This window comes from Pseudomonas sp. WT-JTC (assembly GCF_056711565.1).
Genome location: NZ_CM160042.1, coordinates 1,833,529 through 1,889,411, shown reverse-complemented (window position 1 = coordinate 1,889,411; position 55,883 = coordinate 1,833,529). Strand labels below are relative to the sequence as shown.

Sequence of the window (55,883 nt, the reverse complement as noted above, 5' to 3'; positions counted from 1 at the left end):
TGGCCACGGGCGCCGATGATGATCGCCTCGTGCGGCTCATCCATGGTCAGCACATGCAGGATGTTGCCGAACGGGTCGAGTTGCGCCCGCACCGGACGAGGCAGGTCGAGCTGCCAGCTGAGCACGTGCTGGCGCTCGCTGTCGTGGGGAGTCAGTCGCAGGTACTGGATGCTCGCCCGCACCTTGTCTTCGTAGTGATAGGTGGTCTCGTGGCTAATGGAAAGTCTCATGCGGCCTCCAGATAAGAACTGTGTATCGCGTTACCCAACTGGCGCACCAGCGGGATGAACTCGGTCAGCCAGGCGTGCAGGCCTTCTTCGAGAATTTCATGGATGCCGGTGTAGCGCAGGCGCGCGTCCATTTCTGCCGCCAGGCGTTGTGCGGGGCGACCATTGGCCCCTGGCAATTGCGCGAGGATCTGGTCGATTTCTTCGGTGCAGGCGCGCAGGGATCGCGGTACATCCGCCCGCAGCAACAGCAGTTCGGCGACATGCCGGGCGCCGGGGGCGTCGCGGTAGATTTCCGTGTAGGCCTCGAACGACGACAACGCCCGCAACAACGCACTCCACTGGTAATACGCGTGAGCGGTGCCATCGCTGACGGCTTCGGCCTGATCGCCGGCCATTTCGTAGCGGGCATCGAGCAGGCGCAAAGTGTTGTCCGCCCGTTCGATGAAGGTCCCCAGACGAATGAAGCGAAACGCATCGTTACGCATGATGGTGCCGTAGGACGCGCCCCGGAACAGGTGGGAACGTTCCTTGATCCACTCGCAGAAACGGCTCATGCCGTAGCGACTGAGGCCCTGCTCGGCAATACCGCGAATTTCCAGCCAGGTGGCGTTAATGTTTTCCCACATGTCGGCGGTGATGCGCCCACGCACCGCATGGGCGCTGGCCCGTGCCGCACCGAGACAACTGTAGATGCTCGCCGGGTTGGCCGCATCCAGGGCGAAGAAATGCAGCAGCCGTTCGGCATGCAGTTCGCCATGGCGCTCCAGGTAATCGTCCAGGGTGCCGGTGATCAACAGCGGCATGGCCAATTCGTGCAAACCGTCGCCACGACCGTCTTGCGGCATCAGCGACAGCGAATAGCTGATGTCGAGCATCCGTGCGAGGTTTTCCGCCCGCTCCAGGTAACGCGACATCCAATACAAATCCGAGGCAGTTCTACTTAACATGGCAGGCTTCCTTTAATCCTCGACCACCCAGGTGTCCTTGGTTCCGCCACCCTGGGAGGAGTTGACCACCAGGGAGCCTTCGCGCAGGGCGACACGGGTCAAACCGCCGGGCACGACCCGGGTTTCACGACCCGACAGGACAAACGGCCGCAAGTCGATATGGCGTGGTGCAATGCCGTTTTCGACAAAGGTCGGACAAGTCGACAGCGACAGCGTTGGTTGGGCGATATACGCATGGGGCTTGGCGATGATCCGCGCGCGGAAGGCTTCGATTTCCGCCGCCGTCGCCGCCGGCCCCACCAGCATTCCGTACCCGCCGGAACCCTGGGTTTCCTTGACCACCAGTTCTGGAAGATTGGCCAGCACGTGGGAAAGTTCAGAAGGGTTACGGCATTGCCAGGTCGGCACGTTCTTCAGGATCGGCTCTTCGTCGAGGTAGAAACGGATCATGTCGGTAACGAACGGATACACCGACTTATCGTCCGCCACCCCCGTGCCGATGGCATTGGCCAGCACCACGTTGCCGGAGCGGTAGGACGACAGCAGCCCCGGCACGCCGAGCATTGACTCCGGGTTGAAGGCCAGCGGATCGAGGAAAGCGTCGTCGAGGCGACGATAAATCACGTCGACCGCTTTCGGCCCGTCGGTGGTGCGCATGTAGACCTTGTCGTCACGCACGAACAGGTCCGCGCCCTCCACCAGCTCCACACCCATTTCCCGCGCCAGGAACGCATGCTCGAAGAACGCGCTGTTGAAGCGGCCGGGTGTCAGCACCACCACGCTCGGGTTGTCGATGGGGCTTGAGCTTTTCAGGGTGTCGAGCAGCAGGTTCGGGTAGTGGTCGATAGGAGCGATGCGTTGCGCCGCGAACAGTTCGGGGAACAGGCGCATCATCATCTTGCGGTCTTCAAGCATGTAGCTGACGCCGCTGGGCGTGCGCAGATTGTCTTCGAGCACGTAGTAGGTGCCGTCGCCGTCGCGCACCAGGTCGACCCCGGAGATGTGCGAGTAGATATCGCGGTGCAGGTCCAGGCCCTGCATCGCCAACTGGTACTGCTCGTTGGCCAGCACCTGTTCGGCCGGAATGATGCCGGCCTTGATGATGCGCTGCTCGTGGTAAAGGTCGGCGAGGAACATGTTCAACGCCTTGACCCGCTGGATGCAGCCGCGCTCGACGACCCGCCATTCACTGGCAGGAATGCTGCGCGGGATGGTGTCGAACGGAATCAGGCGCTCAGTGCCCTGCTCGTCTCCGTAGAGCGTGAAAGTAATCCCGGCGCGATGAAACAACAGATCGGCCTCGCGTCGCCGTTGTGCCAGAAGCTCGTCAGGCGTCTCGGCCAGCCAACGGGCAAACTCCCGATAATGCGGGCGGACCAGGCCGCCGGCATCGTACATCTCATCAAAATAGGTGCGGATCATGCCGTACTCCTTGTCACTCGGACGTCCAGACCTTCGCAAGGCCCGTGCCATCGGCATAAACGCTTAAATTTCAATCGGTTGGATAATCAAGACGCACGCACCGCACCAATCCTGTGCGACAAATGCCCCAACCTGATCGCCCCCGCTTCATTGCAAGGCGTAGTGATCGCCTGTCACCAGCATAGTCCGTAGGAGCCAGCTTGCTGGCGATGGGGCCAGCAAGTCATGGGTTACTCTTCGAGGACGCCTTCGCTGGCAAGCCAGCTTCTACCGGATTGTGTTCAATGTCCTGGCGGCGAAAATGAAAACGGCCAACCCGAAGGTCGGCCGTCATTGCCAATTGTCACTGTTCATAAGGTTATGCGAGTCGCCCTCGTACCTCCTGTTTCACACCCCAGCCTTCGATGATGCCGCCCAACGGCTCGACCACCGCTTCGAAACCCTGTTCGAAATCGCCGATGTCGTCGTAGGTGGCATACATGACTTTGCACAGTTCCAGCGCCCAGGCGCCGTCGTCGCGCACACTGATTTGCGCATCCAGGGATTCACCACGGTGGAAATGACCTGCCGCCCTGCGTGCCCGCTCCTCGTCCGGGAAAATGGCGTAGAACTCGATGGGATGAAACCGCGAAAAGTCAAAACCGCCTTCTTTCATGCGGCGCAGTACGCTGCTGCTGATGTCTTCTTGATAGGCTGTGCTCATGAAACGTCCTCCTCAAAACGATGGATAGACTTTCCGTACTCCCTCACCCGCAACCGAACAGCGCGAGCGACGGCAACCGATGTGCCGGCGGGAAACAAGCATGGAGCTGACAAGACCAGACCTTAGCGATTCATTCGCTGATCTCGCTTGCAGAGTAGCCCCAAGATAGAGCCTCTGCCAAGGTCTGGATTTGAATGCGACAGGTGTCGTTCAGATTGGAGCAATACCGAGGATTTGAATGCTGTTCTGCGCCTTGAGTTCTTTGACGCTCGCATCAGTGGTCCGCCCTTCCAGATCGTTCAGATCCAGTTCGGCAGCGACAGGAAGAAGCCTGGCCTTGATGAGCCTGGCGGCACGCTCGTAGTCCGGGCGCTCGATGCACTCGAAGACTTCGTTGACGGTTTCGCCATGATCATCCACGAAAGTGACTTTCCACTTTTGCATTGGTGCCTCCTCGATAAACCCCATTGATGGGTTCACCTCTATCTCGACCTTGTTAGCTGGCTGATGTTCCGCCAGATCAAACATATCGGCGGATGTGAAAATCTCTCCCGACACCCGCTTTAACCCGTCAAGCGCAGCCATGTGGGAGCGGGCTTGCTCCGGGCGGCGTTCCGACGAAAGCGGTGTGTCAGCCGACTTGTTTTCAACTGACCCTCCCTCTTCGCGAGCAAGCCCGCTCCCACAGGTTTCGTGCGCGGACTGAAAGATCAGTCGTTGCTTGGCTTGTTCACTGCCTGCAATACGTATTGCGGCAAGGCAAAGGCACCGATGTGGATTTCTGGATTGTAGTAGCGGGTGATGATGCCGCTGCCCGTGAAGCGCTGTTGCAGGGTTTCGCGGGACAACTTGCGATAAGCGGTATTGGTGGCACCCCAGGCGAAGGTCATCGAGCCACCGATATAGGTCGGCACGGCGGCCTGGTAGAAGTGCCAGTCCGGGAACAGGCTGCGCAGGCGACCGGCGGTGGTCTTCACTTCTTCGATCTGCATGAACGGCGTGCCGTTCTGGGTCACCAGAATGCCGCCTTCGTTCAGGCAGCGGCGGCAGGCCTGGTAGAAGTTTTCCGAGAACAGCACTTCCCCCGGTCCGATCGGGTCGGTGGAGTCGGAAATGATCACGTCGAACTTTTCGGTGGTGGTGGCGACGAAACGCATGCCGTCGTCGATCACCAGGTTCAGACGCGGATCATCGAATGCCCCCTTGGAGTGGTTCGGCAGGAATTCCTTGCACATGTCGACCACGGTGCCGTCGATCTCGACCATGGTGATGTGCTCGACACTACGGTGCTTGGCCACTTCACGCAACATGCCGCCGTCGCCGCCGCCGATGATCAGCACGCGCCTGGCGCTGCCATGGGCGAGGATCGGCACGTGGGTCAGCATTTCGTGATAAATGAATTCGTCGGCTTCGGTGGTCTGGATCACACCGTCCAGCGCCATCACCCGGCCCATGCGCGGGTTCTCGAAGATCACCAGGTGCTGGTGTTCGGTGCGCACTTCGTGCAGCAGTTTATCCATGCGAAAACGCTGGCCGTAGCCTTCGTAGAGGGTTTCCAGGTAGTCGCTGGCAGGGGTGTTGCTCATGGGAAGTGCTCCGATGAATGCGGGTGGCAACGGACGGTTACCCGCCCATGATGGCCAATCGATTGTCTCGATTGACCGGGAAAGGCGCGCATTCTACGTCGCGGAACATGACAGGTCGAACCTCAGTTGTTCGACTTGCCACAATCCTGTGGGAGCGGGCTTGCTCGCGAAGTAGGCAACTCGGTTTGTCGGCGAACCGCGTAATCGTTCTTCGCGAGCAAGCCCGCTCCCACAGGGCCGGAGTTGTTTGCGGGAAATCCGTCAGAGTTTGACATTGCCCCGTGGCCCGGCGATGGCCCAGATGATCAGTCCCAGCACCGGCAACAGCGCGATCAACAGTACCCAGAGGATTTTCATCCCGGTCTCGGCGCTACTTTTGAATACGTTGATGATGGCCCAGATGTCCAGGACAAAAATGATCAAGGCAACCAGGCTGTTGAACGTGGAACCCATGGTGACGCTCCTGAAGAGTGATTTGCCCTCTCAGGATAGACGGTCGTCGCGAGGGCTCCGCTTTATTGACAGTATTTGGCTATCAAACGTGGATCGCCACTTTCAGGGCTTCCAGGGATGGCGCGGCGGCGATGCCGACTTCAGCGCACAATTCCAGCACGCGTGGCACGTCATTGCCGTAGACCAGCACCACCTGCAACTCGTCATCGAGCAACTGGCTGAAGTTCATCAGTGTGTAGCCACCGTTTTCCTTGTTCAGGCTGCTCATCTGCACCTGGATGCGGTTGAGTGCGGTCAGGGCTTCGGTCCTGGCCAGCTGCTTGGGCTTGAGATTGAAATCCACACCCGGGCCGAACGAGGCGACAACCTGGGCGAACAGGTCCATGTAGGTGTCAGCCTGGAACAGCACCGTTTCCGGCAGGCTGCCGACCACCACCCACTCACCCAGCGGGATCGGGAAGCTGTCGTCGTAGTTGATGTCCGGATTGGCGGTCAGAAAAGCCTGCGGATCGGCGTAGGCCTGCGCCGCTTCGTCTGCGACCTTGAGGATTTCGTCTTCGCCCATGCACCCGGAGCTGATTTTGCTGATGAGTTCGACGAGTGCGGCTTTCATGGGGCGGATCCTGTAGCGAGGGGAATATTGAGGGCGCGAAGGATAGCGCAAATGTGGACCTGTAGTGAGCGCCCCCTCGCCACAAGGCTCTGCGTCAGCCCAGCAGTTTTTCCAGGTGCGCAACGGCATCGGAAGCGCCCATGGTTTTCGCCGCGTCCAGCGCGGTGATGCCATTGGCGTCCCTGGCTTTCGGGTCGGCGCCCTTGCTGATCAGGTAATCGACCACTTCGACGCGGTTGAACATCGCCGCCATCATCAGCGCCGTGCGGCCATCGAAGGACGAACCTTCAACCTGCGCACCGCCGCCGACCAAGGCCTTGATCACCGCCAGGTCGCCCTTGAAGGCGGCGCCGGCAATCGGACTCTGTCCGTTGTCGTTGCGGATCTCCGGGTCGGCCTTGTGCTCCAGCAGGACTTTTACCGTTTCCACATGGCCGTGGTACGCGGCCAGCATCAGCAAGGTATCGCCCTTGTGGTTACGCAGGTTCGGCGGTAACCCCTTGGTCAGCAGCGCGGCCATCATCGCCGCATCGCCCTCCCGTGCCTTGTTGAATACCTGTTCGGCAAATTCAGCGGCTTCTTCGGGGGTCATCTGGCGGCTTTTGTCTGACATTGGGCACTCCCTTCTCTGTCATTCGTAGAAGCCGACAGTTTCCCGAGCCGTCCCGACACTGTCACTTGTTTTTTCTCATGGGCCGCCATAGCCAGATTCAATAGCGGTATTTGCCGCCCTGAATGTCAGACAACAATTGCTGCGTGACCTGCACATAGGTCTGGGTCCCCGGCAGCCAGGCATAAATCGGATCATCACCGGTTTTACCCGGGTCGAAGGCTTCGTCCTTGAGGCGGGTCTTCTGATATTTGAATGTCCCGGTGGTTTCCATTTTCACTTTCACCCGCAGGAACAACGGCACCGCATAAGCCGGCATTTGCTCACGGGCGAAGGCCAGCAGTTCGCTGAAGTCCAGGGTTGCCAGGGATTCGGCTGGGGTAATCGCCGCCATTCCGGCCCGGCCATTGGTGTTGCGGATTTCCACGCCATAGGCCACGGCTTCGGAAATGCTCGGATGTTTCAGGAGGATGTTTTCGACCTCCGTGGTCGACACGTTTTCACCCTTCCAGCGGTACGTATCCCCCAGGCGGTCGACAAACTGCGCATGACCAAAGCCGATGTTGCGCAACAGATCGCCGGTGTTGTAGTAGCGGTCGCCCTGCTCGAATACATCGTGAAGCACGACCTTGGCGGTTTTCTGCGGATCGGTGTAACCGTCCAGTGGTGCCTTGTCGTAGATTTTTGCCAGCAACAGCCCCTGCTCGCCCTTGGCGACCTTGCGCATCAGGCCGTTGGCTTCACGAATCGGTGCGCCGCTGTCGTGGTCGTACGCCACCAGTTCCCAGGACATCAGGGAGAAACCGATGGTGTTGTCGAAATTCAGAATGTTGGTGAACCCGATATTGCCGTCGCTGGCAGCGTACAGCTCGCAGATGTGATTCACCGCAAAGCGGGTCTTGAACTCGTTCCAGGCTCCAGGACGCAGGCCGTTGCCGATCATCTTCTTCACCTCGTGCCGGCTGTCGTCGACGCTGGGCGGTTGATCGACCAGGTAGCGGCACAGTTCGCCGACATAACCGATGGTGGTCGCCCGGTACTTGCGCACGTCGTTCCAGAACTGGCTGGCGCTGAATTTGCGGCGGATGGCAAACCCGCTGGCACCACTGACGGCCGCCCCCCAGCACACGCAAAGTCCCGTGGCGTGGTACAGCGGCAAGGTGCAATAGACGACATCGTCCGGGTGCATGTCCAGGGCGATCATGCCGAAACTCGCCGAGCTGCGCATCCAGCGGCCATGCTTGAACACGCCGGCCTTGGGCAGCCCCGTGGTGCCCGATGTGTAGATATAAAAGCAGGGATCGTCGAAGAAAATCTGCTGGCTGCTGGCCGGGTTGTCGCTGGCATCATCGAGACTGACGGTCATCAGGTTGATGAAACCTTCAGGCGCGATACCCGGTTGGCGAGAAGTGTCCCGATCGGCGACGAACCAGGTTCGGTCAGCCTTGATCGACACCCGATCACGAACCGCCAGGTACGCCGGGACCAACTCCTCACCGACAATGATCGCCACCGGAGACACCAGATTCACACTGTGCACCAGGGTGTCGCGGGTCTGCGAGGTATTGAGCAGCGCACTGACCGCGCCGACCTTGGCCACCGCCAGAATCGTCACCAGCAGTTCCGGGCGGTTCTCGATGAAGACCGCCACCACATCCCCCTTGCAGATGCCTTGGCCGATCAGGTGATGGGCAATGCGGTTGGCCCATTGGTTGACCTCGGAGTAACTGAGCCTCACGTCGTCTTGCAACAGCGCCGGGCCATCCGGGTTGCGCAACGTGGCTTGCTCGAAACACCAGCCCAAACCACACGCCTGGGTCGGGTCCGTGACGTTGGCGACCTTCATGCCCTTCACCACCCGGGGGATGGCTTTGGCAATGGAAGGCAGCTTGCGGAGCATCATGCCCCAGGTAATCGTGTCGTTCGACGTACGGCTCATGATTGCTCCCGTTCGATGTTTTTTTATTGTCGGGCGGCGATGACTGAGCCCGAAAATACGTCAACGGTTCTTGAGCTGTACACGCGGTTTTTGAAATGTTTTGTATCTGCGATCTTGATCCGCGATCTTGATCTGCGACTGCGCTGCGCGAAGGTGATCCCGTGCACGCCAATTGGTTCCATCGAGTCGCCGACATACCTGCAAAATGCAGGATGCACGATGGCCATTCATGCAGATTGCACGAAAGCAAAAAACACTGAAAAACCTAACTTATTGATTTTTAACAATATTACTCAACTGAATTTACTGGCACAAAGGCTGCAACAGCCTCCCCATGCTTGCCATTCAAGTCATCACGGAGCTGAAAGACATGAGCCTTATCCAGGAAAAATTTTCGTCCCTGTTCTCCAACTTCGCAGTCACTACCCAGGACCGCCCTGATGGCGGGATCCTGCTGACCTTGTGCAGCGACGACGGCAGAGAATTCAAGCGCTCGATCTCTTACCAGCAATTGCACAATGGCGACCAACTGATGTGGGTCATCAGTGCGATTCGCCGCGACCTCGCGGAACAGGCCAGTGAACTGCCGCAGATTTCCCTGCTGCAAAGCCAGCAACGGTTTGCCCTGCCGACCTATCACTCGCTGTAAAAAACCAATGTGGGAGCGGGCTTGCTCGCGAAGAGGGTGTTTCAGTCAACATCATCATTGAATGACACACCCTCTTCGCGAGCAAGCCCGCTCCCACAAGTTGTCCGGTGTTTAGAAGGCTGAAGGATTTATCCGCGCAAAGCTGTCCACAGTGACATGCCCCACCAGCTCCCCGCCCTCACGGGCCAGGCCGCAAGTGGCCATACCCGCCGCGCGCGCTGCGTCGAGTTCTTCGACGATGTCCGACAAAAACAGAATGTGCTCCGCTTCGACCTGGATCGCCTGGGTGATGTTGGCGTAGGACTGCGCCTCGCGTTTTGGCCCTGACGTCGTATCGAAGTAGCCGCTGAACAGCGGCGTCAAATCCCCCGCCTCCGAGCAGCCGAAGATCAACTTCTGCGCCTGGATCGAGCCCGAGGAATAAACGAACAGTTGATAGCCGTCCTGGTGCCAGTGCTTCAGCGCTTCGACGGCGTCGGGGTAGACGTGGCCTTTCAGTTGCCCGGCCTGGTAGCCCTGCTCCCAGACCATTCCCTGCAACGCTTTCAACGGCGTGGCCTTGCGGTCTTCGGCAATCCAGCCCAGCAGGATCCCGATGACCCGCTCCACGTCAGCATTCGCTTCATTGCTGTCGCGGCGCACGGCAGCCAGTTGTTCTGCCACGTCGGCGCGTTCGGCGTGCTGACGGACAAACGCCGGCAAGTGTTTGGCGGCATAAGGGAACAGCACGTCGAACACAAAACTCACCGCGCTGGTGGTGCCTTCGATGTCGGTGAGAATCGCTTTGATCGGCATCGACTCAGTCCTCAAGACGCGGGAATTGGCTGGCGATGTCTTCGCCGGTGAAGTTGGCCACCCAGCCTTCCGGGTTGTTGAACAGACGGATCGCGACGAAATGCGGATGTTCGCCCATGTCGAACCAGTGTTTGGTACCGGCCGGCACCGAGATCAGGTCGTTTTTCTCGCACAGGACCGCGTAGACGTAATCGTCGATGTGCAGGGTAAACAAGCCACGGCCTGCAACGAAAAATCGTACTTCGTCTTCGCCGTGGCGATGTTCGTCGAGGAACTTGGCACGCAGTTCGGCTTTTTGCGGGTGATCGCTGTTGAGGCTGATCACGTCGACGGTAACGTAACCGTGTTCGGTCATCAGCTTGTCGATCTGCTCCTGGTAGGCGGCAATCACTTCTTCCTGAGTGGCGCCCGGCTGGATCTTCGCCGCCGCTTGCCAGCGGTCGAAGCGCACGCCCTGCTCGGCCAGGGTCGAGGCGATGTCTTCGAAATGGGTCAGCACCTTGTTGGGCATTTCAGGGCTGGAGACGTGATAAACGGACAGGCTGCTCATCGTGGCAACTCCTTAACGGTTCATGCGTTACGGTTAAAGAGCGAGCGCGTCTTCAACTCGCACTCGAACAAGAATTCAAAGGCCTCGATCTGCCGCAAGGCATCGCTCATGCGCGCCCCCCAGGTGTACAGGCCATGACCGCGGATCAGGTAGCCGACGCAATCGGGATGGGCGTCGAGCCAAGGCTGCACCTTGGCGGCCAGGCGCGCAATGTCCTGGTCGTTGTCGAAAATCGGCACGCGCACCCGGGATTCGTGGGTCGTCACACCGCTGAAGGCTTTTTGCAGTTCATAGTCTTCGAACTCGATGAAGTCTTGTGGTGTCAGGCGCGACAGCACGGTGGCATTCACCGAGTGGGTGTGCAGCACGGCACCGATCTCTGGGCGCCAGCTGTAGAGCTGGGTGTGCAACAGGGTTTCTGCGGACGGTTTCTTGCCCGGTTCCAGGCTGTTGCCCGACAGGTCAGTGGCCAGCACATCGTCCATGCCGAGTTGACCCTTGTGCTTGCCGGACACGGTCAGCAAGGCTTCGGTCGGCGACAGGCGGGTCGAGTAATTGCTGCTGGTGGCCGGCGACCAGCCGCGGCCGTACAGAAAACGCCCGGCGTCGATGATTTCCTGGGCGAGGTGTTCACGGGTAAGGCTCATGGCCTGTCCTCTTGCATACATGTGGCAATGATAACGGCAGCCGCAACGGCTGCGAGACTGGCAATACTAAAGGTCCATGCCGCGCCGAGGGCGTTCCAGCTGTAACCGGCGTACAACGCGCCCAATGCGCCACCGGTGCCGGCCAGTGCGGCGTACAACGCCTGGCCCTGGCCTTGCTGGCGCGCACCGAAGCTACGTTGCACGAATTGAATGGCAGCGGCGTGAAAGCTGCCGAATGTCGCCGCGTGCAGCACCTGGGCAAACAGCAGCACCCAAAGAAACTCCGCGAGCGAACCCAGCAACAGCCAACGCAACGCCGCCAGCAGAAAGCTGGCCATCAGCACCCGGCGCAGCGAGACGCGCGCGAGGATCCGGCTCATGGCCAGAAACATCAGGACCTCGGCGACAACGCCGACCGCCCAGAGCATGCCGATCACGCCACGGCTGTAACCCAGTCGCTCAAGGTGCAGGGTCAAAAAGGTGTAATACGGCCCGTGGCTCATCTGCATCAGCGCCACGCATACGTAAAACGCCAGCACGCCGGGGCTGCGCAATTGCTTGAGGAATCCTTCCCCCGCCACCCGGTTGCCCGGCGCCGGTTGGGCATTGGGCACCCACAGGCTGCTGAGCACGATGCCAGCCAAGATCAGCACCAGCGCCGCCGGGTAGATGTCCAGGCTCAGCCATTCGAACAGCCGGCCCAGCGCGACCACGGTGATGATGAAACCGATCGAGCCCCACAGGCGAATCTGGCTGTAGCGCGAGGTCTGCCCCTGCAAATGTGCCAGGGTGATGACTTCGAATTGTGGCAACACCGCATGCCAGAAAAACGCATGCAAGGCCATGACCATCGCCAGCCAGGCGTAGGTCTTGCTGACGAAAATCAGTGAAAAGGTCAGCAGCGTGCACATCGCACCGAAGCGCACGATGGCCAGCCGCCGGCCGGTGTAGTCGCCCAGCCAGCCCCAGATGTTCGGCGCCACGCAACGCATCAGCATCGGGATCGCCACCAGCTCGCCGATGCGCGCGGCACTGAATCCGAGGTGATCGAAATACAGCGCCAGAAACGGCGCTGTAGAACCGAGCAAGGCGAAATAGAACAGATAGAAACTGGAGAGCCGCCAGTACGGGAGCGCCGCAGTCGCCATCAGACGGCTGCGACTGTGAAGTCAGCCATTCAGAGCTGACCCAGCACCGGCGTGCTCACACGCACATCGGCGTTCTGCCCGCGGTGACGCAGCAGGTGATCCATCAGCACGATGGCCATCATCGCCTCGGCGATCGGCGTGGCGCGGATGCCGACGCACGGGTCGTGACGCCCCTTGGTGATCACTTCCACCGGGTTGCCATGGATGTCGATGGAGCGGCCCGGCGTGGTGATGCTCGACGTCGGCTTCAGCGCCAGGTGCGCAATGATCGGCTGACCGGAGGAAATACCGCCGAGAATGCCCCCCGCGTTATTGCTGAGAAAACCTTGCGGGGTCATTTCATCGCGATGCTCGGTGCCACGCTGGGCGACGCTGGCGAAACCGGCACCGATTTCCACGCCCTTGACCGCATTGATGCTCATCAGCGCATGGGCCAGTTCGGCATCGAGGCGGTCGAAGATCGGCTCGCCCAGGCCCGGCATCACGCCTTCGGCGACCACCGTGATTTTCGCGCCGACCGAATCCTGGTCGCGGCGCAACTGGTCCATGTAGGCTTCCAGTTCCGGCACCTTGTCCGGATCCGGGCTGAAGAAGGCATTCTGCTCGACCGATTCCCAGGTCTTGAACGGGATTTCAATCGGCCCGAGCTGGCTCATGTAGCCGCGAATGACGATGCCCTGACTCGCCAGGTATTTTTTTGCAATCGCCCCCGCCGCCACGCGCATCGCCGTTTCACGGGCCGAGCTGCGACCGCCGCCGCGGTAGTCGCGCTCACCGTACTTGTGGTGGTAGGTGTAGTCGGCGTGGGCCGGGCGGAACAGATCCTTGATCGCCGAGTAGTCCTTGGACTTCTGGTCGGTGTTGCGGATCAACAGGCCGATGGCGCATCCGGTGGTGCGGCCTTCGAACACGCCAGAGAGGATTTCGACTTCGTCGGCTTCCTGACGCTGGGTGGTGTGGCGGCTGGTGCCGGGCTTGCGACGGTCCAGGTCACGCTGCAGATCCTCCAGGGATATCTCCAGGCCCGGCGGGCAGCCATCGACAATGGCGACCAACGCCGGACCATGGCTTTCGCCAGCGGTGGTGACAGTGAACAGCTTGCCGTAGGTATTGCCGGACATGCAGGACGCTCCGTGAAATGAACCTGAATACGTAATGCGCGCCAGTATACGCAGGCTACCCAAGTAGTTCATCCTCGAACCTTATGGGTGCCTGTGAGTCCAACCGGCATCTTCTTGATGATGGCGCGATGATGCTGCGAGTTCTAGCCTTGAGCCTTACCCTGATTTCCGGCTTCGCCCAGGCGACCGTCCTGCAACGACCGATCTCGCTGGATACCGGTACCGGCGAGCTTTTCGGTTCGCTGTTGCTGCCAAAATCCGACGAACCCGTGCCGGTTGTCCTGATCATTTCCGGCTCCGGCCCTACTGATCGTGACGGAAACAACACCGACGGCGGGCGCAATGACAGCCTCAAGCGGCTGGCCTGGGTACTGGCCAAACACAACATCGCCAGTGTGCGCTACGACAAACGCGGTGTTGCCGCGAGCCTGGCGGCCACACCGGATGAACGCAACCTGACCGTGGACGCCTATGTCGCCGACGCCCAAGCCTGGGGCCACAAGCTCAAGGCCGATCCGCGTTTCGGCAAGCTGATTGTGCTGGGTCACAGCGAGGGTGCCTTGATCGCCAGCCTCGCAGCGCCCGGCATTGATGCCGACGCGGTGATTTCTGTCTCGGGCAGCGCAAGACCGGTTGATCAGGTCATCCGCCAGCAACTGGGCAATCGCCTGCCACCGCCGCTGATGCTGCGCAGCAATGAGTTGCTCGACAGCCTCAAGGCCGGGAAACCCGACGACAACGTGCCGCCACCGTTGCAGGCCATTTTCCGTCCGAGCGTTCAACCGTACCTGATTTCCCTGTTCCGCCAGGACCCGGCCGCAGCGTTTGCCAAGCTGACGATGCCGGCGTTGATCATCCAGGGCAGCAACGACATCCAGGTCGGCGTCAATGACGCAAGGCTGCTCAAGGCGGCCAAACCGGACGCCGAACTGGCGCTGATCGAGGGCATGAACCACGTCATGCGCATCGTGCCCAACGACGTCAAACGCCAACTGGCTTCCTATAAAGACCCGCAATTACCCCTGGCAGCAGAACTGGGCACGCGAATCCTCGGGTTTATTGACGGACTTCGCACCAGTTGACCGCTGTAGGGGGCGTTCTCAACCAGTTTTCACGCCCCCTGGCCCTCCAGTCTTGAAAAAAACGGCCGATAAGCCTTTGTCGCCACCACATTGGTTGGCGACAAGCCGAGCTTGGACAGGATCTCGCCGTTATGACTGACACCCAGACTTCACCCGACACCAGCGCTGAACAAGACGCACCGCCAGCGGTCGAGCTGCCCTGGGCGGACGTCCACGTCGAGCACCACAAGATGCTCCGTCTGTCACCGCTGCAGACTGACCGCAACACAGGCGGGCGCCCATTGCGATTTGTCGAGTTCGGCTATGCCGAGCGCAACGACAAGGAGCACAGCCTGATGCGCATGAGCATCACCCTGCCCGGCCAGCGCGTACGCAAGGAACAGAATCATCTGGACGTGTGGGTCGATCACGCCGACAAGCGCGTGCATTTCGGCCCGCAAAGCGGCTTGCAGGTTGAACCGCTGAACCGTGGCATTGGCCGGTTCCTGGCGGCCCAGGGCATCAACTGGGCGAAGAAGCGCTGGCCGACCTATACCGTCGACGGCTTTGACCTGAACAACAAGGATGCGCTGAACGAAGACACCCGCCTGCGCCGCGATCATTTTTTGCGCGTGCACGGTTTCGACGTGGCGTATGCCGATGCCCAGCATTTGAAAGGCAGCGTCAAGCCGGTCCAGCTCAGCGACCTGACTGGCGACTGGAACAGCGAAAAACTGCAGGTCGTGGAAATTCTCGAGGCGGCGCAGATGCTTCAGCAAGCCGAGCAGAACCTGGCCGAGCAGGAAGTCAAACTCAAGAAACACGAAGAGAAAGTCAGCAAATACAAACGCGAAGACGCCGGGCTGCGCTTTACCATTACTTGCCTGGTGGCGTTTGCGGTGTTTCAGGCGGGGTTGCTGATCTGGATTGCCACGCATCGGTAATGGCTAATCTTTGTAGGAGCGAGCTCGCTCGCTCCTACAAAAGGTCAGACGCGAGAAGCGAACAACGCCTGGTGCTCCCGGCACTGCTGCGCGCTCAGCATGAACACGCCATGGCCGCCACGCTCGAACTCCAGCCAGGCAAAGTCGACTTCCGGGTACAACGCCTCGACGTGCACCTGGCTGTTGCCCACTTCGACAATCAGCAGGCCCTTCTCGGTCAGATGATCCGCCGCTTCGGCAAGCATGCGCCGCACCAGGTTCAAACCGTCGTCACCGCAGGCCAGGCCCAGTTCCGGTTCGTGCTGGTACTCGTCCGGCATGTCGGCAAAATCTTCGGCATCGACGTAGGGCGGGTTCGACACGATCAAGTCGAAACGTTGCCCCGGCAAGCCGTCAAAACCGTCGCCCTGCACCGTGTACACGCGCTGATCGACGCCGTGGCGCTCAATGTTCTGGTTAGCCACTTCCAGCGCTTCGAACGACAGGTCCGCCAACACCACCTCGGCATGCTGGAACTCGTAGGCGCAGGCGATGCCGATGCAACCGGAACCGGTGCACAGGTCGAGAATCCGCGCCGGCTCGGCAGCCAGCCACGGCGTAAAACGATTTTCGATCAGTTCGCCAATGGGTGAGCGCGGGATCAGCACGCGCTCATCGACGATGAACGACATGCCACAGAACCAGGCCTCGCCCAGCAGATACGCGGTAGGCACCCGTTCTTCGATACGACGTTTGAGCAAGTTCTGCAGGTGGACCAGTTCGTCGTCTTCCAGATTGCAGTCGAGGTAACTGTCGGCGATTTCCCAAGGCAAGTGCAACGCACCCAACACCAACTGACGGGCTTCGTCCCAGGCGTTGTCGGTACCATGGCCAAAAAACAGATCCTCCCCATGGAAGCGGCTGACAGCCCAACGGATATGGTCACGCAGGGTGCGAAGGCGGGAAGTGATCACGACGGCAAACTCCAGAAAAATCGACGGGGGATTCTACCAGTCAAACGGCGCCACGACGACGCGGGAAAACTTCCGACTCAACTGTAGGAGTTATCCGTTTTTTCGCCTGGCTATTGAACAAAATGCGACTATTGACAAGGCTACAGGCCAGCAACGACGGCACCTACGATCGTAGCGATTCACAGAACCGCTCAGCCAGAGGACAATGTCGCAAAAGCCCCACTCCAAGGAGCCCCAGAATGTCCGTTCCAAAAACGATGTTTCAACTCAGCGGCCGCGGTTATGCAGCGGCCAATCTGAGCCATGCAACGCTGGTCATCATCGATGCCCAGAAAGAATACCTCAGCGGTCCCCTGGCCCTGAGTGGCATGGATGAAGCAGTCGCCAACATCAAGCAATTGCTCGCCGCTGCCCGTGCAGCCGGCCGACCGATCGTGCATGTCCGCCACCTTGGCACACTCGGCGGGTTGTTCAACCCCCAGGGCGTAGGTGGTGAGTTCATTGCGGGCCTGGAGCCACAGAGTGGTGAAACCGTCATCGGTAAATTGTTGCCAAGCGCCTTTCACGGCACCGAACTGGCAAAACGCCTGGAAGACCTCGGCGCCCTCGACCTGATCGTCTGCGGTTTCATGAGCCACTCCAGTGTCAGCACCACGGTGCGCGCGGCCAAGAACCTGGGCTTCCGCTGCACCCTGGTGGAAGACGCCTGCGCCACCCGCGACCTGCCTTACAAGGGCAAAGTGCTCAGTGCCGAACACGTTCACCAGACGGAAATGGCGATCATGGGCGACAACTTCGCCACCCTCGCGCTGACCTGTGAACTGATCTGATCGACGCTCAATGAGCGGCCTGATACGCCGCTCATCCGCAAAAATCTCTCATTTGCCATAATTGTCTTAGCCTCAGGAACATCCCGGTCAACTCCCGGTCGAAGGGCCGATACCCATTGAGGAAGGTCGGAATGAAGTTATCCGATGGTTTTGACGCTCGCCGCTTGCGGCCCAAAGGCCAAAAAAACTGGCGTTTTCGAATCGGCGCGACGTTCGCGGCATTGCTGGCGATGTGCGGCGTGTTGCTCGCCATGGCCGGTACCGCCAGCCTGCTCGGCCACGCACCTGCCCTGGGTGAATTGAACACAAGCCGCACCGGGGCTGCCGTGATCCTGGTCATCGGCCTGTTCGTGCTGTACCTCGGGGTCTGGCTGTGGCGCCGTTGCCGTCGTCGCTCGCGACAGTCGCGGGAACTGGCCATGTCCCCGCACCTGATGAAAAAACACGACTGAGCCAAACGTCGCGCGCATTTTTGTCGCGCCCGATTCGCTTCGAGTTGGGTAAACTGGCCGCCCTTCGCGGAGGCTGACATGCAAGACGACGATTTATCCCTGTTCAAGAGCGCGCTCCAAGGCGTCAAGCCGATCAAGCACGATCGCGCCGAAACCGGCAAACCCAAGGCTGACCGCGCGCAGATTGCCAAGCTGCGTCAGGCGGCCAGCGTGCGTACCGAATCCACCACCGTTGACGGGCTGTCCGATCAGTTCGTCATCGACGTCGGCCCTGAAGACGAGCTGATGTGGGCACGTGATGGCGTGCAGGAAAGCCAGATGCGCAAGCTCAAGACCGGACAGATTCCGTTCGAAGGCAGCCTCGACCTGCACGGCATGAGCGTGGAAAAGGCCCGGGAAACCCTCTGGGCGTTCCTGGCCGAGGCAACCCGGTTCGAAATCCGCTGCGTGCGCGTCACCCATGGCAAGGCGGTACGCCTGGACGGCAAGCGGCCGATGATCAAGAGCCACGTCAACACCTGGCTGCGCCAGCATCCACAGGTGCTCGGCTTCACCTCGTGCCAGGCGAAACACGGCGGTGCCGGAGCGGTTTACGTCATGCTCAAACGCACCATGATGGAAGGTCGCGACGAGTAAAGCTGATGCGCCACGCTTGCAGCGTCGTGTCCGCCACCGTACCCTTGCCCTTTGCGTAAAATCCCACAGGTAGTTTCATGTCCCTGGAACAGAATTACACCGCGATCCTTGGCCAACTGGGCGAGGACGTCTCCCGCGAGGGCCTGCTCGACACGCCCAAGCGTGCCGCCAAAGCCATGCAGTACCTCTGCCGCGGCTATGAACAGACACTGGAAGAGGTCACCAACGGTGCCCTGTTCAGCTCCGACAACAGCGAAATGGTGCTGGTCAAGGACATCGAGTTGTACTCGTTGTGCGAACACCACCTGCTGCCGTTCATCGGCAAGGCTCACGTCGCCTACATCCCGAGCGGCAAGGTCCTGGGCCTGTCGAAGGTGGCGCGCATCGTCGACATGTACGCCCGCCGCCTGCAGATCCAGGAAAACCTCAGCCGCCAGATCGCCGATGCGGTCCAGCAAGTCACCGGCGCCCTGGGCGTTGCGGTGGTGATCGAGGCCAAGCACATGTGCATGATGATGCGCGGTGTGGAGAAGCAGAATTCGACGATGATCACCTCGGTGATGCTCGGTGAGTTCCGCGAGAATGCAGCCACCCGCAGCGAATTCCTCAGCCTCATCAAGTAATTCGCGGCACGAAGAAAACCGGCGTTCATCGCCGGTTTTTTTTCGCCCGTAAAAAATCAGGTAAGCTGCGCGCCCTTATTCATTTGCACCGTGAGGCTTTCAACGTGTTCGTAAAAGCGCTTCGTGTCGGCCTTGGCCAACTGATCATCTTCATCGACTTCATCACGCGCCCGAGCAAGAAAAAGCGCCCTGCCGCCGCTCAGGCCCAGGTCGAATCCGCCGCCAAGGGTCTGACCCTGTATCAATTCCACGCCTGCCCGTTCTGCGTGAAGACCCGCCGTACCCTGCGCCGCCTGAATGTGCCGGTGGCCCTTCGCGATGCGAAGAACAACGAACAGGATCGCCAGACCCTGCTGGAGCAAGGCGGCAAGATCAAGGTGCCGTGCCTGCGTATCGAAGAGAATGGCCAGACTACCTGGATGTATGAGTCCAAGGTGATCATTGATTATCTGGATAAGCGTTTCGCTGCAGCCTGATGGTTATGTAGTGCTCTGACGGACGCTTTCGCGAGCAAGCCCGCTCCCACAGGGGGAATGCGATCAACTGTGGGAGCGGGCTTGCTCGCGAAGAGGCCGGCACAGGCACCGCAAACTTCAGACAAAAATAAACCGGCCCATTGGCCGGTTTATTTGTTTCTAGGCTGCCTTTGCAGCCTGTGCCGCACGCACCACCGCCGCCAACCGCTTGAGCCCCTCATCCAGCCGCACCGGGTCGATGTGACTGAAGTTCAACCGCAGATACCCCGGATGGTTATTCGGCTCGGGGAAAAACGGCTCGCCCGGCATGAACGCCACGTCATTGGCCAACGCGGCGTCGAGCAAGGTGCGGGTGTCCTGCGGCTGCTTGAGTTTCAGCCAGAAAAACAGCCCACCCTGCGGCACGTTCCAGTCCGCCAGATCAGAGAAATGCGTGATCAGTGCCGCCTGAAACGCATCCCGACGCCCACGGTAAAAATCACGCAACTCACTGCGGTGTTGCCGGTACCTTTCGCTGCCGATCCATTGCAGTGCCTGCCACTGCCCGACCCGATTGGTGTGCAGGTCCGCCGATTGCTTGAGTTTCAACAGATGGGGAAACAGGTCAGGGCTGGCGATCAGAAAGCCGACGCGCAAACCCGGCAGCAGGGTTTTCGACACGGTGCCGGTGTAGATCCAGCTGGCTTTTTTCAAGCGACTGACAATCGGCGTGGCGCTGCCACCGTCGAAGGTCAGTTCGCGGTAAGGCTCGTCTTCGATCAGCGTCACGCCGAATTCATCCAGCAACGCCGCCACCGCATCGCGCCTGGATTCGCTGTAACGCACGGCCGATGGGTTCTGGAAGGTCGGGATCAGGTAGATGAAGGCCGGGCGGTGTTGTTCCAGGCGAGCGCGAAGCTCCACCAGGTTCGGCCCGTCGGCCTCCAGCGGCACGGTCAGGCAATCGGCGCCGAACAGTTGGAAGATTTGCAACGCAGCCAGATAAGTCGGCGCTTCGAGCAGGATCTCGGTGCCCTTGTCGATGTACAGCTTGGCGGCAAGGTCCAGGGCCTGCTGTGAACCACTGACCACCAGCACCTGGCTGGCCTCGCACGGCACACCCAGCGCTCGCGCTTCGCCGGCCAACGCTTCGCGCAGCGCCGGCTCCCCTTCGCTCATGCCGTATTGACCGATGGACAGCGGCATGTCGGCCCATTCGACTTTCGGCAACATGGCTTCGGCTGGCAGGCCACCGGCAAACGACATCATCTGCGGACGCTGGGCCGCGGCGAGGATTTCACGGATCAAAGAACTTTTAAGGCGCGAGACACGTTCGGAAAAAGCCATGGGATCACCGGTAGCGAGGCATGTGGAAAATGAGTCAAACTTGTTGACCGAAATTACGCTTGATCGAATGGATACGTCAATATGCTTGACCTTAAAAACCCGCTTTCCCAGCAACAAGCCATGGAAGCGTTTTTCTTCGGCTACCAGGCCTTCACCGCCAAGGCCGATGAAATGCTCGAACGTCGTGGCCTGAGTCGGGTGCATCAGCGCATCGTGTTTTTCATCGCCCGCTATCCGAACCTGAGCGTCAAGGAGCTGCTGGCATTGCTCGGGGTGAGCAAGCAGGCGCTGAACATGCCGCTGCGTCAGTTGGTGGAAATGCATCTGGTGGACAGCGTCGCTTCCGAGTCGGACAAGCGTAAGCGGCTGCTGGAGTTGACCGATGACGGCGCTCGTTTCGAACAGTCGTTGCGCCGCGAGCAGGTGAAATTGCTCGAGCGGGTGTTTGCCGAGGCTGGGGAGACAGCGGTGAATGGGTGGTTGGCGGTGAACCTCGCGTTGGGGAAAGGCCAGTTGTCGGCAGACTGAGTATTCAATCTGCTGGATTTGTAGTGGCTGAACCGACGCCTTCGCGAGCAAGCCCGCTCCCACAGGCGACCGCATTCCCCCCTGTGGGAGCGGGCTTACTCCGGGCGGCGTTCCGACGAAGAGGCCAGAATAGGCGATATATCCCTATTGCCAAATATTTCGTCTACAAAATCAAAAACATTATTTGCTTTCTTTGTATACAAAAGCATAATCCACCTCGTGCGAGTTCCTGACCAAGCGGTCAACAAATTCGCAAGTGCCTCAAAGGGCCGCTGCCACCCTCATGGGTCCGGCCCTGGAAATAACAATAAAACTCTTGAGGAGTATTCGCTGTGGAAAGCCGCAAATCCGAAGCATCGACGCTGGAACTCTCGCCGCCATTACGCAATGGCTTGCTGGAACGCCTGTTCAAACTCAGCTTGCATGGCACCACGGTGAAGACCGAGTTGATTGCCGGACTGACAACCTTCATCACCATGGCCTACATCATTTTCGTCAACCCCAACATCATGGCCGACGCCGGGATCGATCACGGTGCCGCGTTCGTCGCCACCTGCATCGCCGCCGCACTCGGTTGCCTGTTGATGGGCCTGTACGCCAACTGGCCAGTCGGCCTGGCACCGGGCATGGGGCTGAACGCCTTCTTCACCTACACCGTGGTCGGCACCATGGGCTACAACTGGGAAACCGCCCTCGGTGCGGTGTTCGTTTCCGGTGTGTTGTTCATGATCCTGACGTTCTCGCGGATCCGCGAATGGTTGCTCAACAGCATCCCGGTCAGCCTGCGCTTCGCCATGGGCGCAGGCGTGGGGCTGTTCCTGGGGCTGATCGGCCTGAAAACCGCGGGTATCGTCGTCGATAGCCCGGCCACGCTGATCAAGCTCGGCTCCCTGCGCGAACCCGGCCCGTTGCTCGCCGCCGTGTGCTTCCTGATGATCGCCATCCTCAGCTACCACAAGGTGTTCGGCGCGATCCTCATCAGCATCATCACCGTGACCCTCGCCGGCTGGGGCCTTGGGCTGGTGCACTACGAGGGCATCATGTCGGCCCCGCCGAGCCTGGCTCCGACCTTTATGGCCATGAACGTCGCCGGCGTGTTCAACGTCAGCATGATCAGTGTGGTCCTGGCGTTCCTATTCGTGCACATGTTCGACACCGCCGGCACCTTGATGGGGGTTGCCCAGCGCGCCAACCTGGTGGGCGCTGATGGCCGGATCGAAAACCTTTCCCGCGCCATGAAAGCCGACAGTGCTTCCAGCGTATTCGGTGCAGTGGTGGGTGTTCCACCAGTGACAAGCTATGTGGAAAGTGCTGCCGGTGTAGCCGCTGGTGGTCGGACTGGTCTTACCGCAGTCACCGTGGGTGTGCTATTTATTGCGGCAATGTTTTTCGCACCACTGGCCGGCATGATTCCCGCCTATGCCACCGCTGGCGCACTGATTTATGTGGCAATGCTGATGATGGGCGGCATGGCCCACATCGAATGGGACGAAGCGACCGACAGCATTCCGGCGATCGTCACCGCAATCATGATGCCGCTGACCTTCTCGGTCGCCGACGGTATCGCGCTGGGCTTCATCACCTACGTGGCGCTGAAGGCCGGCACCGGCAAGTACAAGGAAATCTCGGTCAGCCTGTGGGTGCTCTGCGCGATCTTCATCGCCAAGTTCATCTTCTTGTAAACCACACGCCGTACCGGCTTGAAAACAGCCTCACCCCGTCGGGTGGGGCTTTTGTGCAAATGGAGGAAAGTGATGAGTCTGGAAACCTGGCTGCTGTTCAGCGGCGCTGCGCTGATAGTGATCCTGATCCCGGGGCCGCTGTCTTTGCTGATGATCAGCAACAGCCTGAATTACGGCCTGCGCCGCTCCTGTCCGGCCTTTCTTGGCGGCGTATCGGCCTCGATCTGCTTGTTGAGTGCTTCGGCGTTGGGCCTGGGTGCGTTGCTGTTGGCTTCGGAACAGTTGTTCAGCGCCCTGAAGATTCTTGGCGCCCTTTACCTGTTCTACCTCGCCTGGCAGAGCTGGCAGCAGTCGCGCCAGCCGTCCCACGGCGCTGAAGTGCCACAGGCAGCAGCGGTGCCACGCTTTCGTGCACTGTTCGGGCGTGCGTTCATGCTGGGTGCGAGCAACCCGAAAGACATTCTGTTCTTCGCCGCTTTCCTGCCGCAGTTCTTGAGTGCCGAACAGCCGTTCCTGCCGCAATTGCTGGTGATGATCGCGACCTGGACCCTGCTCGACCTGCTGTGCAAATTGGCCTATGGCCTCGGCGCCCATGGTGCGGCGCGGTATCTGCGCAGCGGCAAGGGGCAGAGTTGGTTCAACAGGATCAGTGCGGGCTTGTTCAGTGGCGCGGGTGCTGCGTCTCTGTTGAGCCGCTAACAGCAAAAGCTTCGCGAGCAAGCCCGCTCCCACAGTTGATCTTCAGTGAACAGGGTATTTGTGTTCGAAGATGATCCAGTGTGGGAGCGGGCTTGCTCGCGAAGACGGCATCACAGGCACCGATTTTCGCAAGGTGAAAAAAAGCCCGCAGTGTGAGCGGGCGAAAGACCAAAGAAGCTATATGCGCAGTCGCTTCCAGGGTGCAGCAGCTGCTTGGGGGATCAGCTGCCGCGATAGGTGGAATAGCTGTAAGGCGAAATCAACAGCGGCACGTGGTAGTGATCCTGCTCGGCGGAGATGCCGAAACGCAGCACCACGACATCCAGGAAAGCCGGCTCCGGCAGCTTGACGCCACGGGCGCGGTAGTAATCGCCGGCATGAAACTGAACCTGATAGACCCCGGTGCGGTAGTCATCGCCTTGCAGCAGCGGTGCATCGACACGGCCATCGCTGTTGGTGATAGCAGTGGCGACCAATTCCAGCTGCGAACCTTCAACGCGGTACAACTCAACCTTGATCGAGCTGCCCGGGCAACCGTGTGCTGCGTCCAAAACGTGTGTAGTCAAACGTCCCATTGATTCTGCGCGCCTGCCTGCGTGGAGCAGTCAGACTTCGCGCCTCCCGAAGTCAGTTGAAAAGGAGACCGCACCGATTCGGAGCACGAAAAGCTGCGGCGAGCGATTGATTAAGACACTTTTCAAAAAAATTGTACACAATAAAAACGACATTTTTCCCATAATCCCTGCCACCGGCGCATTTAGCATCGATTTCTGGCCAAACCGCACAGCCTATGACCCCCTCATCAAATTACTGACCAGTCAGGCAGATTTCTTGCAGGCTCACGCCAATCGCAGTAAAAGATGACGGCCGGTGAAAAATGCGAAAATTCAGGCTTACAAAGTGAATATAAAGTTGTATACAATCAGCCCATCGCTGTGACGCCAGCCTGCCATTCAATCTTCAGCTGCGTCACACCAACCGTCATCATCGAATAAGAAGGAAGCCTGCAGTGAGCGCTGACTACCCACGCGACCTGGTCGGTTACGGCAGTAACCCTCCGCACCCACACTGGCCGGGCAATGCCCGAATCGCCCTGTCGTTCGTACTCAATTACGAAGAAGGTGGCGAGCGCAACATCCTGCACGGCGACAAAGAGTCCGAAGCGTTCCTCTCGGAAATGGTTTCTGCGCAACCGCTGCAAGGCGCGCGCAACATGAGCATGGAGTCCCTTTACGAGTATGGCAGCCGTGCCGGCGTGTGGCGGATCCTGAAGTTGTTCAAGGAATTCGACATTCCGCTGACCATCTTCGCCGTGGCCATGGCCGCCCAGCGTCACCCGGACGTGATCCGCGCCATGGTCGATGCCGGCCACGAGATCTGCAGCCACGGCTATCGCTGGATCGATTACCAGTACATGGATGAAACCCAGGAACGCGAGCACATGCTCGAAGCGATCCGCATCCTCACCGAAATCACCGGTGAACGCCCGCTGGGCTGGTACACCGGCCGCACCGGCCCGAACACCCGTCGCCTGGTGATGGAAGAAGGCGGTTTCCTCTACGACTGCGACACCTACGACGACGACCTGCCCTACTGGGAACCGAACAACCCGACCGGCAAGCCGCACCTGGTGATCCCGTACACCCTGGACACCAACGACATGCGCTTCACCCAGGTCCAGGGGTTCAACAAGGGCGACGACTTCTTCGAATACCTCAAGGATGCATTCGACGTGCTCTACGCCGAAGGCGCCGAGGCACCGAAGATGCTGTCGATCGGCCTGCACTGCCGCCTGATCGGCCGTCCGGCGCGTCTGGCTTCGCTCAAGCGCTTTATCGAATACGCTAAAAGTCATGAACAGGTGTGGTTCAGCCGTCGCGTCGACATCGCGCGCCACTGGCACGAAACCCACCCGTACACAGGGGCTGCCAAATGAGCACCTTTCAAACCGTCAAACCATCGACCCTGAGCCGCGATGCTTTCGTCGCCGCTTTCGCCGACATCTACGAACATTCGCCATGGGTGGCCGAGAAAGCCTTCGACCTGGGCCAGGACGCTTCGATCGACGAGATCGAAACCCTGCACCAGCGCATGAGCGACATCCTGTTGAGCGCCGATCACACCAGTCAGCTGGCCCTGATCAACGCTCACCCGGACCTGGCCGGCAAAGCCGCCGTCCAGGGCCAACTTACCGAAGCCAGCACCAATGAACAGGCCGGCGCCGGTATTCACCAATGCACGGCCGAAGAGTTTTCTCGCTTCACCGAGCTGAACGACGCCTACAAGGCCAAGTTCAAGTTTCCCTTCATCATGGCGGTAAAAGGCAGCAACCGGCATCAGATCCTCGCAGCGTTCGAAACGCGCATCCACAACCCGGTCGACACCGAGTTCAAGTGCGCGTTGGCGGAGATCAACAAGATCGCCCTGTTCCGATTACTGACCCTATAGCAAGCCTGGCCCCGGCGGACTCAAGAACGCCGAAACCGCCCGGGGCCTGGCAAGTATCCCAAGCCACTTATTTAAAGGCAGACAAGAAGAATGAAAGCTTACGCCGTACCTTTCGAGAAGTTCGTCAACCTGGCCGATGCCCGCCTGGGCACCAAAATCATCTCGGTCACCGATGACTGGTTCGCAGACGCCAACCGTCTGTTCCAACCGACCCCGGCCGTATGGAAGGAGGGCGTGTTCGATGACAACGGCAAGTGGATGGACGGCTGGGAATCGCGTCGCAAGCGCTTCGAAGGCTTCGACAGCGCAGTGATTCGCCTGGGCGTGCCAGGTTCGATCAAGGGCGTCGACATCGACACTTCATTCTTCACCGGCAACTTCCCGCCGTCGGCCTCCCTGGAAGCCTGCTTCCTGGCCTCGGGCGAGCCGAACGAAAACACCCAGTGGGTTGAAGTGCTGTCGGCCGTCGAGCTGCAAGGCAACAGCCACCACTACCACGAAATCAACAACGACCAGGCCTTCAGCCACCTGCGCTTCAACATCTACCCGGATGGCGGCGTAGCCCGTCTGCGTGTGTACGGTGTGCCGTTCCGCGACTGGTCGGCCATCGGCGACAACGAGCAAGTCGACCTGGCCGCGGCCCTCAACGGCGGCCGCGCCCTCGCCTGCTCCGACGAACACTTCGGCCGCATGAGCAACATCCTCAACCCGGGTCGCGGCATCAACATGGGCGATGGCTGGGAAACCGCGCGTCGTCGTACTCCGGGCAATGACTGGGTCATCGTCGCCCTGGGTCATGCCGGTGAAGTCGAGAAAGTCATCGTCGACACCCTGCACTTCAAGGGCAACTACCCGGACAGCTGCTCGATCCAGGGCGCCTTCGTGAAGGGCGGTACCGACAGCCAGATCGAAACCCAGTCGCTGTTCTGGCGCGAACTGCTGCCAAGCCAGAAGCTGGAAATGCACGCCGAACACACCTTCGCCGAGCAGATCAAGGCGTTGGGTCCGATCACCCACATCCGCCTGAACGTGTTCCCGGATGGTGGTGTAAGCCGCCTGCGCGTTTTGGGCAAGGTAGCGAAGTAATGCTGAGCCTGTAGGAGCGAGCTTGCTCGCGAAAAACGTCAAGACACCGTGTTCATTCAGATTGGGCGCGTTTTCGTTGACGACCATCGCGAGCAAGCTCGCTCCTACAAAGAACCATCAATACCTAAACAGATTAAGAAGACCAGCATGCGCACACTGACGATTGAACCGCTGACCAAAGAAGCCTTCGCCCCTTTCGGTGACGTGATCGAAACCGACGGCAGCGATCACTTCATGATCAACAACGGTTCGACCATGCGCTTCCACAAACTGGCGTCGGTGGAAACCGCCACGCCAGAGGACAAGGCGATCATCAGCATCTTCCGCGCCGACGCGCAGGACATGCCGCTGACCGTCAGCATGCTGGAGCGTCATCCGCTGGGCAGCCAGGCTTTCATTCCGCTGCTCGGCAACCCCTTTCTGATCGTGGTCGCGCCACTTGGCGATGAACCTGTATCAGGCTTGGTCCGCGCCTTCGTCACCAACGGCAGGCAGGGCATTAATTACCATCGCGGCGTCTGGCACCACCCGGTGCTGACGATCGAAAAGCGGGATGACTTCCTGGTGGTTGATCGCAGTGGCACAGGCAATAACTGCGATGAGCATTTTTTCAAAGAGGATGAGCGTTTGATCCTCGCCCCCCACCAATAAGAGAAGGTCCGATCACTCGACAACAAGAGTGACGGGCGAGAGGTAAAGACTGTGGAAGCACATCTGTTGGAATGGCTGAACCTGAGCGTGCGCTGGGTTCACATGATTACTGGCGTGGCCTGGATCGGTGCGTCGTTCTATTTCGTATGGCTGGAAAACAACCTCAATCGGGTCAACCCGAAAAGCGGTCTGGCTGGCGATTTGTGGGCGATCCACGGCGGCGGTATCTACCACCTGGAAAAATACAAACTGGCTCCACCGACCATGCCGGACAACCTGCACTGGTTCAAATGGGAAGCCTACTTCACCTGGATGTCGGGTATCGCGCTGCTGTGCGTGGTGTTCTACTCCAACCCGACGCTCTACCTGCTGGCTCCGGGCAGCACCCTGAGCGGTCCTGAAGGCGTGGCCATCGGCCTCGGCTCGTTGTTCATCGGCTGGTTCATCTACTCCTTCCTGTGCGATTCGGCCCTGGGCAAACGCCCTGCCCTGCTGGGTTTCATCCTGTTCGTACTGATCATCGGCGCGGCCTACGGCTTCAGCAAAGTGTTCAGCGGGCGGGGTGCGTACCTGCACGTCGGCGCGATCATCGGCACCATCATGGTCGGCAACGTGTTCCGCATCATCATGCCGGCGCAGCGCGCACTGGTCGCGGCGATCGCCGAAAACCGCACACCCGATCCGGCACTGCCGGCCAAAGGCCTGCTGCGTTCGCGCCACAACAACTACTTCACCTTGCCTGTGCTGTTCATCATGATCAGCAACCACTTCCCGAGCACCTACGGCAGCCAGTACAACTGGTTGATCCTGGCCGGGATCGCGGTTCTGGCGGTGTTGGTGCGTCACTACTTCAACACCCGTCACGACAGCCACAAGTTTGCCTGGACCCTGCCTGTGGCAGCCGTCGGCATGATCAGCCTGGCTTACGTCACCGGCCCTGCGCCGTTGAACAGCCCGGAAGTGGCCAAGGCACCGGCGAAAATCGAATACCAACCATTGCCGGAAACAGCCGTGGGTGGTGGTTTGAAACCTGCTGAAGCAAAACCTGCCGAAGCGCCTGCAGCTGCACCGGCGCAAGCATCCAATGCCGGCCCAGGCTTCGACAAAGTGCACAGCGTGATTCAGGAACGTTGCGCGGTTTGCCATTCGGCCAAGCCGACCAGCCCTCTGTTCAGCGCGGCCCCTGCCGGTGTGATGTTCGACACCCCCGAGCAGATCCGCCAGAACGCGGCGCGCATCCAGGCGCAAGCCGTCACCAGCCAGATCATGCCACTGGGCAACATCACACAGATGACCCAGCAGGAACGTGACCTGATCGGTGCCTGGATTGTTCAGGGTGCTCCGACCAACTAAGTAAAAAGCTTCGCGAGCAGGCTCGCTCCCACATGGACACCATCAATCCTGTGGGAGCGGGCTTGCTCGCGAAGGCGTCGGGTCAGTCAACAACAATGTTGAATGTTATGGCCTCTTCGCGAGCAAGTCGGGACGCCGCATCGCCGCTCCCACAGGTTTGCCTGATGCACAAAATCAAAAGAATAAAAAAGATCCGAGGTGTTGCATGTCCGAGCTATCCGAAGCGCGCATCCCCGACGCACCCGCCATTCAGCGTTTGCCCCTTTTGCAACTGATCCTGGTTGGCCTGCAACACGTTCTGCTGATGTACGGCGGAGCCATCGCAGTGCCGCTGATCATCGGACAGGCCGCAGGCCTGAGTCGTGAAGAAATCGCCTTCCTGATCAATGCCGACCTGCTGGTGGCCGGTATTGCCACCATCGTCCAGTCCCTCGGCATCGGCCCCATGGGCATTCGCATGCCAGTGATGATGGGCGCCAGTTTCGCCGCCGTCGGCAGCATGGTCGCCATGGCCGGCATGCCCGGTATCGGCCTGCAGGGGATCTTCGGCGCCACCATCGCCGCCGGGTTCTTCGGCATGCTCATCGCCCCGTTCATGTCCAAAGTCGTACGCTTCTTCCCGCCGCTGGTGACCGGCACGGTCATCACCTCGATCGGTTTGTCGCTGTTCCCCGTGGCCGTGAACTGGGCCGGCGGTGGTGCTGACGCCGCTCAATTCGGCTCCCCCATCTACCTGACCATTGCCGCGCTGGTACTGGGTACCATTTTGCTGGTGCACCGCTTCATGCGCGGTTTCTGGGTCAATATTTCCGTGCTGATCGGCATGTGCCTGGGCTACGTGCTCTGCGGCCTGCTCGGCATGGTCGACCTCAGTGGCATGGCTCAGGCGCCGTGGCTGCAATTCGTCACCCCGTTGCATTTCGGCATGCCGAAATTCGAACTGGCACCGATCCTCTCGATGTGCCTGGTGGTAGTGATCATCTTCGTCGAGTCCACCGGGATGTTCCTGGCGCTGGGCAAGATCACCGGCCAGGAAGTTTGCCCACGGATGCTGCGCCGCGGCTTGCTGTGCGATGCCGGCGCTTCGTTCTTCGCCGGGTTCTTCAACACCTTCACCCACTCCTCCTTCGCCCAGAACATCGGCCTGGTGCAGATGACCGGCGTGCGCTGCCGTTCGGTGACCATCGTCGCCGGCGGGTTGTTGATCGTGCTGAGCCTGCTGCCCAAAGCCGCGTTCCTGGTGGCCTCGATTCCTCCGGCAGTACTGGGTGGCGCAGCGATCGCGATGTTCGGCATGGTCGCCGCCACCGGGATCAAGATTCTCCAGGAAGCCGACATCGGTGACCGTCGCAACCAGTTACTGGTTGCGGTGAGCATCGGCATGGGTCTGATCCCGGTGGTGCGCCCGGAGTTTTTCGCCCACCTGCCCGTGTGGATGAGTCCGATCACCCACAGCGGCATCGCCATGGCCACCCTCAGCGCGCTGACGCTGAACCTGCTGTTCAACATCCTTGGCGGCGCCGAACGCGCAGCCGTCAACGACTGCCACGCCCACTGACAGGTAAAGACACGCCCCCCCCTGTAGGAGCGAGCTTGCTCGCGATGGACCCGAGAGCACCACGGGTATTCAGACAACACGCGTAATCGTTGACGACCATCGCGAGCGAGCTCGCTCCTACAGGGTTTGGGGCTGCCTGCGCCTCGCAAAAATAAAAACAAGAGGGAGCAACAGATGATTCGGACACAAACCAACGTGCTGTTGTGTGGCGGCCTGCTGGCCGCGAGTCAGGCCATGGCCGGCGATTTGCTGCTGTGGCAGACCAACAGCCTGAGCTACCTGTACGGCAAGGATTTCGTGGTCAACCCGCACATCCAGCAGACGATCACCTTCGAACACGCCGACCGCTGGAAGTACGGCGACAACTTCATGTTCATCGACAGCACTTACTACAACGGCGACAAAGACCGGAACAAAGGCGTCCACGCCTATTACGGCGAGTTCAGCCCGCGCCTCTCCTTCGGCAAGATCCTCGACCGCCGTTTCGAATTCGGCCCGGTCAAGGACGTGCTGCTGGCCATGACCTACGAGAACGGCGAAGACGACACCGAGGCCTACCTGATCGGCCCTGGTTTCGACCTCGCGGTACCGGGCTTCAATTTCTTCACCTTGAACTTCTATTACCGTCAGACCGAAGGCTCGCGTCCCGGCGACGATGTCTGGCAGATCACGCCGGCCTGGTCCTACACCCTGCCATTGGGCAACTCGAACCTGTTGATCGACGGCTACATGGACTGGGTGGTGGATAACGACCAGAACTCACACGGCACTTATCACGCCAACCTGCACTTCAACCCGCAGATCAAGTACGACCTGGGCAAGGCCCTGGGCTGGCGGGAGAAACAGGTGTATGTCGGCGCCGAATACAGCTACTGGAAAGACAAGTACGGCATCGAAAACAGCAGCCACTTCGACACCAATGAAAACACCACCAGCCTGCTGGTGAAGGTGCATTTCTGATGCTGCCCCGCAACCGCGCCCCAAACCTGTCGTCGGTGCGCCGTTGCGGAGCACTTGAGACCTGGCCGAGGAGTCAGTATTCTCCGCGGCCGCCCGAATCCGGTTTAAAAAAAAGCCCGGATTTAAAACCTGACCAGCAGGCCAACTTATCCCGGCGCTGGCAGGCACCAAGGCACTCCAAAACCCCTCTCAATCGACTGCTCTTGAGCCGCCGAACGGGAGTTTTTTTGCTTTTTGAAAGCCTTGGCCCAGCTCTTGCCAACAGCACTGAAGCTGACCGAATGGATAATTTTTTACCGCTACGGAAACAGGCGCCACACCAGAGCGCCGACCTTAAAAAAATAACGTGGAACCACCTACTTTTTGGGAGCAACCGAATGAAACGTACGTGCACTAGCCTGATGCTGGCGGGATCGATGCTGGCCGGGGGCCAGGCCATGGCCGGCGATTTGCTGCAGTGGCAGAACAACAGCCTGACCTACCTGTATGGCAAGGACTTCCAGGTCAACCCGCGCATCCAGCAGACGGTGACCTTCGAACACGCCGATGGCTGGAAGTACGGCGACAACTTCTTCTTCATCGACAAAATCTTCTACAACGGCAAGGAAGACGCCTTTGCGGGTAAGAACACCCACTATGGCGAGTTCAGCCCACGCCTGTCGTTCAACAAGATCTTCGACCAGAAATTCGAGTTCGGCCCGATCAAGGACGTGCTGCTGGCCATGACCTACGAGTTCGGTGAAGACGACACCGAGTCCTACCTGATCGGTCCAGGCTTCGACCTGGCCATCCCGGGCTTCGACTACTTCCAGTTGAACTTCTACAACCGTCACACCGAAGGCGACCGCCCGGGCGACAACATCTGGCAGGTCACGCCGGTCTGGTCCTACACCATCCCGGTGGGTGGCTCGGACGTGCTGATCGACGGCTTCATGGATTGGGTCGTCGACAATGATGTGAACAAAAAAGGCGAATACCACGCCAACCTGCACTTCAATCCGCAGGTCAAATACGACCTGGGCAAGGCGCTGAACCTGGGTGCCAAGCAGTTGTACGTCGGTGTCGAGTATGACTACTGGAAAAACAAGTACGGGATCGAAGACAGCCAGGGCTTCAAGACCGATCAGAGCGTGACCAGCTTCCTGGTCAAGGTTCACTTCTGATCTGAAAACCTCCTGTAGGAGCGAGCCCGCTCGCGATGGTCGTGAACGATAACGCTGGGGTCCTGATACCCCGCGGCGTCCTTTCCTCCATCGCGAGCAAGCTCGCTCCTACAAGAGATAGCCGCACCGCCGATCTCAAGCCGAAACCAAAGGCTCCACTATCCCCAGAAACCGGCACAACTCCCCGCGCTTGGCCAACGCATCCCGCCGCCCCAGTTCGATCAACTCGCTGCAATACCCCGCCTCGAACAGCAGGTAACTCAAAACCCCTGCCCCACTGGTCTTGGTCGCGCCCGGCCCGCGCAGGAACAGACGCAATGCAGGCGGCAATTCCTGGCGATGTCGCGCGGCAATTTCGTCGATCGGTTGGCTTGGTGAAATCACCAGCACGTCCACCGGCGCCACGCCCAAGGCGCGGGTCGGCGTACCGTCGGGCATCAGGTGGCTGAACTGGTTCAAGCGCTGCAGCAACTCGATGTCACTTTCCAGGCTATCAATGAACGTACTGTTGAGCATGTGCCCGCCGATCTGCGCCAGGGTGGGTTGTTGCCCGGTGTAAGCGCGTTGCAGTGGCTGCGCCGGATCAAAGCCACGCGGGTTGCCGCTGACGCCCACCACCAGTACGCGACTGGCGCCCAGGTGCAGCGCCGGACTGATCGGCGCCGACTGACGCACCGCGCCATCACCGAAGTACTCCTCGCCGATTTTCACCGGAGCGAACAGCAGTGGAATGGCCGAACTGGCGAGCAGGTGTTCGACGGACAATTGGGTGGGAACGCCGATGCGTCGATGGCGCAACCAGGCATCGATCTTGCCGCCGCCCTGATAGAAGGTGACTGCCTGACCGGACTCATAGCCGAACGCCGTGACCGCCACCGCATGCAATTGCTTCTGTGCGATCGCTTCGGCGATGCCGCCCATATGCAGCTTGTCGTTGAGCAGATGGCGCAGCGGAGAACTGTTGAGCAGCGCCACCGGCATGTGTTTACCGATGCCGAGCAAACTGTGGCTGACAAAGCGGCTGGCCTGGCGGATCACCCCGGGCCAGTCGCTGCGCAATACCCGATGACTGCGAAAACCCTGCCAGAAGGCCGTCAGGCGTTCGATGGCGTTACGAAAGTCCATCGCCCCACTGGCGAGGCTGACTGCGTTGATCGCGCCCGCCGAGGTGCCGACGATCACCGGAAACGGATTGCTCGCCCCCGGCGGCAGCAATTCGGCAATCGCCGCCAGCACGCCGACTTGATAGGCCGCCCGAGCCCCGCCGCCGGAAAGAATCAACCCTGTAACCGGTTCGCCTGGACTCATGCACAACTCTCCTTGGTGCCTGATGGGATTTCGTTGCTTCGACCTGTTCCCTTGCTCGCGATGGTTGTGAAAACGCCGCGGGGTGTCAGGTACCCCGCGTTATCGTTGGCCACCATCGCGAGCGAGCTCGCTCCTACACGCGTTTGGCGTACAGCTTCGGCTCGCCCGGTGGACGGCTCTTGAAGCGGCGGTGGGCCCACAGGTATTGCTCGGGATGCTCGCGCAGCACGCCTTCGATCCACTGATTGATGCGCAGGCAGTCGGCTTCTTCGGTTTCGCCGGGGAAGCCTTCGAGCGGCGCATGGATCACCAGGCGATACCCGCTGCCGTCCGCCAGGCGCTCCTGGGTGAACGGCACCACCAGCGCCTTGCCCAGCCGTGCAAATTTGCTGGTGGCGGTAACGGTCGCGGCCTGAATGCCGAACAGCGGCACGAAAATGCTTTGCTTGGCGCCGTAGTCCTGATCCGGTGCGTACCAGATCGCGCGGCCCGAGCGCAGCAATTTGAGCATGCCGCGCACGTCTTCGCGTTCCACCGCCAGCGAATCGAGGTTGTGCCGCTCGCGGCCCTGGCGCTGGATGTAGTCGAACAATGGATTCTTGTGTTCGCGGTACATGCCGTCGATGGTGTGTTGCTGGCCGAGCAGCGCCGCGCCGATTTCCAGAGTGGTGAAATGCAGGGCCATCAGGATCACGCCCTTGCCTTCGCGTTGGGCCTGCTGCAGATATTCCAGCCCTTCAACGTGAGCGAGAGTCGCCAGGCGCTTACGCGACCACCACCAGCTCATCGCCATCTCGAAAAAAGCGATGCCGGTGGAGGCGAAGTTTTCCTTGAGCAGGCGCTTGCGTTCGGCGGCGGTTTTTTCAGGAAAGCACAGTTCCAGGTTGCGCTGGGCAATGCGCCGTCTGTCGCCGGCCACGCGATACATCAATGCGCCCAGTACGCGACCGATCCACAGCAGTGCCGGATACGGCAACTGGACGATCAGCCACAACAGCCCCAGGCCACACCACAGCGGCCAGAAACGTGGAGATAGAAATGCTTTTCGAAAACGCGGGCGGTCCATTAATGCTTCCGGAATGACAATGGCCGCGCATTCTACATCGTTCGACCCGGCTTGCGGCCTGCGGGCGTTCTCGTTATAAGTCTCGGCACTTTTAGTGACAAGTCGTTGTATGCCGACCATGAGCCAAACCGAACCGCTAGACCAAGATCCCGTGTTCCAGTTGAAGGGCAGCATGCTGGCCATTACGGTGCTGGAACTGGCCCGTAACGACCTTGAAAGCCTTGATCGGCAACTGGCCGCCAAGGTCGCCCAGGCGCCCAACTTCTTCAGCAACGCGCCGCTGGTATTGGCCCTGGACAAACTCCCGGCCAACGAAGGCGCTGTCGATCTGCCGGGGCTGATGCGCGTCTGCCGCCAGCATGGCCTGCGTACCCTGGCGATCCGCGCCAGCCGTATCGAAGACATTGCCGCCGCCATCGCGGTCGACCTGCCGGTGCTGCCACCGTCCGGTGCCCGGGAGCGTCCACTGGACCTGAGCGAAGGCGAACCGAAGAAAAAACCGGAAAAACCGCCAGAGCCAACCATCAAGCCGACGAAAATCATCACCTCGCCGGTACGCGGTGGCCAGCAGATTTATGCCCAGGGCAGCGACCTGGTGGTAATTTCCTCGGTCAGCCCGGGGGCGGAACTTCTCGCCGATGGCAACATCCATGTATACGGCCCGATGCGCGGTCGCGTGTTGGCCGGCGTCAAGGGCGACACCAAGGCGCGGATTTTCTGTCAGCAAATGAGTGCTGAACTGATTTCCATCGCCGGGCATTACAAGGTTTCCGAAGATCTGCGCCGCGACCCGCTATGGGGTTCGGGTGTGCAGGTCAGCCTGTCCGGCGACGTGTTGAACATCATTCGGCTTTAACGGATACTGCCGCATTTTCCAAGCATCTCTAAAACGTAGCGAAAACGGCTCAAACGAAGTAGGAAAAAGGCCGAAAGCAGTGTTTACCGGGGGTAAACGCCGCTCAAAACCGGATTCCAGCCAAGGCTGTCCGACTGCAGTAGTTTTACAGGAGATGTTTTTCAGGGACTGAAAAGTCCTTTTTCCTTAGGGGTGAAACACCTTGGCCAAGATTCTCGTGGTTACATCCGGCAAGGGTGGTGTGGGTAAGACCACCACCAGCGCCGCTATCGGTACCGGCCTCGCTCTGCGCGGTCACAAAACAGTTATCGTCGACTTCGACGTGGGTTTGCGTAACCTCGACCTGATCATGGGTTGCGAGCGTCGTGTGGTTTACGACTTCGTCAACGTGGTCAACGGCGAAGCCAACCTGCAACAGGCCCTGATCAAAGACAAGCGCCTGGAAAACCTCTACGTGCTGGCCGCCAGCCAGACCCGCGACAAAGACGCGCTGACAGTCGAAGGCGTGGAAAAAGTCCTGATGCAACTCAAGGAAGACTTTGAGTTCGTGGTCTGCGACTCCCCGGCGGGCATCGAGAAAGGCGCCCACCTGGCCATGTACTTCGCCGATGAAGCGATCGTCGTGACCAACCCGGAAGTCTCCTCGGTACGAGATTCGGACCGCATGCTCGGCCTGCTGGCCAGCAAGTCCCGTCGTGCCGAACGCGGCGAAGACCCGATCAAGGAACACCTGCTGATTACCCGTTATCACCCGGAACGTGTGAGCAAAGGCGAAATGCTCGGCGTAGAAGACGTCAAGGAAATCCTTTCGGTGACCCTGCTCGGCGTGATCCCGGAATCCCAGGCGGTGCTCAAGGCATCCAACCAGGGTGTTCCGGTGATTCTCGACGACCAGAGCGATGCCGGCCAAGCCTACAGCGATACCGTTGACCGCCTGCTGGGCAAGACCGTGGATCATCGATTCCTCGATGTACAGAAGAAGGGATTCTTCGAGCGCCTGTTTGGAGGCAACTAAGCAATGAACCTTTTTGACTTCTTTCGTGCCAACAAAAAGCAAAGCACCGCGTCGGTAGCGAAAGAGCGTCTACAGATCATCGTGGCGCACGAACGCGGCCAACGCAGTACCCCGGACTACCTGCCGGCCTTGCAGAAGGAACTGGTCGAGGTGATCCGCAAGTACGTCAATATCGGGTCCGATGACGTGCATGTCGCACTGGAAAGCCAGGGCAGCTGCTCGATTCTGGAACTCAATATCACCCTGCCTGATCGCTGAGTCGATCCGGCTGGAGCCACGGCGGTTCAGACCCCACGCGCGACTGCGGGGGGCCTGAACCGCCGTTGGCGTTTGTTACGAGGCTGTTTTAATGCCGTTGTCCAACGTCCAAATCATCCATCAGGACGCCGCCGTACTGGTGGTGAACAAACCGACCCTGTTGCTCTCCGTCCCTGGCCGGGCCGATGACAACAAGGACTGCCTGATTACCCGCCTGCAAGAAAACGGCTACCCGGAAGCGCGGATCGTCCATCGGCTGGACTGGGAGACCTCGGGCATCATCCTGTTGGCCCGCGATCCGGACACCCATCGCGAGCTGTCCCGGCAATTTCACGACCGCGAAACCGAAAAGGCCTACACCGCCTTGTGCTGGGGTCAACCCGAACTGGACAGTGGCAGCATCGATTTGCCGCTGCGCTACGACCCGCCGACCAAGCCAAGGCATGTGGTCGATCACGAATTCGGCAAACATGCGCTGACCTTCTGGCGAGTGCTCGAACGTTGTGGCGACTGGTGTCGCGTCGAGCTGACACCGATCACCGGCCGCTCCCACCAGTTACGCGTGCACATGCTCTCCATTGGTCATCCGCTGCTGGGTGACGGGCTGTATGCCCATGAGCAGGCGCTGGCGGCCTGGCCGCGCCTGTGCCTGCACGCGAGCATGCTCACGTTCACCCATCCCCAGACCGGCGAACGCCTGCGCTTCGAGTGCCCGGCACCGTTCTGAAACTGTGGGAGCGGGCTTGCTCGCGAATACGGTGTGTCATTCAACGATGTATTGACTGACCCGACGCCTTCGCGAGCAAGCCCGCTCCCACAAGGGATCTCCTCCAGATTCGATTTCGGTGACCAGCCCCACCATCAGTGCGGCGCCATTTACCAAGCCAATACGTTAAACTGGCGCCATTGCTGTCTGGAGCTACTTTATGCGCGAAGAGTTGAACCAAGGCCTGATCGATTTTCTCAAGGCCTCCCCTACCCCGTTCCATGCCACCGCCAGCCTTGTAAAGCGCCTGGAAGCGGCGGGCTATCAGCGCCTCGACGAACGCGAGCCGTGGAATACCGAAGCCAACGGTCGCTACTACGTCACCCGCAACGACTCTTCGATTGTCGCAATCAAGATGGGCCGCCACTCGCCCCTGCACGGCGGCATTCGCCTGGTCGGCGCCCATACCGACAGCCCGTGCCTGCGGGTCAAGCCGCAACCGGAACTGCAACGCCAGGGCTTCTGGCAATTGGGCGTCGAAGTGTATGGCGGTGCGCTGCTGGCACCGTGGTTCGACCGCGACCTGTCGCTGGCGGGCCGCGTAACCTTCCGGCGTGATGGCAAGGTCGAGAGCCAGTTGATCGACTTCGAGGCTCCGATCGCGATCATTCCGAACCTGGCGATTCACCTAAACCGCGAAGCCAACATGGGCTGGGCAATCAACGCCCAGACCGAACTGCCGCCGATCCTCGCGCAATTTGCCGGTGACGAGCGCGTGGACTTCCGCGCGGTACTCACCGACCAACTCGCCCGTGAACACGGCTTGAACGCGGACGTGGTGCTCGATTACGAGCTGAGCTTCTACGATACCCAAAGCGCTGCGGTCATTGGCTTGCATGGCGACTTCATCGCCGGCGCGCGCCTGGACAACCTGCTGTCGTGCTACGCCGGCCTGCAAGCGCTGCTGACCACCAACACCGACGAAACCTGCGTGCTGGTCTGCAACGATCACGAAGAAGTGGGTTCCTGCTCGGCCTGCGGCGCCGATGGCCCGATGCTTGAGCAAACCTTGCGTCGCCTGCTGCCCGAAGGTGATGAGTTCGTACGCACCATTCAGAAATCCCTGCTGGTTTCGGCCGACAACGCCCACGGCGTGCACCCGAACTACGCCGATAAACACGATGCCAACCACGGCCCGAAACTCAACGCCGGCCCGGTGATCAAGGTCAACAGCAACCAGCGCTACGCCACCAACAGCGAAACCGCCGGGTTCTTCCGTCACCTGTGCATGGCTGAAGAAGTGCCGGTGCAAAGCTTCGTGGTGCGCAGCGACATGGGCTGCGGTTCGACCATCGGCCCGATCACCGCCAGCCACCTGGGTGTGCGCACTGTGGACATCGGCCTGCCGACGTTCGCCATGCACTCGATCCGCGAACTGTGCGGCAGCCATGACTTGGCGCACCTGGTCAAGGTGCTGAGCGCGTTCTACGCCTGCCGCGATTTGCCGTAAACCCCGCAATACCCTGTAGGAGCGAGCTTGCTCGCGATGGACGTGAACGATTACGCGTGCTTTCTGGATAAACGCAGCGCCTTGAAGTCCATCGCGAGCAAGCTCGCTCCTACAGACAGACGGACAGGCAACACCGCGCAAAAAAGCTGCCTAGACTCCCAGTATCCCTTCGACAAGGCTGTCACCATGATTTCGATGTCCACCTTTCACGCCATGCTCATCCCGATTCTTGCCGGGATGCTGATGCTCGCCGTCGGCTTCAACTTTCGCGACAAGAATGCCGGTGTGTTTGTCATGTGGATCGGCATGCTGACCATTCTCGCGACCGTGGTGATCAAGATCCTCGCCAAACTCAACGAATAATTCATCGCCCTTGGCTCGCATTGATTTTGACGCGCTCGTACACTCGGTCGATCCGCCCCTTGCGAGGTTGACCGCCTAGTGTTCGCTCGTCTTTTTGCCCTCCCGTGTATTTTCCTTGCCTGCCTGATGACGCTGCTGTCAGTGGCGCCCGCCCAGGCGGCCGGCTTGCCAAGCCTGCTCACCAGCCAGGCCAAGACCCAGCCCGAGGCACAGGAGCCGTTGGGGCAATCCCTGGACGAAGTGATCAAGTCGCTGGAGAACGATCAGCAACGTACCAAGCTGCTGGCCGACCTGAAAAAGCTCCGTGACGCCACCAAAAAGGCCCAGCCGATTACCGAAGAAGGCGTGCTGGGCCTGATCGGCGGAACCTTGACCAATATCGAGAAGAAGTTTACCGGCGACGACAGTCCGCTCACGCGCTGGTCCAGTGAGTTCGATCAGGCCAGGGAAGAACTGGTGGCGCTGGCGTTGCCGGCCAACGAATGGCTGCCCATGCTGTTTGCCTTCGCCATGATCCTGGTGGTCTGGAGCCTGCTGGCCGCCGCCCTGATCTGGATCAGCCACCGCGTGCGGATGCGCTTCGGCCTGCCTGAAGAACTGCCGCAACACCCCCGGGCCCTCGACATGCTGCGCTTCGCCTTGCGCAAACTCGGGCCATGGCTGATCGCCCTGGTGATCACCGTCTACATGAGCTACGCCTTGCCCTCGTCCCTGGGCAAAAGCCTGGCCATGGTACTGGCCTATGCACTGGTGGTCGGCACCTGCTTCTCGGCCATCTGCGTGATTGCCTTTTCCCTGCTCGACGGCCCGCACCGCCACCGCGCTCTGTACATCCTGCGGCACCAGGCGTTTCGGCCACTGTGGCTGATCGGCAGCTTTGCCGCGTTTGGTGAAGCGCTGAGCGATCCGCAACTGGTCGATAGCCTCGGCAGCCATCTGGCCCATACCGCCGCGACTGTCGCCAATGTCCTGGCAGCGCTTTCCACGGGGCGGTTCATCCTGCGCTTCCGCCGGCCGATCGCCCACCTGATCCGCAACCAGCCGCTGTCCCGACGCCTGACCCGACGCGCCCTCAACGACACCCTGTCGATTCTCGGCACCTTCTGGTACGTGCCGGCGCTGGTGCTGGTGGCTATCTCGCTGTTCGCGACATTCATTTCCGCCGGCGACACCAGCACCGCTCTGCGCCAGTCACTGATCTGCACGGTTTTGCTGGTGTTGTGCATGGTCATCAACGGCCTGGTACGCCGCCATGCCCTCAAACCGCAGCGCGGCATCCGGCGCTACGCGGTGTATTCGGAGCGGCTGAAAAACTTCTTCTACACCATCGTCCACCTGTTGGTGTGGCTGGCTTTTATCGAACTCGGCCTGCGGGTCTGGGGCATGTCGTTGATCCGCTTTACCGAAGGCGACGGCCACGAAGTCAGCGTCAAGCTGTTCAGCCTCGCCGGTACACTGCTGTTCGCCTGGCTGATCTGGATTCTCAGCGACACCGCCGTGCATCACGCGTTGACCCGCTCGCGCAAAGGCCTGGCCAATGCCCGCGCGCAGACGATGATGCCGCTGATTCGCAACGTGCTGTTCGTGGCCATTTTCATCGTCGCGCTGATCGTCGCCCTGGCGAACATGGGCATGAACGTCACGCCACTGCTGGCCGGTGCCGGCGTGATCGGCCTGGCCATCGGCTTTGGTGCGCAGTCGCTGGTAGCCGACCTGATTACCGGGTTGTTCATCATCATCGAAGACTCCCTGGCCATCGACGACTACGTGGATGTCGGCGGCCACCTCGGCACGGTTGAAGGCCTGACCATCCGTACCGTGCGCCTGCGGGACATCGATGGCATCGTCCACACCATTCCGTTCAGTGAAATCAAAAGCATCAAGAACTACTCCCGGGAATTCGGCTACGCGATCTTCCGGGTCGCAGTGCCGGCCAGCATGGACATCGACAACGCAATCAAACTGATGCGCGAAGTCGGCCAGAAAATGCGCACCGACCCGCTGCAACGGCGCAATATCTGGTCGCCACTGGAGTTTCAGGGAGTGGAAAGCTTCGAATCGGGCAACGCGATCCTCCGCGCCCGCTTCAAGACCGCGCCAATCAAGCAGTGGGAAGTGTCGCGAGCGTTCAACCTGTCGCTCAAGCGGCACATGGATGAAGCCGGACTGGATCTGGCGACACCGCGGATGAGCATTCAGGTGATTACCGCGGGTGGTGCGCCAGAACAGTCCGTGTAGGTGGGTCGGACGTTAGACCACATCCACCCCGACATGAATCGCATCATGCCGCCAGAACTCCAGGTCGCAGTCGATCAAGCGTTCATGCTGGTCATAGTTGACCCGGGCAATCTGCAAGCCCGGGCTGCCCGCCGACACCTTCAACGCCGCCGCCGCGTCCACCGACAAGGCCGTGGGTACAATCTCGAAACGCACCCGCCCGTAGTGCAAATCGTAATGCCGCGCATACAACTCGGTGATTGACTGATTCAAATCGAAATCGAGGATCCCGGGAAAATACTGCGGGTTCAGATAGTGCTCCACATACAGCACCAGTCGCCCGTCGATCCGCCGTGAGCGGCAGATCTGGATCACGCTCGACAGCGCCGGCAATTGCAACCAGGCGCAGACCGCTGCCGATGCTGGTTGCAAGCGCGCCGAAATCACTTCGGTGGACGGCACCCGCCCCTGGGCGCTGACCATCGCGTGAAAGTGGCTGCGCTGCATCAGGTTGTACGCCAAGCGTGGCGGCGAGACGAACCAGCCGCGGCGCTCCTCGCGGTAGATCTGCCCTTGTGACTCCAACTGCAACAACGCCTCACGCAAAGTGATCCGCGTGGTGCCGAACAATTCACTGAGCTTGCGCTCGGCCGGCAATTTGCTGCCGGGAGTCAACAGTCCATGGTCGATCTGCTCCTGAAGCACCTGACCGATGGCTGTTACCGCTTTTGTTGCCTCGTCACGCATCAACGTTTCCTATCTGGACTAGACCAGCACCAATTCGGGGCAGAACCGCAGCGTAATCCGGCTCGTTCAATAGCTTGCAAGCGTAGGCAGTGCAGATGACCGAGATGTGACAAAGCTGCCCAACGGTCGCCATTCGCTGGCTGCAAGAACCTGCAATTCATCGGCCAAGTCCCTTGCCAGCCGGGGCCTTGACCATGGTCTACGCTTAGCAGGCCACTGGCGATACCGTCGAACAAATAGTCATCCAGGGCGACGAACGACATCAAAGTGTCATCCAGCCCCCTTAAATTGGCTCAGGTATTGCTGACCTAGACCAACACAAACCGCAATCGCAGCGTTGAACACGACCCAAGGAGCTTCGGAATGAAACAGTTTTTCCTGGCATCACTGTTAGGCTCGACCATTGCAATGTGCACCGCCGCCATGGCGGCTGATGATTTGAAAACCCTGGAAGCCGCTGCGAAAGCGGAAGGCGCCGTCAACAGCGTCGGCATGCCCGATGACTGGGCCAACTGGAAAGGCACCTGGGAAGACCTGGCCAAGACGTACGGCCTGAAACACATCGATACCGACATGAGCTCGGCCCAGGAGATCGCCAAGTTCGCCGCTGAAAAAGACAACGCCAGCGCCGACATCGGCGACGTCGGTGCAGCGTTCGGCCCGATCGCGGTCAAGCAGAACGTTACCCAACCCTACAAGCCATCCACCTGGGACCAGGTGCCGACCTGGGCTAAAGACAAGGATGGCCACTGGGCCCTGGCCTACACCGGCACCATCGCTTTCATCGTCAACAAGAAACTGCTGCACGGCTCGGAAGCCCCAACCAAGTGGGCTGACCTCAAGGGCGGCAAATACAAGGTGTCCATCGGTGACGTGAGCACCGCAGCCCAGGCCGCCAACGGCGTACTGGCCGCTGCACTGGCCAACGGTGGCGACGAGAAGAACCTGAAGCCTGCATTGGAGCTGTTCGCCGACATCGCCAAGCAAGGGCGTCTGTCGATGGCCAACCCGACCATTGCCACCATGGAAAAGGGCGAGATCGAAGTCGGCGTGGTCTGGGACTTCAACGGCTTGAGCTACAAGGCCAAGATGGCCAACCCGGATGACTACGTGGTGCTGATCCCGTCCGACGGTTCGGTGATTTCCGGCTACACCACCATCATCAACAAGTACGCGAAGAACCCGAACGCCGCCAAGCTGGCCCGCGAGTACATCTTCAGCGATGCCGGCCAAATCAACCTGGCCAAGGGCAATGCCCGTCCGATCCGTGCCGAGCACCTGACCCTGCCAGCCGAAGTGCAGGCCAAGCTGCTGCCGAACGAGCAGTACAAGAAGGTCACGCCGATCAAGGACGCGGATGCGTGGGAGAAGACTTCCAAGGCCCTGCCTCAGAAGTGGAATGAAGAAGTCATCGTCGAAATGAAGTAATGCTGTAGATCCCTGTGGGAGCGGGCTTGCTCGCGAAAGCGGCGTGTCAGTCGACATCAATGTTGAATGATCGACCGCTTTCGCGAGCAAGCCCGCTCCCACAAAGGGATTGAGTTGGACCCGAAATTTCCGAATTCCTGTTTCACGGAGTTTTTGCCCCTATGAAACACAACGTCATCCTTGTCGTGCTCGACGGCCTCAATTACGAAGTCGCGCGCCACGCCATGGGGCACCTGCAGGCTTACGTCGGCGCCGGACGCGCCGCACTCTATAAACTGGAGTGCGAGTTGCCCGCCCTGTCCCGCCCGCTGTACGAATGCATCCTGACGGGCGTTGCGCCCATCGACAGCGGCATCGTCCACAACAACGTCTCGCGCCTGTCCAACCAGCGCAGCATCTATCACTACGCCACCGACGCCGGCCTTGTGACTGCCGCGGCGGCTTATCACTGGGTCAGCGAGCTGTACAACCGTTCGCCCTTCGTGGCGGCCCGGGATCGCCACACCGACGACCCGGAACTGCCGATCCAGCACGGGCATTTCTACTGGAACGACCACTACCCCGACTCGCACCTGTTCGCCGACGCCGAAAGCCTGCGCCAGCGCCATTCGCCGAACTTTCTGTTGATCCACCCGATGAACATCGACGACGCCGGGCACAAGCACGGCCTCGACACCCCGCAGTACCGCAACAGCGCCCGCTCGGCCGACATCATCCTGGCCGACTACCTGCAAGGCTGGCTCGATGCCGGTTATCAGGTGCTGGTCACCGCCGACCACGGCATGAACAACGACCGCTCCCATAACGGCCTGCTGCCCGAAGAGCGCGAAGTACCGCTGTTCGTGCTCGGCGATGCGTTCAGTTTCAACGCCAAAGCCACGCCAAAACAGACCGAAATCTGCGGCACCGTGTGCGAACTGCTGGGCGTGCCCCACGACAAACCCGTGTGCCGGGAGCTGCTCAAGTGACCTCCATGACGCGCGGCAAATGGCTGGCTGCCTTGTGCCTGGTGCCCTTCGCCCTGTTCTTCATCGTGTTCGAAATCGCCCCGCTGGTGTGGGTGATGATCAATAGCCTGGAATCGGAAGAGTTCGGTTGGGGCCTGGCCAACTTCACCAGGATATTCAATTCGAAGTTCTATATGCAGGCGATCCAGTACAGCCTCGAGATCAGCTTCTGGTCGAGCGTATTCGGGATCATCATCGCCGTGCTCGGGGCCTACTCCTTGCGCCGGGTCGACTCGAGACTGCGCAATTTCGTCAACGCCTTCGCCAACATGACCAGCAACTTCGCCGGCGTGCCCCTGGCTTTTGCGTTCATCATCCTGCTGGGTTTCAACGGCACCTTCACCATCATGCTCAAACAGGCCGGCATCATTCAGGACTTCAACCTGTATTCGAAAACCGGGGTGATCATTCTCTACACCTACTTCCAGATTCCCCTTGGCGTGCTGCTGCTCTACCCGGCCTTCGACGCCTTGCGCGAAGACTGGCGCGAGTCCGCCGCGCTGCTCGGCGCGAACGGCTGGCAGTTTTGGCGCCACATCGGCCTGCCGGTGCTGACCCCGGCACTGCTTGGCACCTTCGTGATCCTGTTGGCCAATGCCCTCGGCGCCTACGCCACGGTGTACGCCCTGACCACCGGCAACTTCAACGTGATGCCAATCCGCATCGCGGCGATGGTGTCCGGTGACATTTCCCTGGACCCGAACCTGGCCAGCGCCCTGGCCGTGGTGCTGGTGGCCTTGATGACCCTGGTGACCATCGTGCATCAGCTGCTGTTGAAGAGGAGCTACCATGACTCGCGCTGAATTGGGCCCCATCGGTATCTACCACCGGGTAGTGGTCTACCTGCTGTTCGCCATTCTGTTGTTGCCTCTGCTCGGCACCTTTATCTATTCGATTTCCAGCAGTTGGTCGGCCACCATCCTGCCCAGCGGTTTCAGCATCAAATGGTACGTGCATCTGTGGAGCGATCCGCGCTTCCTGCAAGCGTTCGGGCAATCGCTGCTGGTTTGCGTTGGTTCATTGATTCTTTCGGTGGTGCTGATTCTGCCGTTGCTGTTCGTGGTGCATTACCACTTCCCGAAACTCGATGCGCTGATGAATATCCTGATCCTGCTGCCCTTCGCCGTGCCGCCGGTGGTGTCGTCGGTGGGGCTGTTGCAGCTCTACGGTTCCGGGCCGTTCGCCATGGTCGGCACGCCGTGGATCCTGATCGGTTGCTACTTCACCGTGGCGCTGCCGTTCATGTATCGGGCGATCACCAACAACCTGCAGGCGATCAACCTGCGCGACCTGATGGACGCCGCCCAACTGCTCGGCGCCAGCACTTTTCAGGCGGCGCTCCTGGTGGTGCTGCCGAACCTGCGCAAGGGCCTGATGGTGGCGTTACTGCTGTCGTTCTCGTTCCTGTTCGGTGAGTTCGTGTTCGCCAACATCCTCGTCGGCACCCGTTACGAAACCTTGCAGGTCTATCTCAACAACATGCGCAACAGCAGCGGCCACTTCACCAGTGCGCTGGTGATTTCCTACTTCTTTTTCGTGCTGGTTCTGACCTGGGCGGCCAATATCTTGAACAAGGACAAAAGCGAATGAGCTATGTCAGCGTCCAACATCTGCAAAAGAATTACGCGGGCACCACAGTGTTCAGCGACATCAATTGCGAAATTCAAAAGGGCGAGTTCGTCACCTTGCTCGGCCCGTCGGGTTGCGGCAAATCCACGCTGCTGCGTTGCATCGCCGGCCTGACCTCGGTGGATGGCGGCAAGATCCTGCTCGATGGTGTCGATATCGTGCCGTTAAGCCCGCAGAAGCGCGGGATCGGCATGGTGTTCCAGAGTTATGCGCTGTTCCCCAACATGACTGTCGAGCAGAACGTCGCCTTCGGTTTGCGCATGCAGAAGGTCAACGCCGACGATAGCCAGAAGCGCGTCGCCGAAGTGCTGAGACTGGTGGAGCTAAATGATTTTGCCGCCCGCTATCCGCATCAGTTGTCCGGCGGCCAATGCCAGCGTGTCGCCCTCGCCCGCTCACTGGTGACCCGACCACGGCTGTTGTTGCTGGACGAACCGCTGTCGGCCCTCGATGCGCGTATCCGCAAGCACCTGCGCGAACAGATCCGTCAGATCCAGCGCGAACTGGGCCTGACCACGATATTCGTCACACACGATCAGGAAGAAGCCCTGACCATGTCTGACCGGATTTTCCTGATGAATCAGGGAAAAATCGTACAAAGCGGCGACGCCGAAACCCTCTATACCGCTCCGGTGGATGTGTTCGCCGCCGGTTTTATCGGCAACTACAACCTGCTGGACGCCGACAGCGCGACGAAACTGCTGCAGCGCCCGGTCAATCATCGGATTGCGATTCGCCCGGAAGCCATCGAACTGAGCCTCAATGGCGAACTGGACGCACAGGTACGCAGCCACAGCCTGCTGGGCAACGTGATTCGCTACCGGATCGAAGCCCGGGGCGTGGAGTTGGTGGTGGATGTGCTCAACCGTTCGGCCTCCGATCTGCACCCCGATGGTCAGCGCCTGGCACTTTCCATCGATCCGACGGCCCTGTGTGAGGTAGCCTGATGCCTTTGCTTATCCTGAAGAGAGAACTGCACTGATGGCCCTGGCAATTTTTGATCTGGACGAAACCCTGATCCACGGCGACTGCGCCTCACTGTGGAGCGAGCAAATGGTCCGCCTCGGCTGGGTCGACAGCGAATCCTTCCTGCGTCGTGACAAGGAGTTGATGGATGCCTACGGCCGGGGCCACCTGGCGATGGAGGACTACATGGCTTTCAGCCTGGAACCCTTGATCGGCCGCACGCCCGAAGAAGTCGAGCATCTGGTCGGCCCCTGGGTGGAAGACTTCATCGAACCGATCATCTTCAGCGACGCCACCAAAGCCATCGCCGCCCATCGCAAGGCCGGCGACCGCATCCTGGTGATCTCGGCCTCGGGGGTACATCTGGTCAAGCCGATTGCCGAGCGCCTGGGCATCGACGAGATTCTCGGCATTGAGCTGGAAGTGGCACACGGTGCTTATACCGGCAACACCGTCGGCACCCTGACCTACCGCGAAGGCAAGATCACCCGCTTGCTGGAATGGCTGGATGCGGAAGAGGAAAACCTCGAAGGCGCGAGTTTCTATTCCGACTCGCGCAACGACCTGCCGCTATTGCTGAAGGTGGATTTCCCCCACGTGGTCAACCCGGATCCGGTGCTGCGCGAGCAGGCCGAAAAAGCCGGCTGGCCGATTCATGACTGGAAATAACAGATAACCCTGTAGGAGCGAGCTCGCTCGCGATGGTCGTGAACGATAACGCGTGCTACCTGATAACCAGCGTCGCCTTCAAGTTCATCGCGAGCAAGCTCGCTCCTACAACAGATATCAGGTGAGGCTTTCGTCAATCACCAGCACCACCTTCCCCGCCACGGTATTACTCGCCAATTCGGCAAACGCCGCCTCGGCTTCCTTGATCGGGAAGGCCCTGGCCAGTTGCGGGCTCAAGCGCCCCTCGGCAAACAACGGCCACACATGCAGGCTCAGGTCGCGGAACAGATCGGCCTTGAATTGATCATCACGGCTGCGCAACGTCGAACCCAGCAACTGCACGCGCTTGGCCAGCACCTGGGCCAGATCCAGTTTGGCCTCGCGCCCGCCCATCAAACCGATCAAAACCCAACGGCCATCCTGCGCGAGCAGCTTGAGGTTCAACGCCGCATAATTACCGCCCACCGGGTCGAGAATCACGTCGAACGGCCCCAGGTCCCGCAGGCTCTCCAGATCATCGTTACGCACCACGCCGCCCTGGGCGCCGAGCGCTTCGCAATACGCCAGTCGCTCGGTGGAGCCGACGCTGACCCAACACGGGTTACCGAAGGCCTTGCACAGCTGAATGGCCGCTGAACCAATTCCACTTGCCCCGGCATGCAGAAGAACTTTCTGACCCGGCTTGAGCGCCGCCAGTTGAAACAGATTCAGCCAGACTGTTGCATAGACTTCGGGCAATGCCGCCGCTTCGACCAGTGACATTCCGTCGGGAACCGGCAATACATGCCGCCCGTCGACAACCACCTCTTCGGCCATCCCGCCCCCGGCCAGCAAGGCGCAAACCCGATCGCCCACCTGCCAGGAAGACCCGGCGCCGACCTCGCTGATCACGCCGGAGCACTCTAGACCGAGCACCTGGCTGGCCCCTGGCGGTGGCGGATAAAGGCCGGCCTTCTGCAACAAATCGGCGCGATTGAGGCCCGATGCCGCCACTCGAATACGAACTTGTCCTACATCGCACGCAGGACTGGGCTCATCAACCCATACCACTTGACCGTCAACGCCTTGCAATGCTTTCACAGTGCCTCCATAGTGAGTCTGGACTGAGCCCGAAGCTGTAGCGCCGGGCTTTTTGCATTATGCGACCGGCTCCCAGAGAACCGGCGACTTCAAAGACGGCCTAATATGCGTTATCAATTGTCCCCGCGTCGAATCAGCATGAAGCATCTGTTCCCCAGCACTGCCCTCGCCTTGTTCATCGGTATCGGCTTGCTGCCGATGTCGAGCAATACATTCGCAGCCAATAGCTGGGACAAGCTTCAACCCGATCGTGACGAAGTGATCGCCAGTCTGAACGTCGTGGAGTTGCTCAAGCGCCACCACTACAGCAAGCCGCCACTCGATGACGCACGCTCGGTGATCATCTACGACAGCTACCTCAAGCTGCTGGATCCGTCGCGCAGCTACTTCATGGCCAGCGACATTGCCGAATTCGACAAGTGGAAGACCCAGTTCGACGACTTCCTCAAGAGCGGCGACCTGAACGCCGGGTTCACCATCTACAAGCGCTACCTGGACCGCGTAAAGGCGCGTCTGGACTTCGCCCTTGCCGAGCTGGACAAAGGCGTCGACAAGATAGACTTCACCACCAAGGAAACCTTGCTGATCGACCGCAAGGACGCCCCTTGGCTCAAATCCACCGCAGAACTCGACGACCTGTGGCGCAAACGCGTCAAGGATGAAGTACTGCGGATGAAGATCGCCGGCAAAGAGCCCAAGCAGATCCAGGAAACCCTGACCAAGCGCTACAAGAACCAGTTGGCACGCCTGGACCAGACCCGCGCGGAAGATATCTTCCAGGCGTACATCAACACCTTCGCCATGTCCTACGACCCGCACACCAACTATCTGTCGCCGGATAACGCGGAGAACTTCGACATCAACATGAGCCTGTCCCTGGAGGGCATCGGCGCCGTGTTGCAGAGCGATAACGACCAGGTGAAAGTCGTGCGCCTGGTGCCGGCAGGTCCGGCGGACAAGACCAAGCAGGTTGCACCGGCCGACAAGATCATCGGCGTGGCCCAGGGCAACAAGGAAATGGTCGACGTGGTGGGCTGGCGTCTGGACGAAGTAGTCAAGCTGATTCGCGGTCCGAAGGGCACCGTGGTGCGCCTGGAAGTCATCCCGGCCAGCAATGCGCCGAACGACCAGACCAGCAAGATCGTGCCGATCACCCGTGAAGCGGTGAAGCTCGAAGACCAGGCCGTGAAGAAATCGGTGCTGAACCTGAAACAGGACGGCAAGGACTACAAGCTCGGCATCATCGAAATCCCGGCGTTCTATCTGGACTTCAAGGCCTTCCGTGCCGGCGACCCGGATTACAAGAGCACCACCCGCGACGTCAAGAAACTGCTGACCGAGTTGCAGAAAGACAAAGTCGACGGCGTGGTCATCGACCTGCGTAACAACGGCGGCGGTTCCTTGCAAGAGGCCACCGAGCTGACCAGCCTGTTCATCGACAAAGGCCCAACCGTGCTCGTGCGCAACGCCGATGGCCGCGTCGATGTCCTGGAAGATGAAAACCCGGGTGCGTTCTACAAAGGCCCGATGGCGTTGCTGGTCAACCGCCTGTCCGCCTCGGCTTCGGAGATTTTTGCCGGTGCCATGCAGGACTACCACCGCGCACTGATCATCGGCGGCCAGACCTTCGGCAAAGGCACCGTGCAGACCATTCAGCCGCTCAACCATGGCGAACTGAAACTGACCCTGGCCAAGTTCTACCGGGTTTCCGGGCAGAGCACCCAGCATCAGGGCGTCTTGCCGGACATCGATTACCCGTCGATCATCGACACCAAGGAAATCGGTGAAAGCGCCCTGCCGGAAGCCATGCCGTGGGACACCATCAAGGCTGCGATCAAGCCTGCCGTGGATCCGTTCAAGCCGTACATTTCGCAGCTCAAGTCTGAGCATGACGTGCGCACTGCCAAGGATGCGGAGTTCGTGTTCATCCGCGACAAGCTGGCCCTGGCGCAGAAACTGATGACCGAAAAAACCGTCAGCCTCAATGAAGCCGAGCGGCGCGCCCAGCACGCCGACATCGAAGCCAAACAGCTGACCATGGAAAACATCCGTCGCAAGGCCAAGGGCGAAGAACCGCTCAAAGAGCTGAAGAAAGAAGACGAGGACGCCATTGCGGCCGAGGATGCCAAGACCAAACCGGAAGACGATGCCTACCTGAGCGAAACCGGGCGGATTCTGCTGGATTACCTGAAACTCAATACGGCAGTGGCCAAGCACTGAGTTTTTACAAACAATGATGGCAATTTAATGCTGACGCTCCCCGGAGCGTCATTAAACAGTCATTATTCTGTCGTGAAATAAAGGACCGGGCGTGCACTTTTTACCAAGGGCACGCCCGGTCCTTTTTTTATCGCCAGAGATCGCCATGACCACAACCGAACAGCTGAGTGCATTGAGCTCGATCCTGACTCAAAGCGGTTTGCACAGCCTGTTCCAGCCGATCATCAGCCTCTCTGAACGGCGCATTCTCGGTTACGAAGCCCTCAGTCGCGGCCCCTCCAACAGCCCTCTGCACTCCCCTGTCGCCCTGTTCGCCGTCGCCCGCCAGGCCGGACGCCTGAGCGAGCTGGAAATCACCTGCCGCGAAAACGCTTGCCGACGCTTCAATGAACAACAACTGCCTGGCCTGTTGTTCCTTAACGTCTCTCCGGAATCCCTGCTCGAAGCGGCGCATCAACCGGGGCGTACCCTGCAATTGCTGCAGGACTTCGGCATTCCGCCGAGTCAGGTGGTCATCGAGCTCACGGAACAGACGCCGGCGGATGATTTCCAGTTGCTGCAAACCGCCCTGCATCACTATCGGGCGATGGGCTTTTCGATTGCGCTGGATGATCTGGGCGCGGGCTATTCGAGTTTGCGGCTGTGGTCCGAGCTACGGCCGGACTACGTGAAAATCGACCGGCATTTCATCGATGGCATTCATCAGGATGCGCTCAAGCGCGAATTCGTCGGCTCGATCCTGCAAATCGCCAAGGCCTCGCGGGCGCAAGTCATCGCCGAAGGTATCGAGCTACCCGAAGAGCTCACGGTGCTGACCGAAATGGGCGTGGACCTGGTGCAGGGCTACCTGCTCTGCCGCCCCCAGGAACACCCGCCGCGGGATGCCCGGGCATTGATGCCCCGACAGGACAGCACCGCCGTGGTCCTGAGCGAAGACGGCAGCGACCTCAGCGCCCTGCTCAACGAGCAACCCGCAATGGACCGGGACACCCCGACCGCCACGGTGCTCGAAGCCTTTCGCCGCCAGGCCAACCTGAACTCGCTGGCCGTCTTGGATGAACAGGGTCAGCCCTGCGGCATTGTCCATCGTCATTCGCTCTCCGACGTCCTGCTCAAGCCCTTTGCCACCGACCTGTTCGCCCGCAAGCCCATCAGCCGCCTGATGAGCGATGACTTCCTCGCCGTCGAGCTGAGCCAGTCGTTGCAACAAGTCAGCCGCCTGATCACCAGCCGTGCCCGCCAGCGTATCGAAGAGGATTTCATCATCACCCTCAATGGTGGCTATCTCGGGCTGGGCCGCGTAATAGACGTGCTCAAACTGATCACCGAACTGAAGATCCAACAGGCCCGCTACGCCAACCCGCTGACCTTGCTACCGGGCAACGTACCGATCCAGCAATGCCTGACGCGGCTGCTGCAACAGCAACGGGAATCGGTGATCTGCTACGTGGACATCGATAGCTTCAAACCCTTCAACGACATCTACGGCTATGGCCGCGGTGACGAAGTCCTGCTGTGCCTGGCGCAATGCCTGATCGACCGCGTCGACCCCTCCCGCGACTTTGTCGGCCACATCGGCGGTGACGATTTCCTGTTGGTGCTTGGCCCGGAAGACTGGCGCAAACGTTTGAACCAGTTGCTCGACGACTTCCAGAGCCAATGCCGGCGCTTCTACCGCAGCGAGCACCTGGAGGCCGGCTGCTTCATCGCACCGAATCGCCAGGGCGTGCGGCAGGAGTTTGCGCTGTTGTCGCTGTCGATAGGGGTGGTGCACCTTCATCCACAGGCCTGTGCACAACTCGATGCGAGCCAGTTGGCGGAGATGGCTTCGCAGGCCAAGCACCATGCGAAGAATGTGCAGGGGTACAGCGTGCATGTGATTGACAGTCTGGCGCAGCGGATGTCGGATGGGGAGTTGTTCGTGGGGCAGCGGTGATTGAACTGAGGCTTTCGCGAGCAGGCTCGCGAAGGCACCAGACCAGCCACTAATTATCCAAAGGACCGCGAGACGCCAACTCTTTGAGCTTGATCTCGGCCAACGGATGCCCAGCCTTGGCAGCCATCCCCCAGAACCGCGCCGCTTCAGCCGGGTCCGGCGCCTTGCTCGCTGTCCCGGCCAGGCTGATCACACCCACTTGATACGCCGCCTTGCCATCGCCCGCCAATGCCGCCAGGCGCAACAAACGCACGCCCTCCTCACGAGCACCGAGGCCGACGCCGCGAAACGTCAGGATGTGCCCATAGAAGCTCTGGGCGCCGACATTGCCCAGGTTGGCCATGCGGGCGAACTGGCCTTCGAGCCAGCGCCAGCCTCGTGGCTGGCGGACAAACCATGACCAGTGAAACAATCGGCGCGCGAGCCAGTAACCGGCTCGTGCCTTGAGTTGTAAAAACACTCAGGCCTCGGCCGATTCCGGGTATTCGTACTCGAACACCCGCACCACTTCCGAAGCGTGCCAGGACGCAGCGGCAACGCCGTCCGACGGCCCGGAAAAACGCCCGAGGCGCTCGACACACTCAAAGAACCCGGTACGTGGCAAACGGCTGGCGCCCTGACTGATCACCAGTGAACTGCGCAATGGTTGCTCCGCCTTCGCGTCCAGGGCCGCCAGATGCTCAAGGGCCGCAGTCAGGGTCTGCATGGCCGGGGTCGGCAGCTGCAAACGCTCCAGCAATGCCCGATACGTCAACAGATGGCGCTGGCGACGCGCCTGATCCAGTTCGCCCAGCAATCCGTCCCAGTGTTGACGACTGATACGTACGCTCACGATTCTTCCCTCCACCCTGGCACCGTCAATTCCCAGGCCAGGCTGCGGCGAATCGCGGCGTCGGGCAGACGCTCGCCACTTTCGATCATGGCCAGGTAAGACGGGCTGATGCCTACCGTGCGGGCCAGCGCCTCGATGGCGATGCCCTTTCCTTCGCGCAAACTGCGTAGTTGATCCAGACCCGGAAGAATCGGGTCTGGTGTTGCCGCCTGAAGCTTCACGGCTTCAGGCGACGCTTGCTCTTTGATGCCTGCTGCTTTCAGTAACGCCTGATACTGAGCCCATGGCAGAACCGCATATTCGGGCTCGCCTTCGCGTGTAATTATCTGAATATCCATGACTACCCCGTAGGACAAAAACACTTAGCGAGTCGGCACTTTTCCTTAGAAGTGTAATCCTAACAGCGGCCAAGGTCGCGGGGGGCATCAATCTATGAACAGGTCGCAATCGGCTCAGTGTTTTTTCGGGCCTTGAAGTTGAAGCTGCTCGGGGGTGTCAGGCAGACGCTCAACCACCGCGAGCTTTTCCGGCGCCTGCCGTTTGCGCCAGGTGCGGAAGGCATTGAGTTCGTCGTCGAGCACTTTCATCAGCCACGCCAATACCGCAATGTCATCGAACATGCCGAATACCGGAATGAAATCCGGGATCGCATCCACCGGGCTGAGGAAGTACATCAGGCCCGCGACGACCGAAATCAGCGCCTTGGGGCTGATGGCGCGATATTCCCCGCGCCAGTAGGCCAGGCAGAGTGCCTGCAACAGCTTCAAGTCGTCCTTGAGCTTGCCCAGTCGGTTGCCCTGGCTCGCGCCTTTGCTGGCGACCGCGAACAACAGGGTCGGCAATCGACCGCGTGCCAGCAGGCGCCCGGCCAGTGGCAGGAAACGAGCGAAATTCCAGGGTGCTTTCATGATTTCTCCCGTTGAAATGTTATCCACACAAATTGTGGATAACCTTGTGAACAGAGCTGCTTTTCACCGCTGAAAGCCCCGCTTTACAAGGCTTGCGTTCAGATCGGGCGTTTTTTACTCATCAAAAAAAACCCATAATTTCATTGACTTGGCGGCGTTGTGCGTCTACCGGCAACACTACTATGCGTGAGACTCCGGTCTAGAGCGTCTGTTCGTTTTGTTTACCCCTGCCGGGCGCCAGATGCAACAACGCCCCGCATGAGCGAGGCGTTGTTATCGAAGCAGACGCTGGTTACTTGGCTTCGGCGTCTTCTTTTGCC

The 55,883-nt window shown here is 60.0% G+C and carries 61 protein-coding genes (2 of these 61 only partly in view); 34 read left to right on the top strand and 27 right to left on the bottom strand.

All coding sequences use genetic code 11. From position 1 onward, the window contains the following. The 10 genes from AC06G5_RS08580 to AC06G5_RS08535 all read right to left on the bottom strand — a co-directional run. Positions 1-230: the 5' end (the start) of a transglutaminase family protein gene (locus tag AC06G5_RS08580; RefSeq protein WP_413421968.1), read on the bottom strand. It extends 580 nt beyond the left edge of the window; only the first 230 of its 810 coding nucleotides appear in the window; the start codon lies at positions 228-230; its stop codon lies beyond the left edge, outside the window. Next, positions 227-1,177: an alpha-E domain-containing protein gene (locus AC06G5_RS08575; protein ID WP_007971901.1), complete on the bottom strand. Its 951-nt coding sequence runs from the start codon at positions 1,175-1,177 to the stop codon at positions 227-229. Before AC06G5_RS08575 ends, AC06G5_RS08580 begins: the two co-directional genes overlap by 4 nt. Before the next feature lie 12 nt (positions 1,178-1,189). After that, a complete protein-coding gene (locus AC06G5_RS08570; RefSeq protein WP_413421966.1) occupies positions 1,190-2,599 on the bottom strand; it encodes a circularly permuted type 2 ATP-grasp protein in 1,410 nt (469 codons plus the stop codon). 358 nt (positions 2,600-2,957) lie between these two features. Continuing rightward, complete coding sequence (locus AC06G5_RS08565; RefSeq protein WP_020796118.1) at positions 2,958-3,302, bottom strand: ribonuclease E inhibitor RraB; 345 nt, start codon at positions 3,300-3,302, stop codon at positions 2,958-2,960. 210 nt (positions 3,303-3,512) lie between these two features. Then, positions 3,513-3,746: a hypothetical protein gene (locus AC06G5_RS08560; RefSeq protein WP_413421964.1), complete on the bottom strand. Its 234-nt coding sequence runs from the start codon at positions 3,744-3,746 to the stop codon at positions 3,513-3,515. Between the two features lie 266 nt (positions 3,747-4,012). Continuing rightward, on the bottom strand, positions 4,013-4,888 hold the full coding sequence (gene speE, locus AC06G5_RS08555) for a polyamine aminopropyltransferase (protein WP_413705396.1): 876 nt from the start codon (positions 4,886-4,888) through the stop codon (positions 4,013-4,015). A gap of 261 nt (positions 4,889-5,149) precedes the next feature. Beyond that, entirely contained in the window at positions 5,150-5,341 is a 192-nt protein-coding gene (locus AC06G5_RS08550) for a PLD nuclease N-terminal domain-containing protein (protein WP_046042941.1), read from the bottom strand. Positions 5,342-5,423: 82 nt separating this feature from the next. Beyond that, on the bottom strand, positions 5,424-5,954 hold the full coding sequence (locus tag AC06G5_RS08545) for a hypothetical protein (protein ID WP_413705397.1): 531 nt from the start codon (positions 5,952-5,954) through the stop codon (positions 5,424-5,426). A gap of 94 nt (positions 5,955-6,048) precedes the next feature. Next, on the bottom strand, positions 6,049-6,567 hold the full coding sequence (locus AC06G5_RS08540) for an ankyrin repeat domain-containing protein (protein ID WP_480459242.1): 519 nt from the start codon (positions 6,565-6,567) through the stop codon (positions 6,049-6,051). 97 nt (positions 6,568-6,664) lie between these two features. Next, positions 6,665-8,503, bottom strand: a complete 1,839-nt coding sequence (locus AC06G5_RS08535) for a long-chain-acyl-CoA synthetase (RefSeq protein ID WP_480459241.1) — start codon at positions 8,501-8,503, stop codon at positions 6,665-6,667. A gap of 370 nt (positions 8,504-8,873) precedes the next feature. On the opposite strand from AC06G5_RS08535, the gene AC06G5_RS08530 reads away from it, so the two are divergent. Continuing rightward, entirely contained in the window at positions 8,874-9,152 is a 279-nt protein-coding gene (locus AC06G5_RS08530) for a DUF3509 domain-containing protein (protein ID WP_413422093.1), read from the top strand. 111 nt (positions 9,153-9,263) lie between these two features. Here AC06G5_RS08530 and mtnC read toward each other — a convergent pair whose 3' ends face one another. Genes mtnC through aroC form a run of 5 tightly spaced genes read right to left on the bottom strand, consistent with a single transcriptional unit; the run spans position 9,264 to position 13,413 of the window. Continuing rightward, the gene (gene mtnC, locus AC06G5_RS08525) at positions 9,264-9,947 is read right to left on the bottom strand and encodes an acireductone synthase (RefSeq protein WP_413705400.1); all 684 of its coding nucleotides are present in this window, start codon (positions 9,945-9,947) and stop codon (positions 9,264-9,266) included. 4 nt (positions 9,948-9,951) lie between these two features. Then, entirely contained in the window at positions 9,952-10,497 is a 546-nt protein-coding gene (locus AC06G5_RS08520) for a 1,2-dihydroxy-3-keto-5-methylthiopentene dioxygenase (RefSeq protein ID WP_413421951.1), read from the bottom strand. Positions 10,498-10,517: 20 nt separating this feature from the next. Further along, a complete protein-coding gene (locus AC06G5_RS08515) occupies positions 10,518-11,144 on the bottom strand; it encodes a methylthioribulose 1-phosphate dehydratase (RefSeq protein WP_413421949.1) in 627 nt (208 codons plus the stop codon). After that, positions 11,141-12,292 (bottom strand): MFS transporter, encoded by a 1,152-nt coding sequence (locus AC06G5_RS08510; protein ID WP_413421947.1) that lies wholly within the window; start codon positions 12,290-12,292, stop codon positions 11,141-11,143. The genes AC06G5_RS08515 and AC06G5_RS08510 overlap by 4 nt, the downstream gene beginning before the upstream one ends. Before the next feature lie 29 nt (positions 12,293-12,321). Beyond that, positions 12,322-13,413, bottom strand: a complete 1,092-nt coding sequence (gene aroC, locus AC06G5_RS08505; protein WP_015096109.1) for a chorismate synthase — start codon at positions 13,411-13,413, stop codon at positions 12,322-12,324. Between the two features lie 83 nt (positions 13,414-13,496). Between aroC and AC06G5_RS08500 the strand changes: the two genes are divergently transcribed. Both AC06G5_RS08500 and AC06G5_RS08495 read left to right on the top strand, forming a co-directional pair. After that, positions 13,497-14,495 carry an alpha/beta hydrolase gene (locus AC06G5_RS08500; RefSeq protein ID WP_480459240.1) on the top strand — a complete coding sequence of 333 codons (999 nt, stop codon included), beginning with the start codon at positions 13,497-13,499 and terminating at the stop codon, positions 14,493-14,495. Between the two features lie 131 nt (positions 14,496-14,626). Continuing rightward, positions 14,627-15,418, top strand: a complete 792-nt coding sequence (locus AC06G5_RS08495; protein WP_480459239.1) for a hypothetical protein — start codon at positions 14,627-14,629, stop codon at positions 15,416-15,418. Between the two features lie 44 nt (positions 15,419-15,462). Here the strand turns inward: AC06G5_RS08495 and prmB are convergent, their stop codons facing one another. Further along, positions 15,463-16,371, bottom strand: coding sequence for a 50S ribosomal protein L3 N(5)-glutamine methyltransferase (gene prmB, locus AC06G5_RS08490; protein WP_413705401.1), 909 nt, complete (start codon positions 16,369-16,371; stop codon positions 15,463-15,465). A 239-nt stretch (positions 16,372-16,610) separates the two neighbouring features. On the opposite strand from prmB, the gene AC06G5_RS08485 reads away from it, so the two are divergent. The 5 genes from AC06G5_RS08485 to AC06G5_RS08465 all read left to right on the top strand — a co-directional run bounded on the left by AC06G5_RS08485 (position 16,611) and on the right by AC06G5_RS08465 (position 19,388). Next, the gene (locus tag AC06G5_RS08485; protein ID WP_413421939.1) at positions 16,611-17,201 is read left to right on the top strand and encodes a cysteine hydrolase family protein; all 591 of its coding nucleotides are present in this window, start codon (positions 16,611-16,613) and stop codon (positions 17,199-17,201) included. Positions 17,202-17,332: 131 nt separating this feature from the next. After that, the gene (locus AC06G5_RS08480; RefSeq protein WP_413421937.1) at positions 17,333-17,653 is read left to right on the top strand and encodes a hypothetical protein; all 321 of its coding nucleotides are present in this window, start codon (positions 17,333-17,335) and stop codon (positions 17,651-17,653) included. 78 nt (positions 17,654-17,731) lie between these two features. Continuing rightward, positions 17,732-18,289, top strand: coding sequence for a Smr/MutS family protein (locus AC06G5_RS08475; RefSeq protein WP_413421935.1), 558 nt, complete (start codon positions 17,732-17,734; stop codon positions 18,287-18,289). A 77-nt stretch (positions 18,290-18,366) separates the two neighbouring features. Then, the gene (folE, locus tag AC06G5_RS08470) at positions 18,367-18,912 is read left to right on the top strand and encodes a GTP cyclohydrolase I FolE (protein ID WP_007988130.1); all 546 of its coding nucleotides are present in this window, start codon (positions 18,367-18,369) and stop codon (positions 18,910-18,912) included. 104 nt (positions 18,913-19,016) lie between these two features. Beyond that, positions 19,017-19,388: a glutathione S-transferase N-terminal domain-containing protein gene (locus tag AC06G5_RS08465; RefSeq protein WP_150724597.1), complete on the top strand. Its 372-nt coding sequence runs from the start codon at positions 19,017-19,019 to the stop codon at positions 19,386-19,388. Positions 19,389-19,547: 159 nt separating this feature from the next. Here the strand turns inward: AC06G5_RS08465 and AC06G5_RS08460 are convergent, their stop codons facing one another. Beyond that, positions 19,548-20,714: an aminotransferase-like domain-containing protein gene (locus AC06G5_RS08460; protein ID WP_413427823.1), complete on the bottom strand. Its 1,167-nt coding sequence runs from the start codon at positions 20,712-20,714 to the stop codon at positions 19,548-19,550. Positions 20,715-20,795: 81 nt separating this feature from the next. On the opposite strand from AC06G5_RS08460, the gene AC06G5_RS08455 reads away from it, so the two are divergent. The 3 genes from AC06G5_RS08455 to AC06G5_RS08445 all read left to right on the top strand — a co-directional run bounded on the left by AC06G5_RS08455 (position 20,796) and on the right by AC06G5_RS08445 (position 23,623). Further along, positions 20,796-21,242, top strand: coding sequence for a MarR family winged helix-turn-helix transcriptional regulator (locus AC06G5_RS08455; protein WP_413705402.1), 447 nt, complete (start codon positions 20,796-20,798; stop codon positions 21,240-21,242). A gap of 332 nt (positions 21,243-21,574) precedes the next feature. Beyond that, a complete protein-coding gene (locus tag AC06G5_RS08450; RefSeq protein WP_413427821.1) occupies positions 21,575-22,924 on the top strand; it encodes an NCS2 family permease in 1,350 nt (449 codons plus the stop codon). Positions 22,925-22,996: 72 nt separating this feature from the next. Then, complete coding sequence (locus tag AC06G5_RS08445; RefSeq protein WP_413427820.1) at positions 22,997-23,623, top strand: LysE family translocator; 627 nt, start codon at positions 22,997-22,999, stop codon at positions 23,621-23,623. Positions 23,624-23,844: 221 nt separating this feature from the next. Here the strand turns inward: AC06G5_RS08445 and uraH are convergent, their stop codons facing one another. After that, positions 23,845-24,198, bottom strand: coding sequence for a hydroxyisourate hydrolase (uraH, locus tag AC06G5_RS08440; protein ID WP_085723219.1), 354 nt, complete (start codon positions 24,196-24,198; stop codon positions 23,845-23,847). Between the two features lie 434 nt (positions 24,199-24,632). Here uraH and puuE point away from each other — a divergent pair, with 434 nt between their 5' ends. From puuE to AC06G5_RS08400, 8 genes are all read left to right on the top strand, one after another. Beyond that, entirely contained in the window at positions 24,633-25,559 is a 927-nt protein-coding gene (gene puuE / locus AC06G5_RS08435) for an allantoinase PuuE (protein ID WP_413427819.1), read from the top strand. Beyond that, entirely contained in the window at positions 25,556-26,071 is a 516-nt protein-coding gene (gene uraD / locus AC06G5_RS08430) for a 2-oxo-4-hydroxy-4-carboxy-5-ureidoimidazoline decarboxylase (RefSeq protein WP_413427818.1), read from the top strand. The genes puuE and uraD overlap by 4 nt, the downstream gene beginning before the upstream one ends. Positions 26,072-26,161: 90 nt before the next feature. Next, positions 26,162-27,157 carry an allantoicase gene (gene alc / locus AC06G5_RS08425; RefSeq protein ID WP_008017682.1) on the top strand — a complete coding sequence of 332 codons (996 nt, stop codon included), beginning with the start codon at positions 26,162-26,164 and terminating at the stop codon, positions 27,155-27,157. Between the two features lie 147 nt (positions 27,158-27,304). After that, a complete protein-coding gene (locus AC06G5_RS08420; RefSeq protein WP_150772621.1) occupies positions 27,305-27,808 on the top strand; it encodes an ureidoglycolate lyase in 504 nt (167 codons plus the stop codon). A 51-nt stretch (positions 27,809-27,859) separates the two neighbouring features. Beyond that, on the top strand, positions 27,860-29,161 hold the full coding sequence (locus AC06G5_RS08415) for a urate hydroxylase PuuD (protein ID WP_007993089.1): 1,302 nt from the start codon (positions 27,860-27,862) through the stop codon (positions 29,159-29,161). A 205-nt stretch (positions 29,162-29,366) separates the two neighbouring features. Further along, complete coding sequence (locus AC06G5_RS08410) at positions 29,367-30,719, top strand: nucleobase:cation symporter-2 family protein (RefSeq protein ID WP_413427817.1); 1,353 nt, start codon at positions 29,367-29,369, stop codon at positions 30,717-30,719. A gap of 174 nt (positions 30,720-30,893) precedes the next feature. Next, positions 30,894-31,679, top strand: a complete 786-nt coding sequence (locus AC06G5_RS08405) for an outer membrane protein OmpK (protein ID WP_413427816.1) — start codon at positions 30,894-30,896, stop codon at positions 31,677-31,679. Positions 31,680-32,056: 377 nt separating this feature from the next. Next, positions 32,057-32,842 carry an outer membrane protein OmpK gene (locus tag AC06G5_RS08400; protein WP_322614256.1) on the top strand — a complete coding sequence of 262 codons (786 nt, stop codon included), beginning with the start codon at positions 32,057-32,059 and terminating at the stop codon, positions 32,840-32,842. A 135-nt stretch (positions 32,843-32,977) separates the two neighbouring features. Here the strand turns inward: AC06G5_RS08400 and AC06G5_RS08395 are convergent, their stop codons facing one another. Continuing rightward, positions 32,978-34,150, bottom strand: a complete 1,173-nt coding sequence (locus tag AC06G5_RS08395; protein WP_413427815.1) for a patatin-like phospholipase family protein — start codon at positions 34,148-34,150, stop codon at positions 32,978-32,980. A 133-nt stretch (positions 34,151-34,283) separates the two neighbouring features. After that, complete coding sequence (locus AC06G5_RS08390; RefSeq protein WP_480459238.1) at positions 34,284-35,216, bottom strand: lipid A biosynthesis lauroyl acyltransferase; 933 nt, start codon at positions 35,214-35,216, stop codon at positions 34,284-34,286. A gap of 118 nt (positions 35,217-35,334) precedes the next feature. On the opposite strand from AC06G5_RS08390, the gene minC reads away from it, so the two are divergent. From minC to AC06G5_RS08355, 7 genes are all read left to right on the top strand, one after another. Then, the gene (minC, locus tag AC06G5_RS08385; protein ID WP_111282831.1) at positions 35,335-36,072 is read left to right on the top strand and encodes a septum site-determining protein MinC; all 738 of its coding nucleotides are present in this window, start codon (positions 35,335-35,337) and stop codon (positions 36,070-36,072) included. 202 nt (positions 36,073-36,274) lie between these two features. Then, positions 36,275-37,087: a septum site-determining protein MinD gene (minD, locus tag AC06G5_RS08380; protein WP_007974946.1), complete on the top strand. Its 813-nt coding sequence runs from the start codon at positions 36,275-36,277 to the stop codon at positions 37,085-37,087. A 3-nt stretch (positions 37,088-37,090) separates the two neighbouring features. Then, entirely contained in the window at positions 37,091-37,345 is a 255-nt protein-coding gene (minE, locus tag AC06G5_RS08375; RefSeq protein ID WP_007974947.1) for a cell division topological specificity factor MinE, read from the top strand. A 91-nt stretch (positions 37,346-37,436) separates the two neighbouring features. Then, on the top strand, positions 37,437-38,072 hold the full coding sequence (locus AC06G5_RS08370) for an RluA family pseudouridine synthase (protein ID WP_413427813.1): 636 nt from the start codon (positions 37,437-37,439) through the stop codon (positions 38,070-38,072). Positions 38,073-38,271: 199 nt separating this feature from the next. Further along, the gene (locus tag AC06G5_RS08365; RefSeq protein WP_413427812.1) at positions 38,272-39,561 is read left to right on the top strand and encodes a M18 family aminopeptidase; all 1,290 of its coding nucleotides are present in this window, start codon (positions 38,272-38,274) and stop codon (positions 39,559-39,561) included. 186 nt (positions 39,562-39,747) lie between these two features. Then, complete coding sequence (locus AC06G5_RS08360) at positions 39,748-39,924, top strand: hypothetical protein (RefSeq protein WP_413427811.1); 177 nt, start codon at positions 39,748-39,750, stop codon at positions 39,922-39,924. A 126-nt stretch (positions 39,925-40,050) separates the two neighbouring features. Continuing rightward, the gene (locus AC06G5_RS08355; RefSeq protein WP_480459237.1) at positions 40,051-42,162 is read left to right on the top strand and encodes a mechanosensitive ion channel family protein; all 2,112 of its coding nucleotides are present in this window, start codon (positions 40,051-40,053) and stop codon (positions 42,160-42,162) included. A gap of 12 nt (positions 42,163-42,174) precedes the next feature. On the opposite strand, the gene AC06G5_RS08350 is transcribed toward AC06G5_RS08355, so the two are convergent. Then, a complete protein-coding gene (locus AC06G5_RS08350; RefSeq protein ID WP_413427809.1) occupies positions 42,175-42,888 on the bottom strand; it encodes a UTRA domain-containing protein in 714 nt (237 codons plus the stop codon). Between the two features lie 363 nt (positions 42,889-43,251). On the opposite strand from AC06G5_RS08350, the gene AC06G5_RS08345 reads away from it, so the two are divergent. From AC06G5_RS08345 to AC06G5_RS08320, 6 genes are all read left to right on the top strand, one after another. Beyond that, entirely contained in the window at positions 43,252-44,316 is a 1,065-nt protein-coding gene (locus tag AC06G5_RS08345) for an ABC transporter substrate-binding protein (protein WP_057399361.1), read from the top strand. 161 nt (positions 44,317-44,477) lie between these two features. Next, entirely contained in the window at positions 44,478-45,284 is an 807-nt protein-coding gene (locus tag AC06G5_RS08340) for an alkaline phosphatase family protein (protein WP_413705406.1), read from the top strand. A gap of 5 nt (positions 45,285-45,289) precedes the next feature. Next, entirely contained in the window at positions 45,290-46,126 is an 837-nt protein-coding gene (locus AC06G5_RS08335) for an ABC transporter permease (protein ID WP_480459866.1), read from the top strand. Further along, complete coding sequence (locus AC06G5_RS08330; RefSeq protein ID WP_413428335.1) at positions 46,113-46,913, top strand: ABC transporter permease; 801 nt, start codon at positions 46,113-46,115, stop codon at positions 46,911-46,913. The genes AC06G5_RS08335 and AC06G5_RS08330 overlap by 14 nt, the downstream gene beginning before the upstream one ends. Further along, positions 46,910-47,899 (top strand): ABC transporter ATP-binding protein, encoded by a 990-nt coding sequence (locus tag AC06G5_RS08325; protein WP_413705407.1) that lies wholly within the window; start codon positions 46,910-46,912, stop codon positions 47,897-47,899. Before AC06G5_RS08330 ends, AC06G5_RS08325 begins: the two co-directional genes overlap by 4 nt. A 34-nt stretch (positions 47,900-47,933) precedes the next feature. Continuing rightward, entirely contained in the window at positions 47,934-48,587 is a 654-nt protein-coding gene (locus AC06G5_RS08320; RefSeq protein ID WP_413428337.1) for an HAD family hydrolase, read from the top strand. A gap of 117 nt (positions 48,588-48,704) precedes the next feature. Here the strand turns inward: AC06G5_RS08320 and AC06G5_RS08315 are convergent, their stop codons facing one another. Beyond that, a complete protein-coding gene (locus AC06G5_RS08315; protein ID WP_480459236.1) occupies positions 48,705-49,667 on the bottom strand; it encodes a zinc-binding dehydrogenase in 963 nt (320 codons plus the stop codon). Positions 49,668-49,805: 138 nt separating this feature from the next. On the opposite strand from AC06G5_RS08315, the gene AC06G5_RS08310 reads away from it, so the two are divergent. Together AC06G5_RS08310 and AC06G5_RS08305 are read left to right on the top strand one after the other, a co-directional pair. Continuing rightward, positions 49,806-51,887: a carboxy terminal-processing peptidase gene (locus AC06G5_RS08310; RefSeq protein ID WP_413428346.1), complete on the top strand. Its 2,082-nt coding sequence runs from the start codon at positions 49,806-49,808 to the stop codon at positions 51,885-51,887. Positions 51,888-52,032: 145 nt separating this feature from the next. Continuing rightward, positions 52,033-53,823: a bifunctional diguanylate cyclase/phosphodiesterase gene (locus AC06G5_RS08305; protein WP_413428339.1), complete on the top strand. Its 1,791-nt coding sequence runs from the start codon at positions 52,033-52,035 to the stop codon at positions 53,821-53,823. Positions 53,824-53,872: 49 nt separating this feature from the next. Here AC06G5_RS08305 and AC06G5_RS08300 read toward each other — a convergent pair whose 3' ends face one another. The 5 genes from AC06G5_RS08300 to bamJ form a co-directional block, all read right to left on the bottom strand. Beyond that, on the bottom strand, positions 53,873-54,283 hold the full coding sequence (locus AC06G5_RS08300) for an SEL1-like repeat protein (RefSeq protein WP_413428340.1): 411 nt from the start codon (positions 54,281-54,283) through the stop codon (positions 53,873-53,875). Then, positions 54,284-54,655: a hypothetical protein gene (locus AC06G5_RS08295; RefSeq protein WP_003223109.1), complete on the bottom strand. Its 372-nt coding sequence runs from the start codon at positions 54,653-54,655 to the stop codon at positions 54,284-54,286. After that, complete coding sequence (locus AC06G5_RS08290) at positions 54,652-54,993, bottom strand: helix-turn-helix domain-containing protein (RefSeq protein ID WP_413428341.1); 342 nt, start codon at positions 54,991-54,993, stop codon at positions 54,652-54,654. The genes AC06G5_RS08295 and AC06G5_RS08290 overlap by 4 nt, the downstream gene beginning before the upstream one ends. A 114-nt stretch (positions 54,994-55,107) precedes the next feature. After that, complete coding sequence (locus tag AC06G5_RS08285; protein ID WP_085716907.1) at positions 55,108-55,563, bottom strand: YkvA family protein; 456 nt, start codon at positions 55,561-55,563, stop codon at positions 55,108-55,110. A gap of 292 nt (positions 55,564-55,855) precedes the next feature. Next, a protein-coding gene (gene bamJ / locus AC06G5_RS08280) for a BamJ family beta-barrel-assembly machinery protein (RefSeq protein WP_413428342.1) crosses the window boundary here: on the bottom strand, positions 55,856-55,883 show its end. The gene runs 689 nt beyond the window's last position; the window shows 28 of its 717 coding nt (coding positions 690-717); the start codon falls outside the window, past its right edge — the gene reads right to left on this strand; its stop codon occupies positions 55,856-55,858.

Coding starts and splice junctions, on each gene's coding strand:
- AC06G5_RS08575 (WP_007971901.1), bottom strand. CDS start 1,177: ATGTTAAGTAGAACTGCCTCGGATTTGTATTGGATGTCGCGTTACCTG.
- AC06G5_RS08570 (WP_413421966.1), bottom strand. CDS start 2,599: ATGATCCGCACCTATTTTGATGAGATGTACGATGCCGGCGGCCTGGTC.
- AC06G5_RS08565 (WP_020796118.1), bottom strand. CDS start 3,302: ATGAGCACAGCCTATCAAGAAGACATCAGCAGCAGCGTACTGCGCCGC.
- AC06G5_RS08560 (WP_413421964.1), bottom strand. CDS start 3,746: ATGCAAAAGTGGAAAGTCACTTTCGTGGATGATCATGGCGAAACCGTC.
- speE (WP_413705396.1), bottom strand. CDS start 4,888: ATGAGCAACACCCCTGCCAGCGACTACCTGGAAACCCTCTACGAAGGC.
- AC06G5_RS08550 (WP_046042941.1), bottom strand. CDS start 5,341: ATGGGTTCCACGTTCAACAGCCTGGTTGCCTTGATCATTTTTGTCCTG.
- AC06G5_RS08545 (WP_413705397.1), bottom strand. CDS start 5,954: ATGAAAGCCGCACTCGTCGAACTCATCAGCAAAATCAGCTCCGGGTGC.
- AC06G5_RS08540 (WP_480459242.1), bottom strand. CDS start 6,567: ATGTCAGACAAAAGCCGCCAGATGACCCCCGAAGAAGCCGCTGAATTT.
- AC06G5_RS08535 (WP_480459241.1), bottom strand. CDS start 8,503: ATGAGCCGTACGTCGAACGACACGATTACCTGGGGCATGATGCTCCGC.
- AC06G5_RS08530 (WP_413422093.1), top strand. CDS start 8,874: ATGAGCCTTATCCAGGAAAAATTTTCGTCCCTGTTCTCCAACTTCGCA.
- mtnC (WP_413705400.1), bottom strand. CDS start 9,947: ATGCCGATCAAAGCGATTCTCACCGACATCGAAGGCACCACCAGCGCG.
- AC06G5_RS08520 (WP_413421951.1), bottom strand. CDS start 10,497: ATGAGCAGCCTGTCCGTTTATCACGTCTCCAGCCCTGAAATGCCCAAC.
- AC06G5_RS08515 (WP_413421949.1), bottom strand. CDS start 11,144: ATGAGCCTTACCCGTGAACACCTCGCCCAGGAAATCATCGACGCCGGG.
- AC06G5_RS08510 (WP_413421947.1), bottom strand. CDS start 12,292: ATGGCGACTGCGGCGCTCCCGTACTGGCGGCTCTCCAGTTTCTATCTG.
- aroC (WP_015096109.1), bottom strand. CDS start 13,413: ATGTCCGGCAATACCTACGGCAAGCTGTTCACTGTCACCACCGCTGGC.
- AC06G5_RS08500 (WP_480459240.1), top strand. CDS start 13,497: ATGGGTGCCTGTGAGTCCAACCGGCATCTTCTTGATGATGGCGCGATG.
- AC06G5_RS08495 (WP_480459239.1), top strand. CDS start 14,627: ATGACTGACACCCAGACTTCACCCGACACCAGCGCTGAACAAGACGCA.
- AC06G5_RS08485 (WP_413421939.1), top strand. CDS start 16,611: ATGTCCGTTCCAAAAACGATGTTTCAACTCAGCGGCCGCGGTTATGCA.
- AC06G5_RS08480 (WP_413421937.1), top strand. CDS start 17,333: ATGAAGTTATCCGATGGTTTTGACGCTCGCCGCTTGCGGCCCAAAGGC.
- AC06G5_RS08475 (WP_413421935.1), top strand. CDS start 17,732: ATGCAAGACGACGATTTATCCCTGTTCAAGAGCGCGCTCCAAGGCGTC.
- folE (WP_007988130.1), top strand. CDS start 18,367: ATGTCCCTGGAACAGAATTACACCGCGATCCTTGGCCAACTGGGCGAG.
- AC06G5_RS08460 (WP_413427823.1), bottom strand. CDS start 20,714: ATGGCTTTTTCCGAACGTGTCTCGCGCCTTAAAAGTTCTTTGATCCGT.
- AC06G5_RS08455 (WP_413705402.1), top strand. CDS start 20,796: ATGCTTGACCTTAAAAACCCGCTTTCCCAGCAACAAGCCATGGAAGCG.
- AC06G5_RS08445 (WP_413427820.1), top strand. CDS start 22,997: ATGAGTCTGGAAACCTGGCTGCTGTTCAGCGGCGCTGCGCTGATAGTG.
- uraH (WP_085723219.1), bottom strand. CDS start 24,198: ATGGGACGTTTGACTACACACGTTTTGGACGCAGCACACGGTTGCCCG.
- uraD (WP_413427818.1), top strand. CDS start 25,556: ATGAGCACCTTTCAAACCGTCAAACCATCGACCCTGAGCCGCGATGCT.
- alc (WP_008017682.1), top strand. CDS start 26,162: ATGAAAGCTTACGCCGTACCTTTCGAGAAGTTCGTCAACCTGGCCGAT.
- AC06G5_RS08420 (WP_150772621.1), top strand. CDS start 27,305: ATGCGCACACTGACGATTGAACCGCTGACCAAAGAAGCCTTCGCCCCT.
- AC06G5_RS08410 (WP_413427817.1), top strand. CDS start 29,367: ATGTCCGAGCTATCCGAAGCGCGCATCCCCGACGCACCCGCCATTCAG.
- AC06G5_RS08405 (WP_413427816.1), top strand. CDS start 30,894: ATGATTCGGACACAAACCAACGTGCTGTTGTGTGGCGGCCTGCTGGCC.
- AC06G5_RS08400 (WP_322614256.1), top strand. CDS start 32,057: ATGAAACGTACGTGCACTAGCCTGATGCTGGCGGGATCGATGCTGGCC.
- AC06G5_RS08395 (WP_413427815.1), bottom strand. CDS start 34,150: ATGAGTCCAGGCGAACCGGTTACAGGGTTGATTCTTTCCGGCGGCGGG.
- AC06G5_RS08390 (WP_480459238.1), bottom strand. CDS start 35,216: ATGGACCGCCCGCGTTTTCGAAAAGCATTTCTATCTCCACGTTTCTGG.
- minC (WP_111282831.1), top strand. CDS start 35,335: ATGAGCCAAACCGAACCGCTAGACCAAGATCCCGTGTTCCAGTTGAAG.
- minE (WP_007974947.1), top strand. CDS start 37,091: ATGAACCTTTTTGACTTCTTTCGTGCCAACAAAAAGCAAAGCACCGCG.
- AC06G5_RS08370 (WP_413427813.1), top strand. CDS start 37,437: ATGCCGTTGTCCAACGTCCAAATCATCCATCAGGACGCCGCCGTACTG.
- AC06G5_RS08365 (WP_413427812.1), top strand. CDS start 38,272: ATGCGCGAAGAGTTGAACCAAGGCCTGATCGATTTTCTCAAGGCCTCC.
- AC06G5_RS08360 (WP_413427811.1), top strand. CDS start 39,748: ATGATTTCGATGTCCACCTTTCACGCCATGCTCATCCCGATTCTTGCC.
- AC06G5_RS08355 (WP_480459237.1), top strand. CDS start 40,051: ATGACGCTGCTGTCAGTGGCGCCCGCCCAGGCGGCCGGCTTGCCAAGC.
- AC06G5_RS08350 (WP_413427809.1), bottom strand. CDS start 42,888: ATGCGTGACGAGGCAACAAAAGCGGTAACAGCCATCGGTCAGGTGCTT.
- AC06G5_RS08345 (WP_057399361.1), top strand. CDS start 43,252: ATGAAACAGTTTTTCCTGGCATCACTGTTAGGCTCGACCATTGCAATG.
- AC06G5_RS08340 (WP_413705406.1), top strand. CDS start 44,478: ATGAAACACAACGTCATCCTTGTCGTGCTCGACGGCCTCAATTACGAA.
- AC06G5_RS08335 (WP_480459866.1), top strand. CDS start 45,290: ATGACGCGCGGCAAATGGCTGGCTGCCTTGTGCCTGGTGCCCTTCGCC.
- AC06G5_RS08330 (WP_413428335.1), top strand. CDS start 46,113: ATGACTCGCGCTGAATTGGGCCCCATCGGTATCTACCACCGGGTAGTG.
- AC06G5_RS08325 (WP_413705407.1), top strand. CDS start 46,910: ATGAGCTATGTCAGCGTCCAACATCTGCAAAAGAATTACGCGGGCACC.
- AC06G5_RS08320 (WP_413428337.1), top strand. CDS start 47,934: ATGGCCCTGGCAATTTTTGATCTGGACGAAACCCTGATCCACGGCGAC.
- AC06G5_RS08310 (WP_413428346.1), top strand. CDS start 49,806: ATGAAGCATCTGTTCCCCAGCACTGCCCTCGCCTTGTTCATCGGTATC.
- AC06G5_RS08305 (WP_413428339.1), top strand. CDS start 52,033: ATGACCACAACCGAACAGCTGAGTGCATTGAGCTCGATCCTGACTCAA.
- AC06G5_RS08290 (WP_413428341.1), bottom strand. CDS start 54,993: ATGGATATTCAGATAATTACACGCGAAGGCGAGCCCGAATATGCGGTT.
- AC06G5_RS08285 (WP_085716907.1), bottom strand. CDS start 55,563: ATGAAAGCACCCTGGAATTTCGCTCGTTTCCTGCCACTGGCCGGGCGC.